The 57,671-nt window shown below is 69.6% G+C and carries 45 protein-coding genes (1 of these 45 running past the window's edge); 19 read left to right on the forward strand and 26 right to left on the reverse strand.

The features are described 5' to 3' along the window. Positions 1-480: 480 nt before the first annotated feature. The 7 genes from ACIHAO_RS09155 to ACIHAO_RS09185 all read right to left on the reverse strand — a co-directional run bounded on the left by ACIHAO_RS09155 (position 481) and on the right by ACIHAO_RS09185 (position 8,920). A complete protein-coding gene (locus ACIHAO_RS09155) occupies positions 481-1,467 on the reverse strand; it encodes a YihY/virulence factor BrkB family protein (RefSeq protein ID WP_396556084.1) in 987 nt (328 codons plus the stop codon). 58 nt (positions 1,468-1,525) lie between these two features. Next, positions 1,526-1,738, reverse strand: a complete 213-nt coding sequence (locus ACIHAO_RS09160; RefSeq protein WP_396556086.1) for a ferrous iron transport protein A — start codon at positions 1,736-1,738, stop codon at positions 1,526-1,528. Then, positions 1,735-1,974 (reverse strand): glutaredoxin family protein, encoded by a 240-nt coding sequence (locus tag ACIHAO_RS09165; protein ID WP_396556088.1) that lies wholly within the window; start codon positions 1,972-1,974, stop codon positions 1,735-1,737. The genes ACIHAO_RS09160 and ACIHAO_RS09165 overlap by 4 nt, the downstream gene beginning before the upstream one ends. A gap of 3 nt (positions 1,975-1,977) precedes the next feature. Continuing rightward, positions 1,978-4,866: a helix-turn-helix transcriptional regulator gene (locus ACIHAO_RS09170; protein ID WP_396556090.1), complete on the reverse strand. Its 2,889-nt coding sequence runs from the start codon at positions 4,864-4,866 to the stop codon at positions 1,978-1,980. 95 nt (positions 4,867-4,961) lie between these two features. Beyond that, positions 4,962-5,156 (reverse strand): hypothetical protein, encoded by a 195-nt coding sequence (locus ACIHAO_RS09175; protein WP_125801601.1) that lies wholly within the window; start codon positions 5,154-5,156, stop codon positions 4,962-4,964. Between the two features lie 13 nt (positions 5,157-5,169). Further along, positions 5,170-8,043, reverse strand: a complete 2,874-nt coding sequence (locus ACIHAO_RS09180) for a type 2 lanthipeptide synthetase LanM family protein (protein ID WP_396556092.1) — start codon at positions 8,041-8,043, stop codon at positions 5,170-5,172. A gap of 274 nt (positions 8,044-8,317) precedes the next feature. After that, positions 8,318-8,920 carry a hypothetical protein gene (locus tag ACIHAO_RS09185; RefSeq protein WP_396556094.1) on the reverse strand — a complete coding sequence of 201 codons (603 nt, stop codon included), beginning with the start codon at positions 8,918-8,920 and terminating at the stop codon, positions 8,318-8,320. 170 nt (positions 8,921-9,090) lie between these two features. Between ACIHAO_RS09185 and ACIHAO_RS09190 the strand changes: the two genes are divergently transcribed. Continuing rightward, positions 9,091-9,435, forward strand: coding sequence for a WGxxGxxG family protein (locus tag ACIHAO_RS09190; protein ID WP_396556096.1), 345 nt, complete (start codon positions 9,091-9,093; stop codon positions 9,433-9,435). A 142-nt stretch (positions 9,436-9,577) separates the two neighbouring features. Here ACIHAO_RS09190 and ACIHAO_RS09195 read toward each other — a convergent pair whose 3' ends face one another. Continuing rightward, on the reverse strand, positions 9,578-10,303 hold the full coding sequence (locus ACIHAO_RS09195) for an SDR family NAD(P)-dependent oxidoreductase (RefSeq protein WP_396556098.1): 726 nt from the start codon (positions 10,301-10,303) through the stop codon (positions 9,578-9,580). A gap of 93 nt (positions 10,304-10,396) precedes the next feature. Here ACIHAO_RS09195 and ACIHAO_RS09200 point away from each other — a divergent pair, with 93 nt between their 5' ends. Beyond that, entirely contained in the window at positions 10,397-10,960 is a 564-nt protein-coding gene (locus tag ACIHAO_RS09200; RefSeq protein ID WP_396556100.1) for a MarR family winged helix-turn-helix transcriptional regulator, read from the forward strand. On the opposite strand, the gene ACIHAO_RS09205 is transcribed toward ACIHAO_RS09200, so the two are convergent. The 3 genes from ACIHAO_RS09205 to ACIHAO_RS09215 form a co-directional block, all read right to left on the reverse strand. Beyond that, a complete protein-coding gene (locus tag ACIHAO_RS09205) occupies positions 10,948-11,787 on the reverse strand; it encodes a hypothetical protein (RefSeq protein ID WP_396556102.1) in 840 nt (279 codons plus the stop codon). The genes ACIHAO_RS09200 and ACIHAO_RS09205 overlap by 13 nt on opposite strands. A 169-nt stretch (positions 11,788-11,956) precedes the next feature. After that, positions 11,957-13,126, reverse strand: a complete 1,170-nt coding sequence (locus ACIHAO_RS09210) for an MFS transporter (RefSeq protein ID WP_396556104.1) — start codon at positions 13,124-13,126, stop codon at positions 11,957-11,959. Then, positions 13,123-14,196, reverse strand: a complete 1,074-nt coding sequence (locus ACIHAO_RS09215) for an alkene reductase (protein WP_396556106.1) — start codon at positions 14,194-14,196, stop codon at positions 13,123-13,125. Before ACIHAO_RS09215 ends, ACIHAO_RS09210 begins: the two co-directional genes overlap by 4 nt. Before the next feature lie 103 nt (positions 14,197-14,299). On the opposite strand from ACIHAO_RS09215, the gene ACIHAO_RS09220 reads away from it, so the two are divergent. Beyond that, positions 14,300-16,912: an ATP-binding protein gene (locus tag ACIHAO_RS09220; RefSeq protein WP_396556108.1), complete on the forward strand. Its 2,613-nt coding sequence runs from the start codon at positions 14,300-14,302 to the stop codon at positions 16,910-16,912. Between the two features lie 27 nt (positions 16,913-16,939). Here the strand turns inward: ACIHAO_RS09220 and ACIHAO_RS09225 are convergent, their stop codons facing one another. Next, the gene (locus ACIHAO_RS09225; RefSeq protein ID WP_396556110.1) at positions 16,940-20,122 is read right to left on the reverse strand and encodes a BTAD domain-containing putative transcriptional regulator; all 3,183 of its coding nucleotides are present in this window, start codon (positions 20,120-20,122) and stop codon (positions 16,940-16,942) included. Between the two features lie 71 nt (positions 20,123-20,193). Between ACIHAO_RS09225 and ACIHAO_RS09230 the strand changes: the two genes are divergently transcribed. From ACIHAO_RS09230 to ACIHAO_RS09250, 5 genes are all read left to right on the forward strand, one after another. Continuing rightward, positions 20,194-21,696 carry an MFS transporter gene (locus ACIHAO_RS09230; RefSeq protein WP_396556112.1) on the forward strand — a complete coding sequence of 501 codons (1,503 nt, stop codon included), beginning with the start codon at positions 20,194-20,196 and terminating at the stop codon, positions 21,694-21,696. 89 nt (positions 21,697-21,785) lie between these two features. Beyond that, a complete protein-coding gene (locus tag ACIHAO_RS09235) occupies positions 21,786-23,108 on the forward strand; it encodes a M20/M25/M40 family metallo-hydrolase (protein WP_396556114.1) in 1,323 nt (440 codons plus the stop codon). Further along, on the forward strand, positions 23,108-23,995 hold the full coding sequence (locus ACIHAO_RS09240) for an alpha/beta fold hydrolase (protein WP_396556116.1): 888 nt from the start codon (positions 23,108-23,110) through the stop codon (positions 23,993-23,995). Before ACIHAO_RS09235 ends, ACIHAO_RS09240 begins: the two co-directional genes overlap by 1 nt. 40 nt (positions 23,996-24,035) lie before the next feature. Next, a complete protein-coding gene (locus tag ACIHAO_RS09245; RefSeq protein WP_396556118.1) occupies positions 24,036-24,632 on the forward strand; it encodes a winged helix-turn-helix domain-containing protein in 597 nt (198 codons plus the stop codon). Next, on the forward strand, positions 24,633-25,376 hold the full coding sequence (locus tag ACIHAO_RS09250) for an SRPBCC domain-containing protein (protein ID WP_396556120.1): 744 nt from the start codon (positions 24,633-24,635) through the stop codon (positions 25,374-25,376). On the opposite strand, the gene ACIHAO_RS09255 is transcribed toward ACIHAO_RS09250, so the two are convergent. From ACIHAO_RS09255 to ACIHAO_RS09265, 3 genes are all read right to left on the reverse strand, one after another. Continuing rightward, complete coding sequence (locus ACIHAO_RS09255) at positions 25,369-25,590, reverse strand: DUF5703 family protein (RefSeq protein WP_016334446.1); 222 nt, start codon at positions 25,588-25,590, stop codon at positions 25,369-25,371. The two genes, ACIHAO_RS09250 and ACIHAO_RS09255, sit on opposite strands and share 8 nt — an antisense overlap. After that, entirely contained in the window at positions 25,587-26,600 is a 1,014-nt protein-coding gene (locus ACIHAO_RS09260) for a YncE family protein (protein ID WP_396556122.1), read from the reverse strand. The genes ACIHAO_RS09255 and ACIHAO_RS09260 overlap by 4 nt, the downstream gene beginning before the upstream one ends. Positions 26,601-26,713: 113 nt before the next feature. Continuing rightward, the gene (locus ACIHAO_RS09265) at positions 26,714-27,679 is read right to left on the reverse strand and encodes an aldo/keto reductase (RefSeq protein WP_396556124.1); all 966 of its coding nucleotides are present in this window, start codon (positions 27,677-27,679) and stop codon (positions 26,714-26,716) included. Between the two features lie 136 nt (positions 27,680-27,815). Here ACIHAO_RS09265 and ACIHAO_RS09270 point away from each other — a divergent pair, with 136 nt between their 5' ends. The 4 genes from ACIHAO_RS09270 to ACIHAO_RS09285 all read left to right on the forward strand — a co-directional run bounded on the left by ACIHAO_RS09270 (position 27,816) and on the right by ACIHAO_RS09285 (position 32,764). Next, positions 27,816-28,862 (forward strand): LLM class F420-dependent oxidoreductase, encoded by a 1,047-nt coding sequence (locus ACIHAO_RS09270; protein ID WP_396556126.1) that lies wholly within the window; start codon positions 27,816-27,818, stop codon positions 28,860-28,862. Continuing rightward, positions 28,862-29,701, forward strand: coding sequence for an undecaprenyl-diphosphate phosphatase (locus ACIHAO_RS09275; protein ID WP_396556128.1), 840 nt, complete (start codon positions 28,862-28,864; stop codon positions 29,699-29,701). The genes ACIHAO_RS09270 and ACIHAO_RS09275 overlap by 1 nt, the downstream gene beginning before the upstream one ends. A gap of 207 nt (positions 29,702-29,908) precedes the next feature. Beyond that, positions 29,909-30,619, forward strand: a complete 711-nt coding sequence (locus tag ACIHAO_RS09280) for a histidine phosphatase family protein (protein WP_396556130.1) — start codon at positions 29,909-29,911, stop codon at positions 30,617-30,619. A gap of 102 nt (positions 30,620-30,721) precedes the next feature. Next, on the forward strand, positions 30,722-32,764 hold the full coding sequence (locus tag ACIHAO_RS09285; RefSeq protein ID WP_396556132.1) for a M3 family metallopeptidase: 2,043 nt from the start codon (positions 30,722-30,724) through the stop codon (positions 32,762-32,764). Between the two features lie 55 nt (positions 32,765-32,819). Here ACIHAO_RS09285 and ACIHAO_RS09290 read toward each other — a convergent pair whose 3' ends face one another. Beyond that, complete coding sequence (locus ACIHAO_RS09290; protein ID WP_396556134.1) at positions 32,820-33,983, reverse strand: aminotransferase class V-fold PLP-dependent enzyme; 1,164 nt, start codon at positions 33,981-33,983, stop codon at positions 32,820-32,822. 58 nt (positions 33,984-34,041) lie between these two features. Between ACIHAO_RS09290 and ACIHAO_RS09295 the strand changes: the two genes are divergently transcribed. Beyond that, entirely contained in the window at positions 34,042-35,424 is a 1,383-nt protein-coding gene (locus ACIHAO_RS09295) for a PLP-dependent aminotransferase family protein (RefSeq protein WP_396556135.1), read from the forward strand. Positions 35,425-35,442: 18 nt separating this feature from the next. Here ACIHAO_RS09295 and ACIHAO_RS09300 read toward each other — a convergent pair whose 3' ends face one another. Continuing rightward, complete coding sequence (locus tag ACIHAO_RS09300; protein ID WP_396556137.1) at positions 35,443-36,072, reverse strand: hypothetical protein; 630 nt, start codon at positions 36,070-36,072, stop codon at positions 35,443-35,445. 70 nt (positions 36,073-36,142) lie between these two features. Next, entirely contained in the window at positions 36,143-37,942 is a 1,800-nt protein-coding gene (locus ACIHAO_RS09305) for a right-handed parallel beta-helix repeat-containing protein (RefSeq protein ID WP_396556139.1), read from the reverse strand. Between the two features lie 88 nt (positions 37,943-38,030). Between ACIHAO_RS09305 and ACIHAO_RS09310 the strand changes: the two genes are divergently transcribed. Both ACIHAO_RS09310 and ACIHAO_RS09315 read left to right on the forward strand, forming a co-directional pair. Beyond that, positions 38,031-38,900, forward strand: a complete 870-nt coding sequence (locus ACIHAO_RS09310; protein ID WP_396556141.1) for a TetR/AcrR family transcriptional regulator — start codon at positions 38,031-38,033, stop codon at positions 38,898-38,900. A 114-nt stretch (positions 38,901-39,014) separates the two neighbouring features. After that, positions 39,015-40,148 (forward strand): SWIM zinc finger family protein, encoded by a 1,134-nt coding sequence (locus ACIHAO_RS09315; RefSeq protein ID WP_396556143.1) that lies wholly within the window; start codon positions 39,015-39,017, stop codon positions 40,146-40,148. Here ACIHAO_RS09315 and ACIHAO_RS09320 read toward each other — a convergent pair. Then, on the reverse strand, positions 40,131-42,578 hold the full coding sequence (locus tag ACIHAO_RS09320) for a DUF6493 family protein (RefSeq protein ID WP_396556145.1): 2,448 nt from the start codon (positions 42,576-42,578) through the stop codon (positions 40,131-40,133). The two genes, ACIHAO_RS09315 and ACIHAO_RS09320, sit on opposite strands and share 18 nt — an antisense overlap. Positions 42,579-42,716: 138 nt before the next feature. Next, the gene (locus ACIHAO_RS09325; RefSeq protein WP_396556147.1) at positions 42,717-43,574 is read right to left on the reverse strand and encodes an NAD(P)-dependent oxidoreductase; all 858 of its coding nucleotides are present in this window, start codon (positions 43,572-43,574) and stop codon (positions 42,717-42,719) included. 52 nt (positions 43,575-43,626) lie between these two features. Between ACIHAO_RS09325 and ACIHAO_RS09330 the strand changes: the two genes are divergently transcribed. After that, positions 43,627-44,010: a MerR family transcriptional regulator gene (locus tag ACIHAO_RS09330; RefSeq protein ID WP_396556149.1), complete on the forward strand. Its 384-nt coding sequence runs from the start codon at positions 43,627-43,629 to the stop codon at positions 44,008-44,010. Between the two features lie 12 nt (positions 44,011-44,022). Here ACIHAO_RS09330 and ACIHAO_RS09335 read toward each other — a convergent pair whose 3' ends face one another. Further along, positions 44,023-45,012: a malate dehydrogenase gene (locus ACIHAO_RS09335; protein ID WP_396556151.1), complete on the reverse strand. Its 990-nt coding sequence runs from the start codon at positions 45,010-45,012 to the stop codon at positions 44,023-44,025. A gap of 437 nt (positions 45,013-45,449) precedes the next feature. Here ACIHAO_RS09335 and ACIHAO_RS09340 point away from each other — a divergent pair, with 437 nt between their 5' ends. After that, complete coding sequence (locus tag ACIHAO_RS09340; protein ID WP_396556153.1) at positions 45,450-46,091, forward strand: DUF4360 domain-containing protein; 642 nt, start codon at positions 45,450-45,452, stop codon at positions 46,089-46,091. Between the two features lie 276 nt (positions 46,092-46,367). Beyond that, a complete protein-coding gene (locus ACIHAO_RS09345; RefSeq protein WP_396556155.1) occupies positions 46,368-47,012 on the forward strand; it encodes a DUF4360 domain-containing protein in 645 nt (214 codons plus the stop codon). A gap of 301 nt (positions 47,013-47,313) precedes the next feature. Here the strand turns inward: ACIHAO_RS09345 and ACIHAO_RS09350 are convergent, their stop codons facing one another. The 4 genes from ACIHAO_RS09350 to ACIHAO_RS09365 are packed head-to-tail and all read right to left on the reverse strand — an operon-like array spanning position 47,314 to position 54,196. Next, positions 47,314-49,386: an FUSC family protein gene (locus ACIHAO_RS09350; protein ID WP_396556157.1), complete on the reverse strand. Its 2,073-nt coding sequence runs from the start codon at positions 49,384-49,386 to the stop codon at positions 47,314-47,316. Beyond that, a complete protein-coding gene (locus ACIHAO_RS09355) occupies positions 49,383-52,454 on the reverse strand; it encodes a GH92 family glycosyl hydrolase (protein ID WP_396556159.1) in 3,072 nt (1,023 codons plus the stop codon). The genes ACIHAO_RS09350 and ACIHAO_RS09355 overlap by 4 nt, the downstream gene beginning before the upstream one ends. A gap of 55 nt (positions 52,455-52,509) precedes the next feature. Further along, complete coding sequence (locus ACIHAO_RS09360) at positions 52,510-53,268, reverse strand: SDR family oxidoreductase (protein ID WP_396556161.1); 759 nt, start codon at positions 53,266-53,268, stop codon at positions 52,510-52,512. Between the two features lie 31 nt (positions 53,269-53,299). Next, entirely contained in the window at positions 53,300-54,196 is an 897-nt protein-coding gene (locus ACIHAO_RS09365) for an RNA polymerase sigma-70 factor (RefSeq protein WP_396556163.1), read from the reverse strand. Between the two features lie 264 nt (positions 54,197-54,460). On the opposite strand from ACIHAO_RS09365, the gene ACIHAO_RS09370 reads away from it, so the two are divergent. Continuing rightward, complete coding sequence (locus ACIHAO_RS09370; protein WP_396556165.1) at positions 54,461-57,151, forward strand: M36 family metallopeptidase; 2,691 nt, start codon at positions 54,461-54,463, stop codon at positions 57,149-57,151. Between the two features lie 395 nt (positions 57,152-57,546). Here ACIHAO_RS09370 and ACIHAO_RS09375 read toward each other — a convergent pair whose 3' ends face one another. Further along, positions 57,547-57,671, reverse strand: partial view of a serine hydrolase domain-containing protein gene (locus ACIHAO_RS09375; RefSeq protein WP_396556167.1) — the 3' end only. 985 nt of this gene lie beyond the right edge of the window; only the last 125 of its 1,110 coding nucleotides appear in the window; the start codon falls outside the window, past its right edge; the stop codon is at positions 57,547-57,549.

Below are 57,671 nucleotides of genomic sequence, written 5' to 3' on the forward strand. Positions count from 1 at the left end.
CGTCACGCGTCCGGGGGGGGGGGGGGGGGGGGGGGGGGGGGTGGGGGGGGGTGCGGTGTGGGGTCCTTTGGGCCTTTGCACCCACCAACCCCCCCCCCCCACGACATGAGAGTTCGACGCCTGGCCGTCGGGAGCATTGAAAGAGCCGCCTGCTCATCCTCGCGTCTCGTGAGTGGCGATTCGGGTCAGAGCGAACCGTGTTTAGGTACCTACGGCGGACAGCGGGTCGGATCGCAGGTCCGTGAAGGGGCTCGGCCAGGGCCGAGGCTTCGGGCGGGCGGCAACGCCGCCGTGGGCTCGAGCACTGGAGCGATAGCGCGTGAAGACCCCCTTCCCTCGGCTCAGCCGAGGAAACTCGACCTTCACACCTTCCCGAGTACATGAAGGACCCCTTCCTTGAGCCTAGGTACAGGAAGGGGTCCTTCATGTACCTCAAACCCACCGCGCCACGTTCGCCCAACCCCGCGATATGTGCGGGAGTCAGTCGCTGGTCTTCGTCTCGGCTTCGGCGACTGCGGCCGCTTCGTCGTCGTCCATCGCCTCGGTGTCGCGCGGCGGGAGGAACGGCTCGTCGTCGGCGGGGCGTCCGGAGGCGCGCTCCTTGCCACGGGTGAGTTCCGCGTCCAGTTCGGCGCCGAGGAGGACGGCGATGTTCGAGATCCACAGCCAGATCAGGAACACGATGACCCCGGCGAGCGAACCGTAGACCTTGTTGTACGAACCGAAATTGCTCACGTAGAAGGCGAAACCCGCGGTGGCGGCGGCCCAGAGCAGCACGGCCACGAGCCCGCCGGGCGTGAGCCAACGGAACTTCGGTTGCCGCACGTTGGGGCTCACCCAGTAGAGCAGCGCGAACGCCAGCCCCGCCAGCAGCGCGATCACCGGCCATTTCGCGATGTCCCAGACGAGGACACCTGTCGAACCGAGGCCGATCAGGTCACCGAGGTAGCGCGCGACCCCACCGGTCGCCACCACGCCGGCGGCGCACAAGGCGAGGACGATCAGCACGGCGACGGTGAGCCCGACGCGCAACGGCACGGTCTTCCAGATCGGGCGGCCTTCGGGCATCGAGTAGATGACGTTGGACGCACGCATGAACGCGCCGATGTAGCCGGACGCCGACCACAACGCGCCCACGAAGCCGATGATCGCCGCCGGTCCGGCCAGTCCGCCGGATTTTGACAGCTCCTCGATCGCGCCGACCAGGATGTCCCGGCCCTGGCCGGGTGCGATCCGGCCGACGTTGTCGATCAGGGTCTGGGTCGCGGACGGCCCGAGGAGGCCGAGGATCGCGGTCAGGACCAGCAACCCGGGGAAGAGCGAGAGGACGCCGTAGTAGGTGAGGGCGGCCGCCCAGTCCAGCATGTTGTCGTGGTTGAACTGGGCGAACGTCCGTTTGAGCACCGCGAACCACGATCGGCGGGACAACTCCGTGGGACCGTCCGGGCTTTCCGTTGTGGCAGCCAAGGGAACCTCCTGAAGGGGATTCCCTCGCTTACCCGGGAGCGCCGGGGCGAAACAGCGGTCAGGCCGGGCGAGGACGCGGCTGTGGTGGCGGCGGGACGGTCTTCGCGAGGACGATGTCCGCCAGCCGGATCGTCACGAGCCCGCGTTTGGTCTCCACCGCGCATTCCACGTCGTCACGGGAGCGCAGGTAGCCCAGGGCGTCGGTGAACCCGCCTTCGATCCGGTATCGCACGACGACCCTCGTGCCGACCGGGACGTCCGGGAGGGTCACCGGTCCAGGTGCGCGGTGAGCTCGTCGTCGCTCGGCTCGACCAGGTGGGTGCCGTCCGGCCAGACGATGGTGGGGATCCGGCGCTCACCGTTCTGCAGCGCCCGCACGGTCTCCTCGGCGACAGTGTCCGCTTCGACGTCGATGTAGTCGTACTCGACGCCCTTCGCGTCCAGCAGGGCACGGCTGCGTTTGACGTCGGGGCACCAGCCGGCGCCGTACACGGTGAGGTCGCTCATGGATCACAGCATGCCAGGTCGCGGTCCGGTGGCGTGTTCGGCGAGGGCCGAACGGTCGGCGAGCCCGGTCTTGGCGAGCAGGCTCGCGACGTGTTTCTCGACCGTGCGGGGCGAGATGTGCAGCCGGGCGCCGATGTCCTTGTTGCCCATCCGCTCGGCGAGCAGCACCAGCACTTCGTATTCGCGCACGGTGACGCCGGACGCGCGCAGCTCACCGGGGACCCGGTCGACACCGGACCGGCGCTGCCGCACGGGTGCGCCGAGTTTGCGGAGCAGGCTCCGGCAAGCGGCCGCGACCGCCTGGATGTCCCTGCCGTGGAAGTACTCCTCGGCCTCGTTGAGCCAGGCCGCCGGATCTCCCCAGCCGTCGGCGGCGGCCGGTTCGGCGATCAGCCGGAGCCCGAGGTGCCGGGCGAGGGGATAGGGCGCCGACGTCTCGAGTGCGGAGGCCACCGACCGCTCGGCTTCCACCGTGTCACCGTGCCTGCCGTGCTCGACGGCGTGCGCGAATTCGACGAACTGCCGGTTCCATCGCATCCCGCTCACGGCGGAGCCCGCTTCCGGGCAGGGAGCGCCGCCGAGGGTGTCGACGAGCGTCCGGAGCCCGTGCTGTCCGGCGAGGTGGAACCGGCTCGGCCGCCGGTCCTCCAGCTCGATGACCTGGTCGAGTTCGCGGCGCGCCCGCTCGAAGTCCTCCTCGAGCAGTGAACAGAAGACGCGTGCCAGCCCGATGCTCAGCACCATCTCCTGCGCGTTCTCACCGCCGTTTTGCCGGAAGTCGTCGAGTGCCCGCTCCATCGCCGGGCGGTCGGCGCGGTGCCCGGCCGACATCGCCCTGGTCATATGCGCGTACTGCAGCAACGCGGTCAACCGGAGCCTGCCGAGCACGGCGAGGTTCTCTTCCAGCAGCGCGTGCGCGGTGTCGAACTCGCAGCGCAGGATCGCGTGCATGGTGCGCACGGAATCGACCGCGCAGTGCAGCGTGATCGACCCGGTCCGCTGGGCGTCCGCACGGGCGAGCAGCAGGGTCTGCTCGTCACCGTTCATCAGCACACGATGGCCGCCGAGCCGGACCAGTGCCTGGGTGCGGAGGTGGTGCAGGTGGTTGTCCTCGGCGGTTCTCCGCGCGAGCTGCATGTACTGCTCGGATTCGGTGAGATCCCGCGACAGCGCGAGCATGCCGAGCACCTGCAGTGCCTGGCAGACGACGAACGGCTGCTCGGTCTCCTCGGCCACCTTCCACGCCTGACGCGCGAGCCGTTCCGCCGTGCCGGTCCGGCCGGGGACGTCCAGCCAGAGGTTCGCTTCGACGGCGTCGAGCGCGGCCTGCTGAGCGGGCGAGATCGCCGAACCGAGCGGAGCTCGGGCGCGTTCGATCTGGCCGAGGCATTCGTCGTGCCGTCCGGCGATGTAGGCGGCCCAGGCGAGCTGGGTGTGCAGTTTGGCGGCCCGTTCGAGCGTGCCGATCTCGCCGAAGCCCGCCGACAGCTCGACGGCGCGGTCGAATTGGCCGGTCTGCCCGAGCGCGTACAGCAGGGTCTCCAGCACCTCGGCCCGATCACCCGCGTCGGCTCCGGCCAGGAGGTCGACGGCTTTGGTGAGCATCGTGACCGCGGAATCCGCGGCGCCGGCGTCGAGGGCGCGGCGACCGGTCTGCGCGAACAGATGGCCCGCGGCCCGTTCGTCCATCGCGGTCAGCCGGAGCGACGCGACGAGCGCGCACAGATCGCCCGGCAGACCCGGGTACAGCTTCTCGACGGCGTCGGCGGCTTGACGGGCGAGTGCCGCCTTGCGGGCCGGCGACTGGCGTGCCAGCAGCGCTTCCGCGGTCAGCGGATGACGGAAGGCGTACCAGCCCGGCGTCGTCTCGTCGGTGGTCACCAGGTTCGCCGAGACCGCGGCGCTCAGGTGGTTGTGCAGGGTCCGGTCGTTCGTGCCGATCACCGTCTGCACCACCGTCAGCGGGAAGCGGCGGCCGATGATCGCGGCGACCGACAGCAGTTCGCCCGCCTGCTCGCCGAGTTGCTCCATCCGGACGCCGATACTGGTGACCAGGGCGGCGGGTACGCGGGCGCGGAGTTCGCCGATGACCCGCCAGCCGTCCCGGCCCTCGACCAGCAGACCCTCGTTCACCATGCCGTGGAGCAGTTCCTCGACGATGAACGGCAGGCCGGCGCTGTTGCGCCACAACAGTTCCGCCGCGGGCGACGGCAGCTTCCCCGGCTCGGTCTCCAGGCAGGCCGCCGCGAGTGCGCGGGTGTCGGCGAGACCGAGCCTGCCGAGTTCGACGACGGCGCAGCTCATCCGCTGGGCACCGGAGGTCGCGAGGCGGAGGGCGTCGGAGGGCTCGTTGCGGAGCGTGCCGACGAACAGGGTCTGCGCCGCGGGCAGGTTGTCGACGAGGTATTCGAGGATGAACAGCGTTTCGGCGTCGGCGTCCTGGAGGTCGTCGAGGACCAGGAGCGCGCCGCGGTCACGGCTGGTGACCGCCAGCAGCCGGAACACCGCTTCGGCGAGCACCAGCAGGGAGCCCGATTCGCGCGGCCGGTCGCCTTGGCCCCAGTCGGGAATGAGCTGGGCGAGCACCGGGACGAACGGGTCGAGCTCGGCCACCTCCGGCGGTCCGCCGCCGCGGAAATGCGACAACAGCGCCTGGGTCAGCGGCCGGAACGGGACGAGCGGACCGATCGAACCGGCCCTGCCCTGCAGAACCGGGATGTCTGCGGCGACCGCTCGTGACGCGGCTTCGGTGGCGAGGCGGGACTTGCCGATGCCGCCTTCGCCGACGAGGAAGATCGCGCCGCCGCGGCCCGCGATGGCGCGATCGAGAGCTTCGGAAAGCTCGGTCAGTTCGGCGTCGCGGCCGATCACCCGCGACGAACGGATCCCCACCATCGCGACTATAGCGAGCGGATTCCGCGGTCATGGGGAAAAGCGATCACGAAGGCGGGCGGCGCGAGCCCGCCTTCGTGAGCTTTTGACGGATCTCAGATCCAGCCGCCGGTGAAGACGCTGACGACGGACGGCGAACCGGGGTCCGTGGAAAGGGTGGCGAGCGGGTTGGCGCTCAGCCGCGGTTTGCTGCCCGCCAGCGCGTGGTTGCGCGAGCCGACCTCGAGGGCGCGCGGCAGGTTCACGGCGCCGAGGGCGTCTTCGGTGGCGGGCAGATCTCTTTCGTACATTCGGTTCTTCTCCTCATACTCGGTTTACCGGCGGAACAACGGTGGCCGCGGGATGCGGCCGGTCGGGGCGGAGCAGGAGCGCGGACGGGACCCGGTCGCCGAATCCCAGCCGCAGCAGGCCGTAGCCGATCCCCGCCAGGCCGCTCAGCAGTCCTGGCGCGGGGACCGCGCCGGGAGTCCCGCAGCGGGTACCGCGCTGATCGATGGCGGCGAGCAGATGACCGGTCCGGCGGCGCACCGCGGCGGCGGCGCCAGTGTGCCCGTTCTCCGCCAGCACGCACAACACGTCCAGCACTCCGGACTCGCCGTGGCAGAGGCTGAGATCCTTCAGCGGTGCCCCGTCGGCCAGCCGTTTGATCGTCCGGTCCAGGTCACGGGCGTATCCGGGATCCGGCAGGTGCGCGGCCTGGCCGAGTGCCTCACCCGCGAGACCCGCGCACCAGCCGCCGGTGCTTTCCGCCCGATCGTCCGCCTTTCCGGGTGGTTCTTCGCCGGAACGGTCGTGTGCCCGGAGGACCCAGTCGATCCCGGCCGCGCCGCGGGCGAAACCCGTCTCATGTGGACGTTCGCGCTCGAGCAGCTGTCCGGTGTAGCGGTCCGCCCGCTTCAGCGCCGCCTCCAGTCCTGTTTGGACATACACCGAGCGCATCGACGCGACCCCGCCCGCCAGGCCCGTCGTGAATCCGGACGGCGTTTCGGGGGTGGCCTCGGGCATCAGGTCGACGGCCCGCTCGATGAGGTCGCCCGCGGGAAGGCCGACCAGGGTGCTGAGCCGCGCGATCGTGTACGCGACACCGCCGAGCCCGAGAAGCCCGCCGCAGCCGGCGGTGGCGGCCAGTCCGGGATCGGCGCGAAGCGTGGCGAAGAGACCAGGGAGCGGGCTGATCGCATACGCGGCCAGATCGCGGTAGCGCGCGATCCCGGTCAGCTCGGCGAGCTGGGCGAGGAACAACGCGACACCGCAATAGCCTTCGCCGAGTCCCGCCCCCATCGGCAGCACGGTCCAATAGCGGTCGTCGACGAGTTCGATGCCGAGCCAGTTCGAGCGGTGCTCGTCGGAGAAGGCGTTGGCGACGATGTGGTCGGCGATCCCGCACGCGGTGAGCAGCAGGCGTTCCGGGTCGGGCGCCTGGTTCGGCACCGCCGTTTCCGCGGTCTCGCCGCCGCCGTGGTAGTCGCCGGTCGCCGTGCTGATCGCGAGGGTGGCCGAGATCAGCCATTCCTGGTCGCGCTGGTCGAGCGGGTCCATGTCGGCGACCTTGGCCAGCACGGTGTCCAGCGACGCCCGGTCGACCACGCCGTCGACGCTGTCACCGCGAGAATCCAGCAATGACGTCGAGCCGGGGTTCGAGGTGAACATCGGCACGTCGCCCGCCCACAGGTCGGCCCGCTCGTGGGGGACGAGCCGGAGCAGTTTCTCCTCGTCCGCCGAGTCCTCTTCGAGCAGGTCGAACGCGTGGTCGCGGTCGGCGGCGTCACGCAGGAGGTCGGGGTGGGTGGTCTCGTCGAGCAGGCGGAAGTAGAAGTTCGTCGGCCGGATGAGCACCCGGATGGGATCCCCGGCGCAGCGCCGGAGAAGTTCGGCGAGTTCGTCCCGTCCGGTGGAGATCGCGTCGTAGCCGAGCCGGAACCCGGCCAGCAGTGCCGCGCTGTGCTCGGCGGGGGAGACGTCACGGCCGTCGAGCCGCGGGAGGTTGTTCCCGCCCGCGAGTTCGCCGGGGACCCGGATCAGCCGCATGTGGTCGGTGCCCGGATCGGCCCAATCGATCCGGTCGGTCGGCAGCTTGCCGCCGCGGCCAGCCAGGCCGGAGATGTCGACGGCGCCGTGCTCGCCCGCGAAGAGCTGGGGGAGCAGCAGTGTGCGCTGGACCGACCGCGCCAGCATCGCCGCGGCGGGATCACTCTCCGGCGGATCGGGTGGCGACGGCTGGAACAGCGTCTCGATGTCGATCAGCACCGGTTGGTCGCCGCAGGCGATGATGTTCTCGTAGTGGACGTCGGTGGCGTCGAGTGCGTGCAGGAGCGCCAGGAGGATGCCCTGACGGCGGTAGAACCGGTCGACGTCGGCGATGTCGGCACACGGCCGATGCTCGACGAACCGGAGCCAGCCGTACCCGTCACGCTGGAGCGCGTCGGCGGTCCGCAGGTGGAGGCCGGGCACTCGCTTGTTGACCTGTTCGACGACGTCGGTGAACCGTTCGTGCAGGATCAGCGGCCGGGGTTTGTAGATCACCTTGGCGCCGCTGGAGAAGCGGAGCAGTTTGACCGAACGCCCGCGTGCGTGCGAGTCCCCGATCCCGCCCGCGACCTCGATGAGCGTGCCGAGTTCGCCGTCCACGACCGAACAGGGCAACACGGCGGCATCGGCCGAGAAGCGGGCCAGTGTTTCGGCGTGGGCTTCGGCGGCGTGGAGGCAGGCTTGGGTGAGGAGCCGGGCCAGTACCGGGTATTCGCTGAACAGCCGGACGAGGCCGGCCGGGGTGGACTGCCGGCGCACGAAGTCCGAGAAGCGTTCTTCGGGTGTCTCGCCCTGAAGGATCCCGGCCTTGCGGGCGCGGTGGAGTTCCAGCACGAGCGTGCGGACCGAGAGCTTGAGCAGATGCTGGTCGAGTTGGGCCGCGAAACCCCGGCGGAGTGCTTCGACGTCGGCGTCCGCGAGATCGTCCGGGACCGCTTCACGAGTGGCGGCGTCGACGAACGACCTGAAGACCCCGGCGAACGCGGCACGCCAGTCACCGGCTGGGGGACGCTCCGGCAGAAGCGCGGTGACGGCGTGTTCGGCGAAGTCCGCCCATGCGGGCTTGGTCGTCGCTGCGCGTTCGCGCGGGGTCTGGCCGTGCACCCACCACTTCAGCGGCAGGGACGTCGCCGGGAGCTGGGGCGTCACGGCAGTGATGCTTTCAGTTCGGCGCGGACCGCACATGGGGGCGACGTACCCACATTCAGCGCACGCACGAAGATGCCCGGAGAGTGACGGTCGGCTCTCCCGCGATCCGCCACCCGTCGCGCCGGAATATGGGGGCCCTGCACCCATGCGCGGGCCCGGTCCCGGCCGCACGATGGTCGGGTGGAACGGGTCTCGCGGTGGCCGAGGGTGTGCCGTGAGTGTCGGGCGCGGGCCGGTTGCTGGGGGTCCGGCCCCCGCCACCCCGAACCCGCACTCAGTTGCGGCGGAGGATCTTCTTGGCTTCCTTGGCCCTGCGGATGACCGAGTCGAGCACACGGCGCGGCCGGAACCGGTTCGTGGTTTCCTCGGATTTCGCCGCTTTCGGTTCCGGTACCTCGACTTCCACCTTCTCCGAAGGGTTCTCGGGAGCGGACGGATCCGAGGTGAGCTTCCCGGTGATCGTGCCTTCCTCCGTCGGTCGCGGCTCCGGCACCGCCGCGACCGGCTCGGTCTCCGGCTCCGGCGGGCTCGCCTGGGCCGGAACGGTGCCGGCATCGGTGAGCGGCTCCGCGACGGCCTGCGTTCCGGTGAGCCCCTGTCGGGATATCGGGGGCCGGGGCCGAGCGCGAACCCCGCTCGGCCGGGAAGCGCGCCAACGGCGCGGGCCGCGGATCATCTCCGGGGTGACCGCCGGGATCATGAGCGGAGTGTGGGCGGTGTCGGCGTTCGGCACCGCCGGTCCCTGGGCGGCGGGATACCGGGCGAAGACGTCCGCGGCCGGAGCCTCGGCCTCGGCGCCGGCTCGGTGCCGGATCCGGACGAGTCCGTAAACCCCCAGCAGGCCGAGTAGGCCGGTCAAACCCCACCACGCCGTCATCGCCGTCCTCGCTTCCCTGGTCGCCGGTGACCGATGGATGACCGGTGGCCGGTCGTCTAATCCGGAAGACAACCGTGTGGGTGACATTCGAGGACACCCGAGTGTGGACGCCCTCGGTGCGGGTACGCAGACGCCGACGATCGTTTGCCACCGAAGGGAAGGATGATCAAATGCGGCACAGGGGAGCGAAAGTCGTCTCCGCGTTCGTGGCCTCCGGCGCCATCGCCCTGGCCGGAGCGGTTCCGGCGTCCGCGATGCCCGAGCCTGCCATCGCGACACAGGCAGGGCAGCAGGCGGACAACGACCCGAACGACGGGAATGACAGGAACGACTCCGACGGGAACAACGGCCTGTGGGGCCTTCTGGGCCTGGTCGGACTTTTGGGCTTGGCGGGCCTGGCCCGTCGTGGGCCGAAGCCGGGCGCGATGAACGGCTACCCGGCCGCGGGTTCCGGCGCGCCGCCGGCGAACACCTATCTGCCCGCCGAACCGCGACGGAACCCGCCGGGCGCCTGAGCGCCATCGGAGATCCGCTCCTCGGTCCCCTCAGGTTTCCGGCGGCTTTCCGAGCAGCCGAGACCACGACCGCCCTGCGGCTCGCCCATTTTCGTTTCGGTGTGTCCGTAGCGGGATGGCGGCCTTCTGCTCCTCTCAACCTTTACCGGGTCGGGTGGGCGCCGCCGTTGACCCCGAAGGTCTGCCCGGTGATGTGCCGGGCGCCGGCGGAAGCAAGGAAGTGCACCGTCTCGGCGATGTCGCCGGGAGTACCGGCACGTCCGGTACTGGTCGCCTCGATCAACTGCTCGGCCCGCTCGGCGGGGAGCTTGTCCCGGAAGAACTCGGTCTCGCGGATGTAGCCGGGCGCGACCACGTTCGCGGTGATCCCGCGGGCGCCGAGCCGCCGCGCCAGGTCGACGTTCCACGACGCCAGCCCGGCCTTGGCCGCGCCGTACGATCCGGCGCCCTGGTCGGCGGCGATGGACCCGATGTGGACCACCGATCCGCCTTCGGCCAGCCTGCTCTCGACCGCGGTGGTGGTCAGCACCGCGCTGATCAGGTTGGCGTCCAGGTTCGCCCGCCAGCGCGCGAGGACCCCGGCGAGCCCGTCCTGGTCGGGGAGATCGAAGTCGGTGTTGCCGCCGGCGTTGTTGACCAGCACGTCGATCGGCCCGCCCAGTTCGGCCAGCGCTGAGGTCACCTGGTCTGGATCAGTGTTGTCGCAGACGAGTGGCCGGACCGACGCGCCCAGTTCGGCCGCGGCCGAAACGAGCACGTCCTTGCGCCGTCCGGTGATGTGCACGACGGCGTCCGACGCCGCGAACCTCGCCGCCACCGCCCTGCCGATGCCGGTACCCCCACCTGTGACCAGGATCGTCCGAGCCATTCAGCCTCCTTCGAGTTCGCCGTTCCCACTCACGTTTAGGTCTAAATGATAAGCTGTGATTCGTGCGGCCGACAACCGCGATGGAGGTCTGGGATGAGTGCAGCGTCCGAAAACGTCCCCACCCCGGACGCCGCGGACGAGATCGAGGCGGCATGGCGGCGCGAGCGGCCCGGTACGTCGACCGAGTCCATCGGCATCGTGACCCGGGTGTGGCAGCTGGCCAAGTTGTTCGGTGAGGACCGCCGCCGCGTCCTTTCCGACTCCGACGTCGATCCGGCCACCTTGGACCTGCTCAGCGTGCTCCGGCGCAGTTCCTCGCCGTACTCGCTGACGACCAGGGAACTGGCGAGGTCGACCCTGGTCACGGCGGGCGCGATCTCCCAGCGGGTGGCCCGCGCGGAACGGGAGGGGCTGGTCGAGCGGCACACCGAACCGCCAAGTCGCAGCGTGTACGTGACGCTGACCCCGGCCGGACACGCACTGGTGGAGCAGACCGTCGATCGGGTACTGGAGCGGGAACTCGAACTGGTTTCCGGACTGAACGACGAGCAGCGGGCCCAGCTCGCCTCACTGCTGCGGGTGCTCCTCGGCGAGGTCCAGAGCCGTTGCGGCGATCACGGCGTCTCCCACGTGGGCGATCTCGGTCAGGCGCGCTGAACGGGCTCCTTGGCCTGAGAAGCGTAGTGGGCGGTGACGATCGCGCCCGACATGGCCAGGATCAGGCCCGCGACCGTGAACGTGGCGAAGCCGTCGCGGACGCGGTCGTCGAGGAAGACCAGGCCGATGATCGAGGACAACGCCGTATTCGTGGTGAACATGATCGCGTTGACCGCCGTCGCCCCGCCCTTCTGCAGGGCGAGGGCGAACGCGACCGCCGCGGCCAGGCCGTTGAGGATCATCGCCCACACGGCCGGTTCCACCAGGATCGCCCAGCCGGACGACGGTAGGTCCAGGGTGCGTGCGGAGACACCGACCACGCTGAACCCGACCCCCGTCGCGAAGCCGAGCACCTGCGCGGCCCAGGGGCGATCGAAGCGCCGGAAGTACCAGGCGATCGACCCCACGACCAGCGCCATCGCGGGCAGAACCCAGCGCCACGCCGCCGGAAGCACCTTGGCCGGACCCGGCTGCGCCGACAAACCCAGCAAGATCAGCCCGACCGCTCCGACACCCAGCGCGGCCCACCCCGCCGCGGCGAGGCGGGTGCCCATGAACGCGGAAATCGCGGCCGTCACGCCGACGCTGAACGCCAGCACCGACTGGACCAGGAACAACGGCAGCCGTTGCAACGCGGCCGCCGCGCAGGCGAAGCCGACCAGGTCGACGCCGATGCCGGCGAAGTAAATCCATTGGCGCCGCAAGTGCACCAGGTCCAGTGCGCTGCCGCCGTACGCGCCCGCGCGGCGGACCCCGACCGACTCCAGCACCGAACCGCTACCCGAGGCCACCGCCGCCAGCAGCGCGAGGACGTATCCGATGATCACCCCCGCAGTCTGTCAGCCACGTCCTGGGACCCTTACCGGTCACCCGCCGTTCACCCCGCGGTGGCATCCGTATCGACACGACCAATACGGGTGATCCCGGAGCCGGTGCGGCCAGAAGCGTGCCGACAGCCGACGCCGCACCAGCGAGAACCTCGGCCCTCATCATTTCTCACAGGAGCGCGGCGATGGCGGGTCCGAAGGCCGCCCCCAGCAGATAGGTGAGGTTGAACAGGCCCATCCCCGCCGTGCGATGAGAACCGGCGGCGTCTCCGGCGCGCACCGCGTAGACACCCTGTCCCGAAGCCGCCGCGAGTGATGCCAATGCTTGCGCGATCAGCAGCGCGGCCGGGGAAACCCCCACTCCCGCAAGTGTCAGCCCGAGAGCGGCGAGTACCGGGAACAGCACTGTCACCGCCCGGAACGGGGTCTTCGCCGTCACCGCGATGACCACATAGGACACCAGCCCGCCGAACAGCAGCGGCCACAGGATGGCGAATCCGACCTCTCCGCTGGTCCAGCCGGATTCTCCGGTCAGCCGCGGCGGCAGCGCGTACATCAACCCGAAGTTGACCACCGCCAGCACGAACGCGAGCCCGGCCGCGATCAGGAAGACCGGCGTTCGCAGGAGCTCGGCGGGCACGAACCCGGCCGGTCGCGATCGCAGGTGCAGGGCGAGCAGAGCCGCGATGACGATGACGGTGATACCCGCGGGCAGCGGGTGATGCGGCACGAACACCAAGGCGGTGACCAACGTTGTCAGGAGCAGCGCGCCGACCGCGTCGAACCGGGACGGCACGACAGGCGTCCCGGGGGCCGACCGCAGTGTCGCGGGCACGGCGAGCAGGCTGAGCGCGGGCAGGGCCAGCGCGAGCCGCCAGCCGAGCGCGTCGCCGACGAGGTCACCGATCAACGGCGACGCCGAGCCGACCACCGCCAGCGACGAGGTGACCAGGCCCATCGCCCGTGCCGACCCGGCGAGGGTCATGGCCATCGTGGTGAAACCGGCGGTGCCGAGCCCCTGCAGGGCACTGCCGGCGATCAGTACCGGCAGCCACGGAACGGTCGTCACCGCGACGGCGCCTGCCAGTACCAGTGCGGCGCAGGCGAGCACCGCGGTCCGGACGCCGCGGTGGCTCTGCAGGCCGGCGAGCAGCGGGGTGCCGACGGCGATACCCCAGCCGAAGGCCGTCACGATCCACGTCACCGCGCCGATTCCGGTGCCGAGCGCCGCGGCCGCGTCCGGCAGGATCAGTGACGGCCCGGCGATGCCGAACGACAGCGGTCCGGCCAGCAAAGCCAGCCACGGCCCCGAAATCCGGGCGCGCACCGGCGCGCTCATGCCTCGGCCGAGGTGGGATAGTCGGTGTAGCCGCGGTGGTCGCCGCCGTAGAAGCTCGCGGGATCGGCGGCGGTGAACGGGCCGCCGGCGGCGATCCGTTCGGGCAGGTCCGGGTTGGCCAGCCACAGCTGACCGAGGCTGATCGCGTCGGCGACGTCGTCCCGCAGGGCCTCCACGCCGTCGGCCGCGGTCGCCGGGTCCTCGCCCGTCGGATGCGGGTTCAGGATGAGGGTGCCCGGCCACTCCGCGCGGATGACCTTGGTGATGTCCCGCGTGCCGAATTCCGAGATGTGCACGTAAGCCAGCCTCGCCGGGACGAGGGCGCGGATCAGCTCGGGATACAGCAGTTCGGTGTCGCTCTCTCGGATGCCGTTGAGGGTCGAGCCGGGTGACAGCCGGATGCCGACGCGCTCCGGGCCGATCGCGTCGCCGACCGCCCGTGCCACCTCCACCGCGAAGCGGAGACGGTTCGCGATCGGGCCGCCGTAGGCGTCGGTGCGCCGGTTCGTGTTGCCGGCGAGGAACTGGTGGATCAAGTAGCCGCTGGCGCCGTGCAGTTCGACACCGTCGAATCCGGCCTCCATCGCCAGCCGCGCGGAGGCGACGAAATCGTCGATGGCGCGCGCGATGTCCGCCAGCGTCATCTCCCGCGGTTCCGGATGGTCGAGCAGACCGTCCGGGGTGTACAGCTTCTCGCCGGACGCGATCGCCGACGGCGCGAGCGGCCGGCTGCCGTCCGGGTAGAGGGACGGGTGCCCGATCCGGCCGGAGTGCATCAACTGGACGAAGATCCGGCCGCCGCGCGAGTGCACGGCGTCGGTGACCGCTCGCCACGCGGCGGCCTGCTCCGGTGTATGCAGGCCCGGGGTGTCGATGTAGCCCTGGCCGATGACGCAGGGTTGCGTGCCTTCGGTGATGATCAGCCCGGCTCCGGCGCGCTGCGCGTAGTACTCGGCGGTCAGTCCGGTGACCAGGCCGCCACTCGCGCGGCTGCGCGTCATCGGCGCCATGACCAGGCGGTTCGGCAGGGGCAGGGTGCCCGCGGTGAGCGGGGTCAGCAACACGTTCATGTCCTGAAGCTTGGTCCGGGGGAGCGTCCGCCGAATCGGTAAGGTTTCGGTATCGGGTACTGGGATTCGCCTACGTACCTCACTCGCGGTTACGGAGGCCGGTGTGCTGTACGGCAGGGCCGGCGAGCAGGCGGCGATCGAAGAGCTGCTCGCGGCGGCTCGCGACGGCCGCAGCGGCTCGCTGGTGGTGCGTGGCGAGGCGGGTATCGGGAAATCCGCGCTACTGGGCTGGGCGGCCGAGGCCGCCGCCGGACTGCGGGTGCTGTCGGTGACCGGGATCGAGGCCGAAGCCGATCTGGCGTTCGGTGGGCTGGTCCAGTTGCTGTGGCCACTCCAGGACCGGCTTGCCACGCTGCCCGGTCCGCAGGCGGAGGCGTTGCGCGCGGTCTTGGATTCAGGCCGCACCAGCGGGCAGGACCGGTTCGTGACCGGGCTCGCGGTGCTCACCCTGCTCGCCGACGTCGCCGACGACGGCCCGGTGCTGTGCCTGATCGACGACGCGCAGTGGCTGGATCGCGCGACCGCCGAGGCGTTGCTGTTCGCCGCCCGGCGGCTGGCCGCGGACCGGGTCGCGATGCTGTTCGGTGCGAGGGACACCGGTTTCGCCACCCCGGATCTGCCAGAACTGCGCCCGGCGAGGCTCGACGCCGCGGACGCGGGGCGGTTGCTCGCCGAACGCGGGCTGGCACCACCGTCGCCGTCACAGATTTTCGCGGAATCGGCGGGTAATCCGCTGGCGCTGCTCGAATTCGCCGCCGCGCAACGGGAACACCACGTCGCCGCCGGGCCGCTGCCGGTGGGCGAGCGGGTGCTGGCGGGCTTCCGTGCGCAGATCAGCGCGCTGCCTTCGCGGACCCGGCTGATGATGCTCCTCGCGGCGGCCGAGGGACGCGGGCATCTTCCGACGCTGCTCGGTGCCGCCGAGGCACTGGGCGTCGGGCTCGCCGATCTGGAACACGCCGAGACCGCGCGACTCCTGGATGTCACCGGGACGACGATCGCCTTCCGGCATCCGCTGATCGGCACGGCGGCCTACCAGGGTGCCGCGCTCGCGCGCCGGGTCGCGGTCCATCAGGCGCTCGCCGAGTCCACTTCGGACGCCGACTGCCGGGTCCGGCATCTCGCCGCCGCCGCCACCGCTCCCGATGAGCGGGTCGCCGCCGAGATCGCCGGCTCCGCCGAACGAGCGCGGGCACGGACGGCGTTCTCCGCGGCCGCCGGGCTGTACCGGCAAGCCGCGCGACTCACCGTCGAAACCGGTGTACGAGCGGCGCGATTGAGCAAGGCGGCGTCACTGTCGCTCGCCGCCGGGCACGGGGAGCAGGCCGCCGAACTCGTCCGGCAGGCCGAGCCGCTGACCGAGGACACCAAGGCGGCCGCGGCCATGGCGCAGGTGCGTGCGGCCGTGGAATTCGAACGGGGAGACGGGCGTGCGGCCGCGCGTCTGCTCGTCGAGCACGCCCGGTCGGCCGAACCCGCCGACGCGGTGGCGATGGTGCGCACCGGTGCGCGGTACGCCTGGTTCTCCGGCGACCGGGAAACCGTGCATTCCGCGAACGCCGCGCTGAACGAGACCGATCCGCTGGTACGAGGTATGGCCTTCCTGGTGGACGACGACTTCACCGCCGGACTACCTCTATTGGCCGAGTTCGTCGCGCGGGCTCCGAGTTCCGATCCCGCCCGGACCTACAGCGCCATGATCCTCGGTGACGACGCCACGGCCAGGGAACTCGCGTCCGCCGAGGTGGCTCGCTGCCGTCGAGACGGGCTGATCGGCCTGCTTCCCCAGGTATTGCACGACCTCGCCGGCGCGCAGGTTTCGGCGGGACTGCACCAGGACGCCGCCGCGTCGGTGGCCGAAGCCGTACGGATTTCCCGCGACACCGGATCGCACCGCCGGCTACCGCAGCTGAACGCCGTGGTGGCGCGGATGGCGGCGATCGAGGGTGACGAACGGCGCTGCCAGGAGCTGGCGGAGACGACATCGGACGCCGGCGGGGCGGCGAGCGCAGCCGCACTCGCACTGCTCGATCTCGGCTTCGGCCGTTATGAGTCCACTTTGGACCGAGTGGAGATCGTGCAGCACGGACCACTCGCGTACACCACGGTGGTGATCGCGGCGGCCGCCGACCAGCTGGAAGCAGCGGTACGCCTGGGAGATCCGGGCAGAGCCGAACCAGCGTTCCGCCGATTCGAAGCGTGGGCGACGGCGGGCGGACAGCCATGGGCCCAGGCCGTGGCGGCGCGTTGCCACGCCATTCTGGGCGACGACGAAGCGCATTACCGGCGCGCAGTGGAACTGCATGCACTGGGGGAGCGGCCTTTCGAACGAGCACGCACGGAATTGCTCTACGGCGAATGGCTGCGCCGAGCCAGACGCCGCAGCGACGCCCGCGTCCCACTGCGCTCGGCGCTGAAGATCTTCTCGCGGCTGCACGCGAAACCATGGGCCGACCGCGCGTCGATCGAGCTGGAGGCGACGGGCGACTCCGGCCCGGCCGCCGAACCCACCGCCGAGAATCCGTTGGACCGTCTCACCCCACAAGAACTCCAGGTCGTCCGGCTGGCCGCGGAGGGCGGTACGAGCCGCGAGATCGCCGCACAGTTGTTCCTCAGTCCGCGTACCGTCGAGCACCATCTGTACCGGGCTTTCCCGAAACTCGGTGTGCGGACGCGACGGGAGCTGGCCCGATTGGACCTCGGCCAGGCGTACTGAGCCGCCGGCCGTCCGCGCCTGCAGCCGTCAGGAATGACCGTCGGCGCCCCGGGCGAATTCGGCGGCGTACGCGGCTTCGCCCAGGGCGTCGCGCGCCCGCGCCGCGATGCGGTCGACGTCGTCCCGTTCACCGGCGGGCAGGGGCATCCCGACCGAACGCCGGGCCGCCTCGGCCTGGCCGAGCAGCCTCGCCGCCTGCCCGGCGTGGCCTGCCAGTGCCTGTGCACCGGCCAGGCCCTCCAGTGCCAGCGCGATCGTGCGGGGATCCCCGGTTCCGCGGGCGACGGACAGGCCTTCCTGCTGGAGCTTCAGCGCGGAAACCGCCTCGCCCCTCAGCTCGGCGACGAAGCCCAGTTCGGCGAGGATCAACGCGGGCAGACCGGTTTCGTGCGCCATCTTCCGGTGCAGGTCGAGCACGTTCCGCAGGTGTGTCTCCGCGGCGTCGAGGTCACCTTCCCGGCGCGCCCCCATCCCGAGCCCGATCTCGGCGAACAACTCGCCGACCACGTTCGACAGCTCGACGGCGAGCCGCCTCCCGCGCTCGTGGAACTCCCGGGCTCGCGGAAAATCCTTGGAGAGCAAGGCGATCCGTCCCAGACCCGACAGCCGGAAGGACACCTCCGTCCACAGCCCGAGTTCCTCGGCCATGCGCAGCCCTTCACGGCACAGCCGTCCGGCGCGCTCGTAGTCGCCGGTCGACTCGGCCAGCGTCTGGAGCGGCTCCATGGCCTTCACCTGCCCCCACTGGTCGCCCAGCTCACGAAAGAGCTCCAGGCTCTGCTCACCGTGGCGCCGCAATGCGTCGAAGTCCCCCAAAAGCATGGCGTAGAACGCCAGGCTGCTCAGCGCGGCGGCGGTGCCCCACCGGTCGTCGAGCGACCGGAAAGTCGCCAGCGCCGATTCGGCCAGCTTCCGGCTCGGCGACACATCGCTGATGGCGAACAGGTTCAACCCCAGGAACCACTCGGCGTGGGCCTTGCCGAGCGGATCGTCGATCTTCTCGTACGGCCGCAGCGCTTCGCGGCATTTCGCGACCGGGTCGGCGCTTCCGCCGAGCAGCAGCCGGACGCCGCCCAGCCGGCCCGTGGCGCCGGCCACCAGTGCGGGCGGCGCGTCGGCACCGGCCGCCAGCGCCAGCGACAGCGACCGCTCGGCCTCGCCGTTCCGCCCGCGCAGATACCAGTACCAGGCCATCGCGTTGACCAGGCGCAGGGCGTGTCCGGCGTCGTCGGCCCGTACGGCGCCCTCCAGCGCGGTCCGCAGATTCGCGGCCTCGGCGTCCAGCAGGCGAAGCCACCGGCGCTGCCCGTGCCCCCGCAGCCGCGGCTCGGCTTGCTCGGCCAGCTCCGTGTAGTACGCGCGATGCCTGAGCTGGAGCGCGTCGAGCTCACCGGCTTCGGTCAGCCGTTCGAGGCAGTAGGCGGTGACCGACTCCAGCATCCGGTACCGGGCGCCGTCGTGGGTGTCGATCAGGACGACCAGCGAGCAGTCCACCAGCCGGGCGAGGACGTCGAGAACCTCCGCCCGGTCCACGCCGTCCCCCGCACAGACCTTCTCGGCCGCGGCGAGCGTGCAGCCGTCGGCGTGCACGGCCAAGCGCCGCAGCACCAGCCGCTCCGGTTCGCCCAGCAGCTCCCAGGTCCAGTCGATGACCGCCCGCAGCGTCCGCTGGCGTGCCGGGGCGCCCCGCGTGCTCACCAGGAGGCGGAAACGGTCGTCCAGCCGGGCGGCCAGCTCATGCACGCCCATCGTCCGGACCCGGGTCGCGGCCATCTCCAACGCCAGGGGAAGCCCGTCGAGGCGGCGGCAAACGGAGACGACGGCGTCAACGGTGGTTTCGTCGAGGACGAACCGTGGCGCGGCCGCCGACGCCCGCGCCACGAACAGCTCCACGGCGCTGAACCCGCGTACTTCCTCAAGGCTCAGGTCAGTCTCGGCCGCCGGTCGTACCAGCGGAGGGACTTCACTGAGCCGTTCACCGGCGACGCTGAGTGGAAGCTGGCTGGTGGCCAGGAAACGCAGGGCGGGCGCCATCTTCAGCAACTGCTCGGCGAGTTCCGCGACGGGAGCGGCGACGTGCTCGCAGTTGTCCAAGATCAGCAGGGTTGGCCGGTCACCCACGGCGTGTGCGACGCGCTCGGCCCACGGCGACGACTTCCCGGCATCGTCGCGGACCCCGAGTGCCGCGTCGACCACCGCGTTCACCTCGGTCCGCTCCGTCGACGGAGCGAGCGCGGAGAACTCCGCCAGATGGACGCCGCCGGGAAACGCCGTGCCGAGCCGCGCGCCGACCGCCAGCGCCAGCCGCGTCTTCCCGACGCCGCCGGGTCCGGTCAGCGTCACCAGCCGATGCGCGCCCAGCAGCGGCACCAGTTCCCCGATCGCCTCGTCACGGCCGACGAGTCCGGTCAGCGGGGTGGGCAGGGCGGACGGCGGACGGGCCACGGTGGTCGCGGGGACGGGCGGGGCGGCCAGCGCCGGATCCTGGGTGAGGATCGCCCGGTACAGCGCGGTGAGTTCGACGCCGGGGTCCACCCCCAGCTCCTCGACCAGCCGGGTGCGCAGATCGGTGTAGCTGCCGAGCGCAGCACTCTGTCGTCCGGCCAGGTACAGCGCCCGGACGTGGACCGCGCGCAGCCGCTCCCGCAGCGGATGCAGGGCGACGAGGTCTCCCAGCTCGTCGGCCACCAGCGCGTGTTCGCCCAGCTCGACACGAGTCTCGGCGGCTTCCTCGATCGCGGTGAGGCGCTGCTCCTCCCACCGGGCGGCCACGGCACGCGCGAACTCCTCGTCGGCGAAGCCGGCGAACGCGGGCCCGCGCCAGACGGCCAGCGCGTCCGCGAGCAGGACGGCCCGTGCGCGTGGTTCGGGGGCTTTGCGGGCCCGGGTCAGCAGCTCCTGGAAGTGGTCCGCGTCCGTGCCGGCCCGCAGTTCGTAGCCGAGCGGGCCCGACACCACCAGGGAGCGCGCGCCCGGCTCGGCGCTCTCCAGCGCTCGCCGCAGCTGCCACACCTTGGTCTGCAGCACGGCGGGCGGATCACCCGGCCGCTTGGCGCCCCACAGGAACTCGACGAGCCGGTCGGCGGAGACCGGGCGTCCGGTGTGCGCCAGAAGACAGGCCAGCAGCGCACGGACCTTCCGCCCGGGGACCGCCACCGTCGCCCCGTCGGCCGCCCACACCACGAGTGGTCCGAGCACTCCGAAACGCATACGGCCAGGTTATCCCCGGACCGAGAGCGAACCGAGAGCGGCTCGGGAGCGGCCCGGTGCACCGTTCGGGCATGTCATCGAACACCGCGGAAACCGGCATCCGGAAAGCCGGGACCCGGGAATGGCTGGGGCTCGCCGCGCTGGCCCTGCCCACCCTGCTGATCGCCCTCGACCAGAGCGTCCTGTACCTGGCGCTGCCGCATCTCGCCGAGGGATTGCGTCCCACCGGCACCCAGACGCTGTGGATCATGGACATCTACGGCTTCATGATCGCCGGCTTCCTCATCACCATGGGCAGGCTCGGGGATCGGGTCGGCCGCCGCAAGCTGCTGATGATCGGTGCCGCGGCCGTCGGCGTCACCTCGGTGCTGGCCGCCTTCTCCGGCAGCGCCGAGCAGCTCATCGCCACCCGCGCGCTGCTCGGCATCGCCGCCGCGACGCTGATGCCGTCCACCCTCGCGCTGATCGGCACGCTGTTCCACGACCCGGCCCAGCGCGGCCGCGCCATCGCGGTCTGGGCCGGCTGCTTCATGGGAGGCACCGCGCTCGGACCGGTGATCGGTGGCGCGCTGCTGGAGTTCTTCTGGTGGGGCTCGGTGTTCCTGATCGGCGTGCCGGTCATGGTGATCCTGCTGATCGTCGCCCCGCTCGTGCTGCCGGAGTACAAGGATCCCCACGCCGAACGGCTCGATCCGGTCAGCGTCGTGTTGTCGCTGGCGTCGATCCTGCTGACCATCTACGGGTTGAAGGAACTGGCACGCCACGGTTGGGCGGCCACACCGGTCGCCGCGCTCGTCGCGGGCATCGTCATCGGCGCCGTCTTCGTGTGGCGGCAACGCGAATTGGCGGATCCGCTGCTGGACCTGAGCCTGTTCAAGATCCCCGCCTTCGCCGCGGCGCTGGTGATCCTCGTCGTCACGATGATCGGCACCGGCGGGGCGTACCTCTTCGTCACCGGGTTCCTCCAGATGGTCGAAGGGCTCTCGCCGCTGGACGCGGGTCTGTGGCTGGTGCCCGCGGCGCTCGCGTCGATCCTCGCCGCGCAACTGGCTCCGATCGTCGCGAAGCGGTATCGGCTCGGGACCGTCCTCGGGGTGGGACTGCTCGTCGGCGTGCTCGGCTACCTGATGCTCGCCTTCGTCGAACCGGGCGGGATGCCGCTGCTGGTCGCCGGTTTCGTGATCGTCTTCGTCGGCGTCGGCACCCTCGGCGCGCTCGGCACCGACCTGGTCGTCGGGTCCGCCCCACCGGAACGGGGCGGCTCCGCCGCGGCCCTCTCCTCCATCGGCGGTGACCTGGGCACCGCGCTCGGCATCGCCCTGTTCGGCAGCCTCGGTACCGCCGTCTACCGCGTGGTCGTCGAGGTACCCGGTGGCGGGCCCGCCACGGAAAGCATGGAGAACGCCGTCACGACCGCCCAGTCCCTGCCCGGCGACGCCGCCGCCGGGTTGCTGTCCGCCGCCGGAGAGGCGTACACCAGCGGACTGAACGCGATCGGCGTCGCCTGCGCCGTCGTCTCCGCGATCAGCGCGGCCATCGCGTTGACCGTGCTACGCAAGAAGGCCTCATCATGAGGAGGGCCTGCGCCTGAGTGGGTCTTCACACGCCGTCCACCCCGCGGTGGCATCCGGTCGGCGGGCTCCGCCAATGGTAGGAATGCCTGGTGACCGAACCGAATTTGATCGAAGCAGCCGCCGAAGAGGCAGTCACCCTCACCAGTGAACTGATCCGCATCGACACGACCAACACGGGTGACCCCGACACGCTGGTCGGTGAACGCGCCGCGGCTGAGTACGTCGCCGAGAAGCTCACCGACGCGGGCTACGAGATCACCTATGTCGAGTCCGGCGGCAAGGACCGCCACAACGTGATCGTCCGGCTGGCGGGCGCCGACCCGTCGCGCGGCGCGCTCCTGATCCACGGTCATCTCGACGCCGTCCCGGCCGACGCCTCCGAGTGGTCGGTCCACCCGTTCTCGGGCGCGATCCAGGACGACTACGTCTGGGGCCGCGGCGCCGTCGACATGAAGGACATGTGCGCGATGGCGCTCGCGCTGGCCCGTCACTACAAGCTCAACGGCATCGTCCCGCCGCGCGACCTCGTTTTCGCGTTCCTCGCCGACGAAGAAGCGGGCGGCAAGTACGGCGCGCAGTGGCTGGTCGAGAACCGGCCCGAGCTGTTCGAGGGCGTCACCGAGGCGATCAGCGAGGTCGGCGGCTTCTCGATCACGCTGAAGGACAACGTCCGCGCGTATCTCATCGAGACGGCCGAAAAGGGCATTCGCTGGATGAAGCTGCGGGTGCGCGGCACCGCCGGCCACGGTTCGATGATCCACCGCGACAACGCCGTCACCAAACTGTCCGAAGCCGTCGCCAGGCTCGGCAACCACCGCTTCCCGCTGGTGATGACCGACTCCGTGCGCGAGTTCCTGGACGGCGTCACCGAGATCACCGGCTGGGACTTCCCCGAGGACGACATCGAGGGTTCCGTCGCGAAACTCGGCAACATCTCCCGGATGATCGGCGCGACCCTGCGCGACACGGCGAATCCGACGATGCTCACCGCCGGGTACAAGTCGAACGTCATCCCCTCGGTCGCGGAGGCCTCGGTCGACTGCCGGATCCTTCCCGGCCGTCTCGAGGCGTTCAACGCCGAGCTGGAGGAGATCCTCGGCCCGGACATCGAGAAGGAGTGGATGGAGCTGCCGCCGGTCGAGACGACCTTCGACGGCGCTCTCGTCGACGCGATGACCAACGCGGTCCTCGCCGAGGACCCGGGTGCCCGCACGCTCCCGTACATGCTCTCCGGTGGCACGGACGCGAAGTCGTTCCAGTCTCTCGGGATCCGGAACTTCGGGTTCGCGCCGCTGCAGCTGCCTGCGGACCTCGATTTCTCCGCGCTGTTCCACGGGGTCGACGAACGTGTCCCGGTCGAAGCGCTGAAGTTCGGCGTGCGCGTGCTCGACCGCTTCCTCCGCTCGGCCTGATGCCCGGTCTGCTGGCCGCCGACGGCACACCCCTGCACTTCGAGCGCTGGGGTGATCCGTCGGCGCCGGTGACCGTGGTGCTCCTCCACGGGTACGCCCTCGACAGGCGGAGCTGGCGCGGCATCGCGCCGGTGCTGGCCGAGGCGTCCGAATCCGCGGAGGAACCTGTCGCCGTGGTGGCCTACGACCAGCGCGGGCACGGCGAATCCGGTGAAGTCCGGGCCGCGTCGGCCACCATGGGGCAGCTCGCCGACGATCTGGCCGAGGTGCTGGAGAAGGTGATCCCCGACGGCCGGATCGTCCTGGTCGGCCATGACATGGGCGGCCTCGCGATCCTGTCGCTCGCCCAGCGGCACCCGGATGTCTTCGCCGCGCGGGTGGCGGGAATCGGGCTGCTGGCCATGTCCGCGGGCGGAGTCACCCCGGACGCGATCTGGCCGAACGCGCTCGGGAAACTCGGCAGGGACCTGGAGATGGTGTTCGGGTCGAAGCTGATCGGCCTGGTGCGGGAGCATACGAGCAAGGCCGTGACCGCCGGGCTGCGATGGTGGCTCTTCGGGGACGACCCGGTGCCCGCCGACGTCGAACTGACCGTGCGGATGATCCGCGGCAACTGGCCGCAGACGGTGTCCGCGTTCCGGCCCGCCTTGGACGCCTACACGCGGGAATCGGCGTTGTCACAGGTCGGCGCGGTGCCGGTGACCGCGATCGTGGGGGAGCGCGACAGGCTCGTGCCCACGGCGGACGTCGAGGAACTGGCGGGCGCCGTGGCGAACGGGACGTCCGTGGTGCTGCCCGGAGTCGGGCACGTGGTGCCGCTCGAGGCGGCTCCGCAGGTGGTGCCACGCCTGCTCGCCCTGGTGACCGCGGCACGCCGACAAGCTTGACGTTCTTGACAAATTCTCTTTTCGGTGAGACCTTCTTGCCATGTTCTCCGTTGCGGTGATCGAGGACGCGGAAGCGGCCGAAGTGTCGCTGGATCCGGTCCGGGCCCGGCTGCTCGCCGAACTCGCCGAACCGGCGTCGGCCACGATGCTGGCCGCGCGGATCGACCTGCCGAGACAGAAGGTGAACTACCACCTTCGCGCGCTGGAGAAGCACGGGCTGGTCGAGCTCGTCGAGGAACGGCGCAAGGGCAACGTCAATGAGCGCATGATGCGCGCGACGGCGTCTTCTTACGTCATTTCACCGACGGCGCTTTCGGCCGTGCAGCCCGATCCGGCCCAGTCGCCGGACCGGCTGTCCGCGCGCTGGCTGCTCGCCGTGGCAGGCAGGCTGGTACGCGACGTCGGCCTGCTGATCACCGGTTCGACCAAGGCGCGCAAACGGGTCGCGACCTTCGCGATCGACGGCGAGGTGCGGTTCTCGTCGGCCGCGGACAGGGCCGCGTTCGCCGAAGAGCTCACCGTCGCGATCACGAACCTGGTGAGCAAATACCACGACGAAGGCGCCGAACAGGGCCGCGACCACCGGATCGTCGTCGCCGTCCACCCGAGCGTCAAAACCGAGCCCGAGGAGCGCTGAATGGGCCACGAATTCGAGCTCACCGACCGCCTCGAGGTCGACGCGACACCGGAACAGGTCTGGGACGCCATCGCCACCGGGCCCGGGATCACGTCGTGGTTCATGGGCCGCAACGAGGTCGACGGCGGCGTCGGCGGCACCGTGAAGACCGCTTTCGGCGGCTACGAACCCACGTCGGCGATCACGACCTGGGACCCGCTGGAACGGCTCGTCTACGGCACGGAACCCGCGCCGGACGGGCGGTTCGTCGCCTACGAATTCCTCATCGAGGGCCGTTCCGGCGGCAGTACCGTGCTGCGGACCGTGACGAGCGGTTTCCTGCCGGGCGACGACTGGGAAGACGAGTTCGAGGCGATGACCGCCGGCGGCGAGCTGTTCTTCCGCACCCTGGTCGAGTACCTCAACGGCTTCGCGGGCAGGCGGGCGGTGCCGGTCACGGTGTTCGGTCCGATGATCGGGGACTGGGACAGCGCGTGGCTGAAGCTGGGCCGGGAACTGGGCCTTGCCGGGCGGCCGGAAACGGGGGACAAGGTCCGCCTGTCCACCGGTGCGGTGTCCACTGTGGACGGCGAGGTCTATTGCACGAACGGCCAGACGGTCGGGATCCGGACCGGGGACGCGCTGCTGAGGTTCGTCCGCGGCTTCGCCGGTCCGATGGTCGCGATGCATCACCTGTTCGGCGACGTCGATCCCGCGGAACAGGACGCGCTTTGGGCGGGCTGGCTCGGCCGGGTGTTCAGGTGATGAGGCCGGGCAGCGGTGTGGCGGTGCGCTTGCGGCGCAACCACACCCTCCTGGTCCCATCGGAGTAGAGCCGGACGGTCGAGAGTTCCCATCCGGCGAACTCGGCGTGGATCGACAGCTGCGTCGCCGCCGCCCGCCGGGAAACACCGGGAGGCAGTTGCAGCCGCCGGTACTCCCAATCCCCTTCGACCACCGCCTCGTCCACAACTGTCATGGCGTGATCACCTGGATCCCTTCTCCGATGGCCGAGCCGACGACCACGCGGCCGCTCTGCTCGTCGACGGTGACCGAATCTGGCTGCCGCACGGTGGGGAACCGGTGTTTCTCGATCGGCTCCCCGCCGCGGACGTCGAAGCCGACGACCTCGTTGCGTCCCGTGAGCGTGACCCACACGAGGCCACGCGGGCGGTCGTAGGCGAGGCCGTACGCCCCGCCGGGAACGGGATAGCGCTGGCGCAGCAGCAACGGCGTCGTGGAGAACGCCAGCAGCGCGCCCGCGCGCGCGTCGGTGACGAAAACGCGTCCGAGATCGTCGGTGACGGCGTTGGCCGCGCCGTCGCCGGCCCGAAGACCCTCGCCGATCTTGCCTTCGGTGAGGTCGACGGCGAACAAGGCGGTGCGCAGTTTGTCGAGCACGACCACGCCGTCACCGGTGTTCAGCACGTCGTCGGCGCTGTAGATCTGGCCCGTGATGGTCTTCGGGCCCGCGTTCTTCGTCAGCACCTCGACGACCTTGCGGTCGCGGACGGAGACCAGCGTCGCGTCGCCGTCGGCGAGACCGGCCGACGGCTGCCCCGCGACCGGGACCGTCTCCAGCGCGCCACCGGGCAGGGAGACCTTCGCCAGCAGGCTCTTGCCGGGAACGCTGGCGAGCACCTGGGAACCCGACACCGTGAGCCGCTCCGCCGGACCGGGCAAGGCCACGGTCGTCTTCGGGGCGTCCAGCGCGGCGAGATCGTAGATACGCAGGGAGGGCGGCTCCGAGACGGCGACGACCAGCGTCTTGCTCGCCTCGTCGGTCGCCAGCGCCTTCACACCCGGCCCGGCGAACACCGAACCGGCGGGTTCGGTCGTCACCGCGGGGGAGACCGCCGCGGTGGCCGCGACGGGGTTCTGCACGATCTGCAAGGTGTCGTTCGGTGTGTCGTCCGTACTACAGGACGAGAGCACCAGGGCACCGGCGAGCGGGATCGCGATCCGGGAAACGGCGGACAGCCGACCCACCTTGGTGCCTCCACCTGCTACTCGTCGGACGGACCTGTCCAGCATCCTCCAGGAACTCCACCACGTCACGTCTGCGTCACCCAACAGTCACCTAATCCAGTATTCGAGACGGCTCACAGGCCGCGTTCCGGGTACCCGACCTCGATCGCGCTGACGTCGTCGAGCGCCGAGCGGATGGCGGGCGGGAGCATGATGTCCTCGGCCGTGAGCGAGCCGGTCAGCTGACCGGTGTCACGGGCCCCGACCACGGGCGCGACCACTCCGGGCCGGTCTCGGACCCAGGCCAGCGCGACGGCCAGCGGCGAGGTCCCAAGGCCGTCGGCGGCCGTCGCGACCGCCTGCACGATCCGGGCCGCGCGTTCGGTCCGGTGATGTTCGACATAGCCCGCGAAAACACTCGAAGCGCCGCGTGAGTCGGCGGGGGTCCCGCTGCGGTACTTGCCGGTGAGCACGCCCCGGCCGAGCGGTGCCCACGGCAGGAGCCCGATGCCGTGGTGTTCCGCGGCCGGGACGACCTCGCGATCGACGCCGCGCTCCAGCAGCGAGTACTCGACCTGCGTCGAGACCAGCGGGGCGGTGGCGGAACTGCGGGCCGCGGCGGTCGCCAGCTGCCAGCCGGAGTAGTTGGAGACGCCGACGTAGCGGGCCTTGCCGGTGGTCACGGCGTACTCGAGGGCGCCGAGGGTCTCGTCGACCGGCACGGTGGTGTCCCAGGCGTGCAGCTGCCACAGGTCGATGTGGTCGGTGCCGAGCCGTCGCAGCGAACCTTCGAGCGCGCTCAGCAGGGCCCCGCGTGAGGCTCCGCCGCCGAACGGGCCATCGGTGCGGCGGGCGACGGCCTTGGTGGCGAGCACGATGTCGTCACGCGGGACGAGGTCGCCGAGCAGGGCGCCGAGGACGCGTTCGCTCTCGCCCTCGCCGTAGATGTCGGCGGTGTCGACCAGGGTGCCCCCGGCGTCGACGAACGCGACCAGCTGGCTGGCCGCCTCCTCCGAGTCGGTGTCGCCACCCCACGTCATGGTCCCGAGGGCCATCCGCGAGACCCGAAGTCCCGACCGGCCGAGCTGTCGCTTTTCCACGACGGGCGAGCCTAGCCGGAAGGCAAGTGGGTGACGCGGAGCAGGTGAGCGTGTCGTGATCGAGTACCACCGTGCGGGTCATCGGCTGTCAACACCCTGAACGGAGGAGGGACACTCCGATGGATACATTCACGCCGTGCGACTCGGACTGAACTTGGGCTATTGGGGCGCGGGAAACGACGCGGCCAACCTGGCATTGGCGAAGAAAGCGGACGAACTCGGCTACGCGGTCGTCTGGGCCGCGGAGGCGTACGGTTCGGACGCGCCGACGGTGCTGGCGTGGGTGGCGGCGCAGACCTCACGGATCGACGTGGGCAGCGCGGTGCTCCAGATCCCCGCGCGGACACCGGCGATGACCGCGATGACCGCGGCGACCCTGGACACGCTTTCGGGTGGCCGGTTCCGCCTCGGCCTCGGTGTTTCCGGCCCGCAGGTGTCCGAAGGCTGGCACGGGGTGAAGTTCGCGTCACCGCTCGGCCGCACCCGCGAATACGTCGAGATCGTCCGCAAGGCGCTGAGCCGCGACCGGGTCCGCTACGACGGCGACCACTTCCAGCTGCCCCTGCCCGACGGGCCCGGCAAGGCCCTGACCCTGACCGTGCACCCCGTGCGCGAAGAGATCCCCGTGTACCTGGCCGCCATCGGCCCGAAGAACCTCGAACTGACCGGCGAGATCGCGAACGGCTGGCTGCCGGTGTTCTATTCGCCCGAGCACGCCGGTGAGCAGCTGAAGCTGATCCAGGCGGGGGCCGACAAGGCCGGGCGCTCGCTCGACGGCTTCGACGTCGTCCCCACCGTCCCGCTCGTGGTCGGGGACGACTGGGAGGCCTGCGCCGACGCTGTCCGCGGGTACGCGGCGCTGTACATCGGCGGGATGGGCAGCCGGGAGAAGAACTTCTACAACCAGCTCGCCTGCCGGATGGGCTTCGAACGCGAAGCTGCCGACGTCCAGCAGAAGTACCTGGGCAAGGACTACGCGGGCGCCATGGCGGCCGTCCCGCTCGAGTTCATCGACGCGACGTCGCTGCTGGGCCCCAAGGAGCGGATCGCCGACCGGATGCGAGCCTTCGCCGAGTCAGGTGTCACCACGCTGACCGTCGCGCCGTCCATGCCGGATCCGGAGGGCTCCGCACGCGCCCTCGAGCTCGCGGCCGAAGCGATCGAACTGGCCGGTGTCGCCTGATGAGCTGGTTCGAAGCACTGGTCCTCGGTCTCGTCCAGGGCCTCACGGAATTCCTGCCGATCTCCTCCAGCGCGCACCTGCGGATCACCGCGGCGCTCGCCGGCTGGGACGACCCTGGCGCCGCGTTCACCGCGGTGACCCAGATCGGCACCGAACTCGCGGTCATCCTGTACTTCTCGACCAAAATCGGGAAAATCCTCCGCGCCTGGTTCTTCTCGATCTACAAGAAGGACTGGCGCCGCGACCCCGACGCCCGGCTGGGCTGGCTGATCATCGTCGGCTCGATGCCGATCATCGTACTGGGCCTGCTCCTGCAGGACGCCATCGACGAAACCTTCCGTGACCTGCGGATCACCGCGACCACGCTGATCGTGTTCGGGCTCATCCTGCTGGTGGCCGACCGCATCGGGAAGCAGCAGCGCACGCTCGACCACCTGACCGTGCCGCACGGCCTCGGCTTCGGGTTCGCGCAGGCGCTGGCGCTGATCCCGGGCGTCTCCCGCTCCGGCGGCACCACCAGCGCCGGGCTGCTGCTCGGCTACACGCGCGCGGAGGCGGCGGAGTACTCCTTCCTGCTGGCGCTGCCGGCGGTGTTCGGCTCGGGCCTGTACAAGCTGACCGACATCGGCAAGGACGGCGCCCCGGCTCAGTGGGGCCCGACGATCCTGGCGACGCTGGTCGCGTTCGGCGTCGGCTACGCGGTCATCGCCTGGCTGATGTCGTACATCAAGACCAAGAGCTTCGTGCCGTTCGTGATCTACCGGCTCGTGCTCGGTGCCCTGCTGTTCGTGCTGATCTTCACCGGCGTCCTCGATCCCGCCGCCGGCCCGCACCTGTAACCCGCCCCCACGCAATTCGTCACCTGCTTGCGGTAGTTGCCCGGGCCAAGTCCGTGAAGGCCTCCTTGAGGGACTCTGGGTCCCTCAAGGAGGCCTTCACGGACTCGATGATCGCCACGTTCGCCCCACAGGCACCAGCAGTGGCGGGCAAGGACACTGGTGCCGAGCCGGTCAAGCGGGCAAAGCACGGCACGTAGGGTGGGCCACGTGAGTACTGTGATCCTTCTGCGCCACGGCAAGTCCACGGCGAACGGTTCGGGTGTCCTTGCCGGGCGCACGCCCAAGGTCGGCCTGGACGACACCGGCCGGGCGCAGGCGGCCGCGCTCGTCGACCGGCTGGCGCCGGTTCCGCTCGCGGAGCTGGTGGTCTCGCCGATGCTCCGCTGCCGTCAGACGGTCGCGAAGCTGGCCGAGGCGCGCGGGATGGACAAGGTCAAAGAGCCCGGCTTGTCCGAAGTGGACTACGGCGAATGGACCGGTCGCGCGCTCACGGATCTGTTCAAGGAGCCGCTGTGGCGGGTCGTGCAGGCGCATCCGTCGGCCGCGGTCTTTCCCGGCGGCGAAGGGCTCGCCGAGATGCAGGCCCGGGCGGTCGCGGCCGTCCGCGCGCACGACGCCAGGATCACCGCGAAACACGGGGAAGACGTGGTGTGGCTCTTATGCAGTCATGGCGATGTGATCAAGGCGATCCTCGCCGACGCGCTCGGCCAGCATCTCGATTCGTTCCAGCGGATCGTGGTCGATCCGGCGTCGGTTTCGGTCGTCCGGTACACCGAGACTCGTCCGTTCGTGTTGCGCGTCAACGACAACGGCGGTGACCTGGCCGGTATCGCACCACCGGAACCGAAGACCAAAGGCAAGCGGGGCAAGGGAAAGCGGAGCTCCGACGCGGTGGTGGGCGGTACCACCGGAGCGTGACCACCGCCGTCGGTGGCGTCACGCCACGGATGGCATCCACCGGCCCCTCGCTGCCCGTAAGGTGGCCAGACCAGCAGATTCGACGACCCGGGAGCAACACCGATGATTTCGCAGGACAACCCGTTCGCCGCGCCGAGTGAGCTGCCCTACGCCCTTCCTCCGTTCGACCGGATCGCCGACGAGCACTTCCTTCCCGCCTTCGAAGCGGGCCTGGCAGAGCACGCCGCCGAAATCGACGAGATCGCGAACTCGGCCGAGCCGCCGACCTTCGAGAACACCATCGTCGCGCTCGAGAAGTCCGGCAGGCTGTTGTCCCGCGTGTCCAGCGTCTTCTTCAACCTCGCCGGATCGAACGCGAACGACGAGATCCAGCGTGTGCAGGCCGAGATGGCGCCGCGGCTGGCCGCGCACGCCGACGCCATCAACCTGAACCCGGCGCTGTTCGCCCGGATCAACACCCTGTTCGAGCGCAGGCAGGAACTCGGTCTCGACCCCGAGTCGCTTCGCTTGCTGGAGCGTCACCACACCGACGTGCGCCGCGCCGGCGCCGGGCTTCCCGAAGCCGAGCAGAAGCGCTTGCGTGAGCTGAACGAGCAGCTTTCGACCTTGTCGACCAAGTTCCAGCAGAACCTGCTCAAGGACACCAACGAACTCGCCGTGGTCGTCGACGACGTCGCGGAACTCGCGGGACTGGGCGAGGCCGAGATCGCCACGGCCGCCGAGACCGCCGGCGAGGAGGGCAAGTACGTCCTCAAGCTGACCCTGCCGACGGCGCAGGCGGCGTTGGCCTCGCTGGAGGACCGCGCCTTGCGCGAGCGGATCTTCACCGCGTCGGTGTCCCGCGGCAACCGGGGCAACGAGTCGGACAACAACGAAATCGTGGCTCAGCTGGTCCGGTTGCGCGCGGAGCGGGCCGCGGTGCTGGGCTTCCCCGACCATGCTTCGTACGTCATCGAAGACGAGACCGCGAAGACCGCCGAGGCCGCGGTGGGCCTGCTCGAACGCCTCGCCCCGGTCGCGGTCGCCAACGCCAAGGCCGAAGCCGAAGAACTGCAGCGCTACCTCGAAGCCGACATCCCCGGCGCGGTCCTGCGGCCGTGGGACTGGGCGTTCTACGCCGAACGCGTCCGCAAGGACCGGTTCGACGTCGACACCGCCGCGCTGCGCCCGTACTTCGAACTGAACCGGGTGCTGACCGACGGGGTCTTCTTCGCCGCGTCCAAGCTGTACGGCCTGAGCTTCACCGAGCGGGAGGACCTGCCGAAGTACCACCCAGAGGTCCGGATCTTCGAGGTCTTCGACGCGGACGGCACGGAACTCGGCCTGTTCCTGCTCGACTACTACGCCCGCGACTCGAAGCGCGGTGGCGCCTGGATGAACAACTTCGTCGACCAGACGAAACTCCTGGGCACCAAGACGGTCGTGGTGAACGTGCTCAACGTCGCCAAGCCGCCGTCCGGCGAGCCGACCCTGCTGACCTTCGACGAGGTCGACACCGCGTTCCACGAGTTCGGGCACGCACTGCACTCGCTGCTTTCCGGCGTCGAGTACCCGACGTTCTCCGGCACCAACGTGCCGCGTGACTTCGTCGAGTACCCCTCGCAGGTCAACGAGATGTGGATGCTGTGGCCCGAGGTGCTGGCCAACTACGCCAAGCACCACGTGACCGGTGAGCCGCTTCCGCAGGAGCAGATCGACAAGCTCCTGGCGTCGCAGCAGTACGGTGAAGGCTTTTCGACCACCGAGTACCTCGCGGCGGCCCTGCTCGACCAGGCGTGGCACGTGCTCGGCACCGAGGACCACGTCGAGGACGTCCAGCGGTTCGAATCCGAGGCGCTGACGAAGGCGGGTGTCGCGCTGGAGGCGGTGCCGCCGCGCTACCGCACCACCTACTTCGCGCACATCTTCAGCGGCGGCTACAGCGCCGGGTACTACTCCTACATCTGGAGTGAGGTCCTCGACGCCGACACCGTCCAGTGGTTCCGCGAGAACGGCGGGCTCACCAGGGAAAACGGTGACCACTTCCGCCGTGAACTGCTCGGGCGGGGCGGCAGCGTCGACCCGATGGCCGCCTTCCGCGCGTTCCGCGGCCGCGACCCGGAGATCGAGCCGCTGCTGAAGCGCCGCGGCCTCGCCGGGGCCTGATCCCTGACGGTTTCCCTGCCCGGACACCCCCAGTGTCCAGGCAGGGAAACCGCGTTCAGGCGGCGAGTTCGGCGACGGCCGCGGCCACGTCGTCCACCTCTCGTTCCGTGTTGTAGTAGTGCGGGCTCAGCCGCAGGCACCAGTCGACGTCCTTGTCGCCGAAGTCGAACTGCGCGAACTCGCGATAGCTGAGTGCCGAGTTGATCCGCCGGGCGTCCATCGCCGCCTTGAATGGCACGGCTTCCCAGCCCTTGATCGAGAACGTCACCAGTGCGCCCAGTCGCGGGCCGCGGTCGAGCACCTCGACGCCCGCGATGGCGCCGAGTCCGTCCCGCAGCCTCGCCGCGAGCGCGGGGGTGCGCCGTGAGATCGCCTCCAGGCCGACCGCGCGGGCGTACCTCGCGGCCGCGGCGCAGCCGAGCACCGTGGCGTACGGGAACTCCCATTCCTCGAACCGGGAGGCCGAAGCCGCGGGTTCGTAGTCGCCGGGCGCGCTCCAGCGGGCGCCGTGCATGTCGATGAACAGCGGCTCGTGTCCTGCTTCGAGGAACCTGTCGGAGACGAACAAGAACCCCGAACCACGAGGACCGCGCAGGAACTTGCGGCACGTCGAGGTGAGCAGGTCGGCGCCGATCTCCGCCACGTCGACGGGGTACTGACCGACCGACTGACAGGCGTCGACGAGATACAGCAGCCCGAGTTCCCGGCAGTGCCGCCCGATCTCGGCGACCGGCTGGACCAGCCCCGAATTGGTCGGAATGTGCGTGGCGGCGACCAGTTTCGGCTTCTTCGCGCGCATCAGGGCCGCCATGGCCTCGACGTCGACACCGCCTTCCGGCGTGTCCGGCGCGTGCACGACCTCGACGCCGAACCGCTTCCGCAGGGACAGGAACGCGATCTGGTTGGAGATGAAGTCGTTGCGGGTGGTGAGCACGACGTCGCCGGGTTCGAACCGGATCGAGGACAGCGCCGTGGAATAGGCGTGGGTGGCGCTCGCCGCGAAGGCGATGTTGCGCGGTCGCGCGTTGATGAGTGCGGCGATTTCGCGGTAGAAGCCGTCGACTTCGGCCGCACGGGCGGCCGCGGCCTCGTAACCGCCGATCTCCGCTTCGAGATTCAGGTGATCGAGCATCGCCGCGAGCACCGGCTTGGCCAGCAGTCCGCAGCCCGCGTTGTTGAAATGGACGACCTTGTCGCTGCCTGGTGTGTCGGCGCGCAATGCCGGAATGTCCAGTAGTGATTCCGTGCGACGTTCAGTAGCACTATCATGTTGCTTCATGTCGGATAGTAGCACTTCTGCGCTCGTCCTCCAGCTGCGTTCGCTGATCCGCGCGGCGGCAGCGGGGGACCGGTTGCCCAGTAGCCGCGAGCTCATCGAGCGCTACCGGGTCGGCCCGGTGACCGTCTCGCGCGCGATCGCCTTGCTCGCCGCCGAGGGCGCTGTCGTGACGCGTCCCGGGAGCGGAACGTACGTGGCGACGAAGCCTTCGACGGCGGTCGAACCGCTCGATACGGCGTGGCAGACCGTCGCGCTGACCGATCGCAGTGTCGACACCAGATCCCTCACCGGCACCCTCGGCCCGCCGCCGGACGGCGCGATCCTCCTCGACGGCGGTTATCCGCACCGGTCGCTGCAGGCGACCCGGTTCCTGAGTGCGGCACTCGCCAGGGCGGGCCGCCGTCCGGACGCCTGGGATCGCGCACCCGCCGCCGGCCTGACCGCGCTGAGATCGGTGTTCGCGGGACCGGCCGGCGCGTCCCCTGACGACGTCCTGATCACCGCCGGCGGGCAGAGCGGGCTCTCCATGGCGTTCCGGGCGATCGCGGCGCCGGGAAGCCCGATACTCGTCGAATCACCGACGTACCCAGGAGCGCTTGCCGCCGCGCGGGCGGCGGGACTCCGTCCGGTGCCGGTGCCGATCGACGACGACGGGGTCCGCCCGGATCTGCTGGCCGAGGCCTTCGCGATGACCGGAGCCCGGCTTTTCTACTGTCAGCCCACCTTTCACAACCCGACCGGTACCGTGCTCGCCCCCGAACGCCGGACCCCGGTGCTGGAGGTGGCGCGTGCGGCGGGCGCGTTCGTACTGGAGGACGACTTCGCCCGGCATCTCTCGCACGGGACCACGGCGCCGCGTCCGCTGATCACCGACGATCGCCACGGCACGGTCGTCCACCTGACGTCGGTGACGAAAGCCGCCGCGCCGAGCCTCCGGATCGGCGCGCTGATCGCGCGGGGGCCGGTGCTCGACCGGATGAAGGCGATCCGGCGGGTCGACGACTTCTTCGTCTCCCGCCCGCTGCAGGAGGCGGCCCTCGAACTGCTCAGCGCGCCTTCCTGGGAACGTCACGTGCGGAAACTGGGTGCGGAATTGCGGGAGCGATGCGGAAAAGCCGCCGCGGCGCTGGCAGGGGAGTGTCCTGAGTGGACTGTCACGCGGCTTCCCGAGGGAGGGCTGCACCTGTGGGTGCGGCTACCGGCGGGGAGCGACGCGAACGCGCTCGCCCGCACCGCGAGGGAGCGAGGAGTCGTGGTCGGGGCAGGGGAGCGGTTCTTCGCGACCGAGCCGTCCGGACCGTTCCTCCGGCTGGGCTTCGCCGCCGCTGCCGACATCGCCGAACTCGCCGAAGGCATCCGGCGGCTCAACCAAAGTGTATAACGACCTATACGGCACGGCTCAAGCCAAAACTGCTTCCAACAACAGGAAAACACCACCGCCGAGGACGACACCGGCGACCATGCCGACCGTGACCTCGGCTTTGGTGTGATCGCCGAGTTCGACGCGGGACCAGCAGACCCAGCCGACACCGAGGAAGACGAGTGCGAGCCAGGGACCGTAGACGCGGATCAGCATCACGGCCGCGCCGGCCGCCACCATCGCGTGCATCGAGATCTTGAACTTCCAGCCGAAGGTTATCGCGAGCGCGGCGACCAGGCAGACGAGTTCGGCGGCCGCGAGCGCGATCATCTCGTGCGGGGCGCCGCCCGCGATCAGGACGACGAATCCGGCGGCCAGTGAGCCGATGCAGACCGCGAACGGGACGAGCCGTCCGGCCCGATCGGTGACATGGTGGCTGTCCCACTTGCCCTTCCTGGCGCCGCGCACGATCACGGCCATCGGGATCAGCGAGCCGGTGACACCGACGATCAGGCCCCACAGCACCGTCTCGCCGAGGTGCTGACCGGTGACCTTCCAGGCGACGATCAGCGGGAGACCGAGCACCCAGACCCAGGGGGCGAGCACCTCGGTCGCGACCCGCGCGAGGTGACGGCGGGTCCCTGGCGCTTCCGTGGACTGGGACGACATGGCGCGTGGTCTCCTCGGGGATCGTGGCCGGAGCGGCTCCTGCCGGACTCGCGTCCGGCAGGAGCGACGATCATCGTCGCAGACCCCGGCGGCCCGCCCGCGCGAGGATGTCCGCGCCCGCCGGGACGGCCTGAACCGCCTCGTCGAAACTCTCCTTGGGCAGCAACGTGTTCCCGGCCACGGTCACCGTCTCGGGCGGGGTGTCGTAGCCGTCGGGCAGGACGTCCCAGAAGTTGCCGACGAAGGCGACGTTCTCCATCGGCGGACCCACCTGGAGGACGATCGGGGTGTCGGCTCGGTGGACGATGTTGCCGAGGACGGTGATCCACGCGGCGCCGTAATCGGCGTAGAGGCCGAAGTTGTACGAGGTGAGGACGTCGCGGATCACGTTGCCGCGGACCATCGCCCCACCGGCGAACGACGAGCCCTGCGGTGCCGAGAGGTAGATGCCGCCGCCGTCCATCAGCTTTCCCATGCTGCGTTCGACGAGGTTCGAGATCACCTGGGTGCCGCTTGCCCGCTCGCCGCCGGTGATCACGATGCCGTTGTGCGGGACGTCGTGGATCTCGTTGTGGGCCACGGTGGTTTCTTCGGACTCGACGACGAGGACGGCGGGGGAGCCGCGATACTCGGTGGCGATGTGGTGGACGAGGTTGTCCTCGACGGAGACCCGGGTGCTCGTGTGGACGGCGATCCCGCTCCCCGAGATCTCGTCGAAGACGTTCGCCCGGATCTCGACGTCGGTGCCGTCCTCGATCAGGACCGCCCCCGCGCCGAGCCGGGTGAAGTGATTGCCCTCCAGTGTGACCCGGCGGGCCGAGGTGAGGCTGACGTTGGCGGGCAGCTGCACCGGCTCCGCGGGCACGTGGACGTAGCCCACGTCCGCGCCGAGGTCGATCTTCTGGAATTCGCCTCGCTCGTAGCGGGCGTTGCCGTGATAGTGCAGGTAGCCGCCGGTTTCGGTGGGGCCGGACCAGGCCGCGTCGGTGAAGGTGAAGCCGCGCAGCACGAGGTCGTGCACGCCCTGTCCGCTGACGAGCGTCTCCAGCGCCGGGGCGACGACTCGGGTCTTGCCGATCTCCTCGCCGGGACGCGGACGGTAATGGAGGACGTGGCCAGCCGGGTCGGTGCCGCTGACGGCGAAGGTTCCCGGCTCGGTCAGGAAGGCCACGTTGTTCTCGAGTACGGAAGGCGCGGCGAGGCCGTCCCAGGTGCCGTCTCCGCCGGCGCCGTACCACTTGGAGTCGTAGAGGGACTTGGCGTTGTCGAAGGCGGGTTGGGCCATGGTGATCGTGGAGGAGGAGGCGTCTCCGGAGACCGACGCGACCGCGAGCCTGGCCTCGGACCACGGGTAGACGCCGGGGTACACGAACTCCAGTCCGGACGGGTCCGGCCACGACTGTGGCTCCACGCTGTCCGTGACGTAACCGGTCGCTGTTTTCGTCACGCTTCCCGGAAGACCGTCCTTGCGGGCCGCTCGTGCGGCAGGGCGGCCGTCGACGGTGAGACGTCGCGGTGCCAGGTCGTCGATCGGTGCTGTCCAGACGCCGTCGTCGCCTGCCGTCCAGCCGGTGATCACGCGGCCACCGCTCACTTCGACCTCGTCCTGATCAGCGGTTCCGTAGCCATGGGCCTGGTAGATCACGCGGAACCCGTTCATGCCGGAATCACCGAGTGTGTCGTCGAAGGCAAGGGGTTCTTCGAGGTGATGGACGCCTGCCGCGAAGGTGACGATGACGTCGCCGGTCATCTCGGCGGTGACGGCACGGACTGCCTCTTGTGCTGCTTTCGGAGTGGCGAAAGGCTGATCGGCGGTGCCGGACCAGTCGTCTCTGCCGTCGGGGGACACGAAGAACCTGATTTCAGGCATGCTGAAGCGCTCCTGCGAGAGGTTTATGGGATATACTGAGGTTTATCAGCTAAACACGTTCGAGTGATGAGAGTCAAGGAGTGGCCCGGTGGCGGAAGACGACACGCAGCCGGATCCAGAGCGCGCGATCGAGCTGCTCTGGGGCGCCGCCGAGCCGGAGCGGCCCGGTTTGAGTCTCGGCCGGATCGTCGCCGCGGCCGTCGAAGTCGCGGACGCCGAGGGGCTCGCCGCACTGTCGATGCGCAAGGTCGCGGAACGGTTCGGCACCACCACCATGTCGCTCTACCGGTACGTACCCGGCAAGGCGGAACTGGTGGAACTCATGCGTGACGCGGTGTACGGCGAGTTCCCTTTGGAGCCCTCGGACGGGCTCGGCTGGCGTGCGGGCCTGGAACGCTGGGCGCGGCGGGCATGGGAGACGCATCGGCGGCACCCATGGCTGGTCCACAGCGCCGGAACCCGCCGCCTGCCAGGGCCGAACATCATGGCCGGATACGACCACGCGCTGGATGTGGCGTCTCGGAGCGGTCTGGCGCCGGCGCAGGTGATCGCGGTGGTGAACCTGGTGGGCGGATTCGTCGAGTCCGTCGCGCGTCAGGCGGGGGAGACCGCCGAACTCCAGCGGCGCACCGGTGTGTCCCATGAGCGTTGGTGGAGCGAACGCGAGTCCCTCTTCGAGCGCCTGGACGGCTACCCGGCCCTGGAGAGGCTGTGGAAGGCCGGGGGAATGGACGTGCCGCTCGACCCCTTCGACTTCGGATTGCAGCGCACGCTCGACGGCGTCCAGGCGCTCGTCGACAGCCAGGGGAGTGAGGTAATGCGTGACGAAAACGGAGGAGGGGAGTGTGTCATCTGCGGTAAACCGCTGGATGGGGGAGCCCGGGGCAGGCCCCGGGACTACTGCTCGCGAGCCTGTCAGCAGCGCGCCTACCGCAGGCGGCAGGCTCAGCAGGACTGACCTGGTCGTTGTGAAGTGTATAACGACCTATTCGGCACGGCGATGAGCAAGATCAACTTCAAACATGGAACAGAAACCTCAAAGACTGTCGGAGGTCCTGGTTAGGGTTTCCAGATGAGCACCGAGGTCTTGCTGGAGCAGGTCGAGGAGAACGTCCGGACGCCGGTCCTCTTCAAGGGGTTTCTGGAACCCGGAGCGCAGGCGGCTCAGGCGCTGCTCGTCCTGGGAAAGGTCGCTCGCACCCGGTTCTGGATGCCGCCGTCGATGGTGAACCGGCTCATCGCCGAGTCCGATCCGGTGTTCACCGCGGACGGGACGACACTGCGCGCGGAAGCCTTTTCGCCTTGCTGTGGGGTGTACGCCCGGCTTGATCTGCTCGATGTGGGCACCTTCGGCGAAGGCTGCACGAACGTCGATCTGTCCGACGCGACGCGAACCGTTCTGGCCGGTGTCGTCGCCCAGGATCCGTTGCATCTGACCGTTCGCGGCGACGGAATCCGCCTTCGCACCCTCGACGGGCACAACGACGAGTCCTTGGTGCCGCTGCCGGATCGCTGGGTCGCGGGTTTCGCCGAGGTCGCCGCTGTCACCACGGGCGCGGTGAAGAAGGCGGAGCTGGACAAGACCGCGACGCGGAACTTCCTCCGACAGCTCCCGGCCACCGTCGGCCGGTCGTGGGCGGTGCCGTCCGGCCGTGTGCTCCGGTTGACGTCACGGTCAGGGCAAGACTCGATCCCGGCGACTGGGCTGCATCGGCTTCGGGTGATAGAGCCGCTGATCCGGTTCGCCCAGGGGCTGACCGTCTACACGCGAGCGGGCAGTGAGGTCGCGACCTGGGTGGTCCGGCTGGAGCGAGCGCGGCTCGTCGTCACGTTGTCCCCCGAGCCGTCCCGTGGCTTTTCGGGTGAGGGCGGCTGGCTGAACTCGCTGGCAGCAGGCCTCGAAGCGCCGGAGCCCGTCACGGGCCGCGCCGGTCACGACGTCGTCGACGGCACCTGGTTCGCGCGTGCGCTCCCGAGCGGGGGTGCTCCGGCGAACGGCAGGCTGGCGAAGGCCCGCGAGCTCGTCGCCGCCGGAGCGGTGCGGTCGCTGTCCGATGGCGGCTACGAGATCACGCGCGTCGGCTCGGTGCAGCGCGTCCGGCTTTCGCCTGCCGGGTGCACGTGTGCGTGGTGGGCCAAGCATCAGGAGACCCGGGGGCCGTGCTCGCATGTACTGGCCGCACGGATGTCAGCGGTTGAGTCGTGACGCGGCTTTCGCTGCTTTCGAACTGCCTTTGAAGCCCGTCAGCCATTCCTTCGTTTCGGCGCTGATGGTGCCCGCACCACGTTCCACGAGGTCGGCAGCGAGTTCCAGCAATGCGAAGATGCCGCGGTGGGAGGGCGTCAGCTTCGGCAGCAAGGTGTCCAGTGTGGACAGAACGGCGATGGGGTGTTCGTTCGCGATGATCGCGAGCCGGGGAGCCAGCCGGGTCGTGATGATGTTCGCGCCGAGCACTCCCAGGGCCGCGCCGAGTGCGCGGGGGCCGAGCAACCTCCGGTCCAGAAGAGTCAAGGCGGCGTCCGTGCCCCACTGGAGGGCGGCGGGGCGTTTCAGCGTGAGGCTGGTGGCGATGAGCACCGTGCCGGGGACGCCCGGGATCGCAGGGCTGTCCAGGAACGGGGGTAGTGCGGCCTTCTCCACGGGATAGCCGAATTCGGTGTCGTTGGAGAACAGGGCTTCGGCGACGGCGGCTTCCAGGTGATCCCGGTCGTAGGGAGAGGAGACCGCTTCGTGGCATTCCGTGAAGCCGAGCCACTCTGGGTCCGGACCGTCGAAGAGCACGCCGAGCCAGGGAGCTTTCGGGAAGACTGGTTCGGGGGTTCGTTCGAGCGTCAAGGAGCTCAGGCCGTAGCCGTCGGGGCCGGTCCTCGCCGTCCAGGCGAGCGGCGGTCCGGGTTCGCCGCGTAGCGCGGAGGCGGGATCGGCGGATTCGGGATGGCGGGCACGGGCGGCGGCGAGCGCGACCCAGCCCGTGTCTTCGATGGCCGGGCCGCCGAGGGCGTAGCGGATGGCGTCGGCGTGCGGTCCGATGAGCGCGGAGGCGAGCGTGAGGGCTTCGGGACGGGTGTCCGGGGCGAGCCTGAGCAGCGCGTCGGCGACGTCGTCTTCGGCCGCGTCGGGGTGTTCGAGCATGCGGGAGACGAAGACGACGGGGTCGAGCCAGCCGCCTCGGTGGGTGGCGGCGGAGACGGGGACGGCGGTGCCTGCGAGGAGGGCGGTGATCCGGTGGTGGAGCGGACGTCGCCAGCCGTCGACCGGTGGCAGGTGGGGCACGTCGCGGCCGGTGAGGCCGAGGACGAGGGTGGCGATCATCTTCGGTACGGCGGCGCTGTACTTCTGGTCGGCGATCCTGGCGGCGCGTTTCACCAGTGGTTCGAGGGCGTCCTGGAGTTCGGCCGCGACACGGTGTGCGCCGTCGAGGGCGGCCAGGAGGAGATCTGCCTGATCGGGATAGGCGAGGAGGGAGGAAAGGGCTTCCGCGACCGCGGCCGGGGTGCCGGGGATGTCGAGCGGGAGGGTGAGCGTTTTGCGCTGGTCCCACGGTGGTCGCGTGGGTTCCGGGTATTCGGCGCTTTCGATGGCCGGTGTCTCGTCCGGGGTGGCGCCGAGCCGGGCGGTGACGAGGGTACGGACGTCGGAGGCTTCGTGGGTGAGTGCCGCTTCGAAGACGTCGTCGGCGAGGTCGGTGAGGTCGGGGCGCCGGTCGGCGATGCGGCCGGCGAGTTTGAGGGCGAGTTTGGCGGTGGCGGCGCCGCGTCCCGCCGCGGCGGCGGGGAGGTGCTGGAGAGCGACTTCGTCGTCGAGTGTGCCTTGTTTGTCCACAAGGGAGAGTGCTTTGACGGCGAAGGAGACCGTGCGCGGGAGGCCGCTTCCGCACAGCCGGGCGTAGTGGTTCTGAGCGGCTGTGCGCTCTTGCGGGGTGGGGGCGAGTGCCTCGTGAAGTGCCGCGTACCACTGGGCGCGAAAGGCGGCGAAGTCGCGGGCGAGGATGTCGAGGGTGAGGTCGAGGAGTCTGGTGCGGTCGACGTCGCCGGTGGCGGTCAGTTCGAGCAGCGCGGTGGACCACTTGTCCTCGTCGCGGACGTACTTGTCGAAGCCCGCGAAGCTGGTGTCGCCGCTGCCTTCGATCGTGAGCAGTTCCCAGAGTTCGGTGAGTGCCTCGGGTTCGGTGCGGAGCCGTTCGGCCAGGGGTTTCCCGCGGAAGCGTCCGGCCCAGCGGAACCAGCCCCCGTAATATTCCGGTGTCCGGATGGGTTCGAGGTCGCCGTCGAGGACCATGCGGCGGATGGCTTCCCAGGCGGTCTGGTGGCCGATCATGCGGAGAGCGATCGTTTTGCGTTCGGCGAGTGGCCGGTCCTGCAGGACGCGTTCGAGGATCGTGGGTGAGGCGATCCAGAGCTTGCGGAGCAGGGGGTCGCCGGCGGGGAGGGCGGCCCAAAGAGCTGTCGCGGCTTGCTGGCCCCTGAGCGGGTTCCGGGCGCCGTAGGTGTTGGGCCGGATCTCGGTGAATTCGCTGCTGTCCTTGAACGTGGCCAGAAGTTCGGGGATGAGGGCTTTCCGCTCGGCCCCGGGGAGTTCGAGGGTCCGGGTGAGGACTTCGGAGGGTTGGCCGGTCAGGAGCGCGTCCAGGTGCACTGGGTCAACCTAGCGGGTCGTTCGCAACAGGGGCTCGTGAGTGGTAGGGACGTTCTTGAGGGGTGGGTCAAAGGTGGTGCGTCGCGAAAACTCACGTGAGCGTCGGCGGTGGGGCACCGGTCGGTTGCCGGTACGGCATCACGGCGCGGCAGGTCGGTCTTGGAGTGCGGCGAGCCTGGCGAACCCGTCGGAGCCGTGTCCGGTGTCGATCGCTTGTTGTACCTGGGCTCGGGCCGCGGTGAGGACGCCGTTGTCGAGGTCTTGCGCGCGGATCGCGTCGAGGATGTGGTCCATGGTCGCCGCGGTGGCTTCGAGGGTGCCCGCGTCGCCGGCGTAGTTTTCGGCGGCGACCTGGTCGGCGAGCAGGTCGATCATGTCGGGGAAGAAGCCGAGCAGGGCTTTCGCGTGTGCGGCGATGTCGGTGGCGCCGATGTCCTCGGCTTTGGCGAGCGCGAACATGTGGATCACGCCGCTCATGGAGGTCCAGAGCATGTCCTGCAGGGCCGCGTCGAACGCGGCGGCGCGGCCGGGGGAGTCGCCGGCGTACTGGGCGTTCTCGCCGAGTGCGGAGAGGGTGGCGCGGTGTGTTTCGTAGACGTCGGCGGGTCCGCTGAAGAAGAGGGCGGCGTCCGGGCCGCCGATCGCGTCGGTGGTGGCCATGATGACGCCGTCGAGGTAGCCGACGCCGTGTTCGGTGGCCCAGGTCGCCATCGCGCGGGCTTGCCGTGGTGATCCGCCGCTGACGTTCACGAGCGTGCGGCCTTTGAGTGCGTCGGCGTCGAGGATCGACTGCGCCACGGCGTAGTCGCGCACGCAGACGATCACGAGCGGGCTTGCCTCGATCGCCTCCGCCGCGGTCGTGGCGACGGTGGCGTCGAGGCCGTTTTCCTTGCCAGGGGTGCGATTCCAGACGGTGGTGGGGTGGCCGGCGGCGGTGAACGCGGTGGCGAGGGCGTGTCCCATGGGGCCGAGTCCGAGGACGGTCACGGTGGTCATGGCGGCTAAGGTAAACCTTGACATTGACGTGAGAGTCAAGTCTGGAGTGCGGATGCGGATCGGGGAACTCGCGCGGCGGACCGGCGTCAGCGAGCGCGCGCTGCGGTACTACGAGGAGCAGGGTCTGCTCACCCCGGAGCGGCGGCCGAGCGGTTATCGCGTGTACGGGGACGCCGACGTGGCGGCGGTGCGGCGGATCAGGATCCTGCTCGGGGCCGGGCTGAACACCGCGCAGATCCTGGAGATCCTGCCCTGCATCGTCGACGAGGACGGCTGGCTCACCCCGGACTGCCCCGAGCTGGTCGACGCCTTGCGCCAGCAGCGTGACCGGATCGACGCGGCGATCGGCGAGCTGGAGACCACCCGTACGAACCTCGACACGATCATCGGCAGCGAAAAGGCGGCCGCGTCCCGGGGGACACGGCCGCCTTCGTGAAGCGGATCAGGCTCAGATGAGGCCGAGCTTCTTCACCGCGTCGCGCTCTTCGGCCAGCTCGTTGACCGAAGCGTCGATGCGGGCGCGCGAGAAGTCGTCGATCTCCAGGCCCTGGACGATCTTGTACTCGCCGTTCGCGGCGGTGACCGGGAACGAGGAGATCAGGCCCTCCGGGACGCCGTAGGAGCCGTCGGACACGACCGCCGCGGAGGTCCAGTCACCCTCGGGGGTGCCGTTGACCCAGGTGTGGACGTGGTCGATCGCGGCGGAGGCGGCCGAGGCCGCGGAGGACAGGCCGCGGGCTTCGATGATCGCCGCGCCGCGCTTGGCGACGGTCGGGATGAAGTCGTCGGCCAGCCACTGCTGGTCGGTGATGACCTCGGTCGCGGGCTTGCCGGACACCTCGGCGTGCGCGATCGACGGGTACTGGGTCGCGGAGTGGTTGCCCCAGATCGCGACCTTCTTCAGCTCGGTCACCGGCACGCCCAGCTTCTTCGACAGCTGCGCGAGGGCGCGGTTGTGGTCGAGGCGGGTCATCGCGGTGAAGCGGTCGGCCGGGACGTCGGGCGCGTGCGCCTGGGCGATGAGGGCGTTGGTGTTGGCCGGGTTGCCGACCACGAGGACCTTGATGTCGCTCGCCGCGCCGGCGTTGATGGCCTCACCCTGCGGCTTGAAGATGCCACCGTTGGCCTCGAGCAGGTCGCCGCGCTCCATGCCCTTGGCGCGGGGACGGGCGCCGACCAGCAGGGCGACGTTCGCGCCCTCGAAGGCCTGCTTCGGGTCGTCGAAGATGTCGATGCCCGACAGCAGCGGGAACGCGCCGTCTTCGAGTTCCATCGCGGTGCCCTCAGCCGCCTTGACCGCCTGCGGGATCTCCAGGAGCCGCAGCTTCACCGGGGTGTCCGGGCCGAGCAGCTGACCGGACGCGATGCGGAAGAGCAGCGCGTAGCCGATCTGGCCGGCCGCACCGGTGACGGTGACGTTGACAGGGGCTTGGGTCATTGCGGTTCTCCAGCTTGAGGCGACATCGACTTGTACCGCGATGCTAGTCCTGTCCCGAGTCGCCGTTCGGGTGCGTCCAGTCACTGTTTTCTTGATCGATGCCGCCGCCGGGTGATCGGGCCCACGCTCTCCGGGGCGTCGAGGTGGCGGGCGGGCGGCCGCGAGCTCCCGCCCGCCCGCCTGCGCTGTCTCAGCGGAATCGTCAACGCCGAACCCGCGAATGCCTTTTTCATATCGTGCGAATCGAATGGTGTTTTCCGGGCCTGTTGGCGTTCTCATGCGGTTCGGAAAACGGTTACAGACCATAATGTCATTTCATGAACCGACTGCCGTGTCGAATTGCGTCCGATCGGCGGGCGGCATCGTGAAGATCGTTTCGCTAACATGAGTCCGCCCAGTTCCCCGCCCCCCGTGCGGAAGTTTTCGGGAAGGACCCCATGCTCAATGCAGTGGTTGCCGCCGTATCGCTTTTCTCGTCGATAATAACGCCGAACAGCATGTCACCGCCGCCGGTTCCCCCGCCCGACCGGGTCGTCATCGACGTGGTCACCGTCAATGGTTCGGGCTGCCCGCCGGGTTCGTCGGCGGTCGCCGTCGCCAGGGACAACAGTTCCTTCACGGTCACCTACAGCGAATACACCGCCCAGGTCGGTGTCGGCGCGAAGCCGACCGACTTCCGGAAGAACTGCCAGCTGAACCTCAACATCCACATTCCGCAGGGCTTCACCTACGGTATCGCCAGCGCCGATTATCGCGGTTTCGCTTCGCTCGAATCCGGCGCCAAAGGGCTCCAGCGGGCGAATTACTACTTCCAGGGAAATTCGCCGACCGCACAGGTGAGCCACCCCGTCAACGGGCCGCTGTCGGACAACTGGCAATTCCGTGACGAGGCCGAAGGCGGCGTCATCATCTACAAGCCGTGCGGTGAGGACCGGAATCTCAACGTGAACACGGAACTGAGGGTCGGCGCGGGTTCGTCGGATCCGAAGAAGACCACCAGTTTCATCACGATGGATTCGACCGACGGCGCGTTCAAGACCACCTACCACTTCTCCTGGAAGACCTGCCCGGCTTCCTGACCGCTCCACCAGGGTGACGGCCTGCTTCCCGACCCGGAAGAAGGCCGTCCACCCCTGCCCGTTCAGGATCTTGGCCACTCTGAACGAGACTTCGCAGCTCGTCGCCGCCCTGCCCGGCGGCGGCGAGTCTTCTCGACGACCCCATTTTCTGCGGTCACCCTCGTGTCCGGTGACCGAATCCGTTTTCGCCCCGATCGGCGGGCGGGCCGGGAAAGAACGTCTCGCTGACCTCGAATCCGCCCAGTTCCGCCGTGTGGAAGCTTTGGGAAGGATCCCATGCTCAACGTGCTGGTCGCTGCCGTGACCCTGTTGTCCTCGGTCGTCACGCCGAACGCCTGGGTGCCGCCTCCGTTGCCGTCCGACAAGATCATCATCGACGTCGTGACGGTCAACGGAACCGGCTGCAGACCGGGTACCGCGGCTGTTTCCGTGTCCCCGGACAACACCGCGTTCACGGTCACCTACAGCGAGTACACCGCCCAGGTCGGAGTCGGTGCGAAGCCGACCGATCTGCGCAAGAACTGCCAGCTCAACCTCTATGTCCACGTGCCACAGGGCTTCACCTACGGCATCGCGGGCACCGACTACCGCGGTTTCGCCTCCTTGGCCGCGGGAGCGACCGGGCTGGAGCGAGCCAACTACTACTTCCAGGGCAATTCCCCGACGTCCTTCGTGAACCACAGCCTGAAGGGCCCGTTCGAGGACAACTGGCAGTTCACCGACGAGATCGAAGTCGGCGCCATCGTCTACAAACCCTGTGGTGAGGACCGGAACTTCAACATCAACACGGAACTGCGGGCCGCGGTCGGCACTTCCGATCCGAAGAAGACCACCAGCTTCGTCACCATGGACTCGACCGACGGCGCCATCAAGACCACCTACCACTTCTCCTGGAAGTCCTGTCCCAAACCGAAGAACTGATCCCTGACGGCGCGTGTGTGGTGAGGACGGCCCCAACCGCCCTCACCACACACGAGGTCCAGTACCGGCGATGTCACGTGACTGACCGGACGACACACGTGATCCAGCGGACGACACACGTGACTGGACGGACGCCACGACCACGGCCCGGGTTCCGCCACGAGCCGTCCGCCCCATCACGCGTGTCGTCCCTCCAAGCACGTGTGTCGTCCATCCAGTCACGCGAAACCGCCACCCGCGCACCGGCAGCACGTACCTAAGACGCCCTTGGCCCTGACCGTCCTCACCACTCACGAGACACCTACGCCGGATCCGTGGCCTCGACCCCGAACACGCGGCCCAGCGCGATCACCGTCTCGTCGAGATGCCCGAGACTGTTGAGTACCGAACGCGCCTGCGGATCGTCGATCCGGTCCGCCACCGGCGTGCCGTCGTCGCGGATCAGCGTGCCGCGGGCGAGTCCACCCGGATCACCCATGGCCTTCCTCAGCACCGAGGTGTTCTCCCGGATCCGCCCGGTGTACAACAGCAGCCGATCCGCCTCGTTGAGCAGCAGCCCCGGCTGTGAGCGCGCCGCGACGTGGCGGGCGCGGAAGGCGATGGTCTCCACCGTCGTGAGCACATGCCAGCCGTAGTCGCGGCGGCTGCTGAGATTCACCGGATGAGTGAGCGGCTCGATCGTCGTGCGGACCTTGTCCACCGCGCGGTCCAGGTCGCGTGACTTCTCGATGATGCTCACGTTCTCGGCACCGGAGAGCAGGCCGGCGGCTTTCTCGACGAACTCGTCCAGCTCTTCCAGCAGCGCCGAGACGTCGTCCAGCATCACCGCCCGCGTGCGCACCGGCACGATCACCACCGCCGCCAGTACGCCGGCCGCCGCGCCCACGGCGGTCTCCGCGACCCGGATCCACAGCACCTCGATGCTGAACGTGCCCAGCAGGCTGTACAGCAACCCGAGCATGCTGGTGATGAAGAACGCCATGATCACCTGCGACACGCGCGCCATGTAGACCATGCCGAACACGCACACCAGGATCAGCGCCAGCGTCGCCGGCACACTGCCCGACACGAGCAGCGTCAGCACCAGCCCACCGACGATCCCGATCAGGGTGCCGCCGAGCCGCCGGACGCCCTTGACGAACGTCGCCCCCGCCGTCGACGAGCCGATGAACACCACGAACACCGTCAACACCGCCCAGTACCACCGCTGGCTCGACACCAGCTCACCGCCGAGCACGGCGAGCCCGCCGCCCACCACGGCCTGGATGGCGCTGCGCGTCTGGTTGTCGTAGGCGAACGCCGACGACTTCTCCTCGTCGGGATCTTCGGGGTCGTCGGCGGCATCGGAGACGTCGTGCTCGGCGACCCGCTGTGCCCGCACATCGGCCAGCGCGAGTTCGGCGAGCGCGCGGCGGACGCCGTCACCGGGTGCGGCGTGTTCGTCGATCCGGCTGCCTTCCACCAGCATCTTGCTGAACTCTTCGGTCTCGCTGATCAGCGGCAGCTCACGGGGATCACGTTCGATCAGCGACCGGAAGCGCCGCATCCGCGCGATCAGATCGTCCCGGACGTCATCGTCGAGATCTTCGGCACAGGTGCGTTGCACCGTGATCGTCAGCCACTGCACCGCCAGTTCGACCTCGATCGCCCGGCGGCGGAGCCGGTTCGCCGATTCCGCGCCGGTCACCTCCGGCGCGGTGTCCTCGATGAGCAGCACGGACTCGTGCATCCGGGCGTTCGTCCTGCGGAGCCGCTTGCGGGTGCGTTCGCTCCCGCCCACCGCGAGGTGGTCCTCGGCCGCCCTCACCACCGCGGCGAGCCTGGCCCGGAACGCCCGCCGGATCCGGAGGAACTCCGCGTCGGTGTCCCTGCGCACCAGGACGAACCGGACCACCGCGTTCGCCGCGATCCCGATGGTCAGCGCCAGCAGCAGCACCGGGACCTGCTTCAAATGCGTCTGCAGGAACATCGCGAAGAAGAACAGGAAGAACGACAGCGAGCCCAGCGCGATCCCGCGTGAACCGAACCGCTGGGCGTAGACCGCGACGAAGATCAGCAGTACGAACACGACGCTGTCCAGCGGCGGCACCGCCGATCCCACGCTGGCCGCGGTGAGGGACGCCGCACCGAGCAGCAGCCCCAGTACCAGCGTCACCGCCTGCTTCCCGGGGGTCTCGTCGTTGACGGTGAAGGCGGAGGTCATCGCGGCGATGGCGGCGACGAGGGTGACCGTGAGCGGCTGGTGGAACGGCAGGATCGCCAGCACCGCGACGACGATGCTGAGGACGGCCGAGAAGCCGAGCCGGAGCCGGACCAGGCCGGGATCGGAGGCGACCAGACGGTCGGTCGTGGCCTGGGTGATGCGGGTGATCATCGGGCGAGCAGCTCTCCTTGGGCGAGGGTGACCCGCCGGGCGGTGGACGAGGTGACGCGAAGACGGTATCGGGCGTGCCGCGCCGGCTCGGCGAGGGCGAACGGCCGCGTCTGGCGGCGCCATCGGAACGTCTCGCCCTCACGCTGGTCCAGCAGCGTCCAGCGCTCGCCGTCGTCGGATCCCTCCAGCACCCACGAACGCGGGTCACCCCGGCGGCTTCCCGAGGTCAGCGTGTACATGACGACGTCGCGAGAAGCGTCCTCGACGGGGAACTCGATGACCGGTTCGCGCCCGGGGAAGGTGATCTCGGTCTTGGTGGTGTCGTCGAACAGCGGTCCGTCGCCCGCCGTGATGTCCGTGAGCGGTCGCGGATCGGCGGGCTCGACGGGGGAGCGGCCCCAGTCCGACGGCCGCTCGCCCATCGTGAACTCCAGTTTCGCGCCCTCGGCCAGCGCGGAATGCGGGAGCGTGGTGCTCTCGTGCGGCCGTCCGTCGATCGTCAGCCCTTGGACGTACACGGTGTCGTCGGTGTTGCCGGGCGCCTCGACGACCAGGTCCTTCCCGTTCTCGAGGTGGACGGTCGCCTTCGTGAACAGCGGCGCGCCGATCGCGTACTCGGGGCTGCCCATCGCCAGCGGGTAGAACCCGAGTGCGGCGAAGACGTACCAAGCGGACATCTCGCCGTTGTCCTCGTCGCCGGGGTAGCCCTGGCCGAGGTCGCTCCCGACGTAGAGTCGCCGCAGGACCTCCCGCACGGTCCGCTGCGTCTTCGAGGGCGCGCCCGCGTGGTTGTAGATCCAGGGAATGTGGTGTGACGGCTGGTTGGAATGCCCGTACTGTCCCATCCGGACGTCGCGCGCCTCGGTCATCTCGTGGATCAGCCCACCGTAGGAACCCGGTTTGCGGCCGGTCTCCGGTGTCGCGAAGAACGTGTCCAGTTTGGACTCCAGTGCTTCCGTCCCGCCGTGCAGCGCCGCGAGGCCGGCGCCGTCGTGGGGCACGGAGAAGGCGGTGTTCCAGGAGTTCGTCTCGGTGAAGTCGCCGCCCCACGCTTCGGGGTCGTAGCCTTCGGCGGCGAAGTGGCGGCTGCCGTCCCGGTTGCGGCCCTGGAAGAACCCGATCAGGTGGTCGAAGTGGTTCGCGTACTGCTGCGAGCGCTGCCGGAAGTACGCGGCGTCGTCGTCATGTCCGAGTGCCTCGGCGAAATTGGCCAGGCCGAAGTCGTTGACGCAGCCCTCCAGCGCCCACGACAGTCCCTCGTGGACCGACGTCGGCGTGAACCCGAGGAAGATCGACTCGTGCAGGCCCTTCCGGCCGACGCTCTGCCCGCGCGGCGTCACGGTCGCGTTCTTCAGCGCCGCTTCGTAGGCGGCCTCGACGTCGAATCCTCGCACCCCCTTGAGGTACGCGTCGGCGAACGCCACGTCGGAACTGGTGCCGGTCATGAGATTGGCGTAGCCGGGGGAGGACCAGCGCGAGATCCAGCCGCCTTCGCGGTACTGCTGGACGAATCCGTCGATCATCCGCCCGCACCGGCCGGGGGTGAGCAGCGCGTACGCGGGCCAGGTGGTGCGGTAGGTGTCCCAGAAGCCGTTGTTGACGTACATCTCGCCGTCCACGACCTTCGCGCCGGTCCGGGTGCGCGTGCTGGGCCAGAGGCGGCGGACGACCGGGCTCGCGTGGAGGACGCCCTTCGGGGTGTCCTCGTGCGCGGAGTTCGGATACAGGAACAGGCGGTGGAGATTGGAGTAGAAAGTCGTCCGCTGGTCCTCGGTCGCACCTTCGATCTCGACCCGGCCCAGCACCTCGGCCCACTGCGCGCGGGCCTGATCGCGGACCTGTTCGAAGGTCGTGCCGGCGGGGATCTCCTGGTCGAGGTTCCGCTTGGCCTGCGCGAGGCTGATCAGCGACGTCGCGATCCGCATGGTCACCTCGCCGGCCGCGAACTCCAGGAACCCGGTCACCGTGCGCCACATCGGGCGCCGGATCCTCCCGCCGTTTTCGGCGTGGACGTCGAACTCGGCGTGGACGAACATCCGCCGCGCCCCGGCCGACAACCTGCTGCGCACCCAGGTGTGGCCGGTGAGGACACCGTTCGCCGGGTCGAGCCGCAGCCCTCCCCGGTTGCGGGCGTTGTCGAACAGCAGCCAGCCGCGGTCACCCGGGAAGGTGAACCGGAACAGCGCCGCGTGATCCGCCGGGGCGATGTCGGTGGTGACGCCGTTGGCGAACCGGACACCGTAGTGATGCGGCCGGTCGATCTCGTCGTCGTGGGAGAACGCGAGCGCGCGGCGCGCCCGGTCGGATTCGACCGGACCGATCCCCGGCATCACCTGGAAGGTGTGCCGGTCGCCCATCCACGGACTCGGCTGATGCGACAGCGCGAACGCCTGCAACGCCGGACGGTTCGCGGCGTCGTTGTGCCGGTGGTAGCTGTAGACCCAGTTGGTGACGCCCGCGTCGGTGACCGGGGTCCAGAAGTTGAAGCCGTGCGGAACGGCGGTCGCGGGGAAGTTGTTGCCCCGCGAGAACTTGTCGCTGGAATGCGTGCCGCGGGTGGTGCGGACGTGGTCGACCGGCTCGCGGATCTCGATCGCGCGTTCGGTGATCCGGACGTCGTCCACCCAGCCCGAGCCCTCGCCGTCCGGTGGCTCGCTGATCAGGACGATCCGGGTGATCCGTCGTCCGGTGAACTCGCCCAGCCTGCGGCGCACGAGGTTCCACTGGTCCACGTACAACGTCTTGTCCAGGCCCTGCCCGGCGGCGCTGAACCCGGCGGACGTCCCGTCGGCGAACTCGACGTCGAGGGCCACGAAGGTACCGCGGTAGTCGGTCCCCGCTTCGGGGAAGACCACATAGGACAGTTCGGTGTCGCCGGTGACCTCGATGTCCACTTCGAACAAGGTGACGCGCAGCGTGTTCTCGTAGCGGAGGGCGTGCAAACCGGTGAACCCGGCGCCGGTCTTCGCGGTCGGTGACGACCGCGGCCCGGTGCCGACGCGCAAGACCGGATCCACCGGCTGCGGATCACCCGTTTCGAAGGAGGAGAAGAACCCGGTGATCGTCACCAGGCCACCGTAACTCGCACGCGTGAGCCCGGCTCGGTGTGCCGCGTCCGGAGGACTAAACGCGTGAGGAGAGGAACTCCTCGAAGGTGCCCGCACCGGTCGCGTTCTCCGGGGTCAGGTTGCCTCCCGCCCGGAACGCCCGAGCCGCCTTGCCCGGCAGCCACAGCGGCACGATCGGCTTCCGGCGCCCCACCGACCGCTGGTACGCCTCCGCCAGGTCGCGGGCGCTCCGCACCTCGGGACCACCCATATCCGGCACCCGCCCCGACGGCTCGCCGGACACCAGCTCGACCAGCCGGTCCGCGACATCGCCGGTGCTGACCGGCTGGAACCGGAACCCCGACGGCATGAACGTCACCGGCAGCCGCCGCTGCGCCGACGACGCCCGCGCGACGAGCTCGTGGAACTGCGTCGCGCGCAGCACCGTCCACGGCAGACCGGACTCCTCGATCACCTTCTCCGAGGCCAGCTTCTCGTCGTAGTAGAAGAACCGGATCACGTCGATGCCGACGATCGAGATGTACACCAGATGCGGGCCGCCCGCGCGCCGCGCCGCCTCGACGAGGTTCTGGGTCACCCGCTCGTCCCCGCGGCCCAGCGTCGACGCGCAATGGATGATCGCGGAGACACCGTCGACAGCCTCGGCGAGACCGTCACCGGTCTTCAGATCGCACCGCGCCCACTCGTTCGGTTCCGCCGCGGGGCGCGGCCGCCGGCTCATGATCCGGACCGGCCGGTCTCCGGCGAGCAGCCGCCGCACCACCTCACGGCCGAGGTCGCCGGTACCGCCGGTCACCAGAATCGGGTTTGCCACCTTGATCCTCCGTTCACGAGAGCTTCCACCCTCAAGAACCGACCGGCCACCCGGAACGTGACAGCTGCCGCGACAGGAACGTCAGTTTGCCCGGATTCCCGACCGCGCGGAGCTCCGAGATCCGGTCGTCCACGATCTCGAACCCGAGGACGCCGTACAGGACGTCACCGGCCGTCGCGACCACCGCCGGACCGCCGTTGACCTCGAGAATCTCGATCGACACCTGCCCGACGCCGGCGAACATCCCGGCGTACAGCCGTGCGACCTTGGCCGCGCCGTGCACCGGACGCCGGGCCGCGGTGACGTTGCCGCCACCGTCGGACCACGCCGTGACATCGGCGGTCAGCAAGCTCTCCAAAGCGGGCAGGTCGCCGTCCCGCGCCGCCGACAGGAAGCTCGCGACGAGCTTCTCGTGGTGTCGCGGGTTCGGCGCTCGCCGCTCGTCCGACCGGTTCAGGGCCCGTCGTGCGCGGCTGTGCAGCTGGCGTGAGTTCACCTCGGACACGTCGAGAATCCCGGCGATCTCACGATGGCTGTACGCGAAAGCCTCCTTCAACACGAACACCGCCCGCTCGACCGGGCTGAGCCGCTCCAGCAACACCAGCATCGCCAGCGACACCGAATCCCGCTGCTCCGCCGTCTCCAGCGGGCCGAGCACGTCATCCGAGGTCAGGACCGGTTCGGGCAGCCACGGCCCGACATACCGCTCCCGCTGCGCCCTGGCCGAGGTCAGCCGGTTCAAGCAGAGATTGGTGACCACTTTCGCCAGCCACGCCCGCGGCGACGCGATCGACCCGCGTTCGGCGCCCGCCCACTTCGGATAGGCGTCCTGAACGGCGTCTTCCGCCTCCGCCGCCGAACCGAGCAGGCGATAGGCGAGACCGAACATGGCAGGGCGCAGCCGCTCGAATTCCGTGGCGCTGTCCATCTTCCCCTACGAATCCCGCTCGATCCACTGTGGACACTCAAGCGCAAGGGGTCCCGCTCACCGGGAATTCCGTACCTGATCGGCGCTGACGTCCACTGTGACTGTATCGGTACGAAGAGAACGTCTGCGTCACCACCAAGAGAGGGGTCTGGAGTGACGTCACGTTCGTCGCGATCGCGTACCTCGTTGTGCGCCGCGACCGCCATCACAGTATTAGCGCTGGTCACAGCGCCCCAAGCCGGAGCGGCACCGGCACCGGGCGCCGTGCACACCACACCGGACAGATCCGGAAAGGACATCGATGTCCGCGACACGGCGAGAACCAGCCCGCGCGTCCTCGGCGCGCACGACCGGCTCTCGGCGTCACGGGCGAATTCCGTCGCGAAGGCACGCGCGGAACTGGGCAACCAGGCCGTGCTCGACTACGACGAGCTGACCGGCACACCCCGCGTCCTCGCCCGCACCGACGGGTTCCTCACCGGACCGAGCGGGAAATCACCCCGCGACATCGTGCTGAACTACCTGCGGGAGAAAGAAGGCCTCGTCGGTCTCAGCGCGGGAGACACCGCGAAGCTGAACCTGCGCAAGGACTACGTCGACGTCGAAGGCACCCACCACCTGTCCTTCACCCAGTCCGTCGGCGGGATTCCGGTGTTCGGCAACGGCTTGAAGGCACACGTGGCCAAGGACGGCAGACTGATCCAGCTGGACGGGGCGCCCGTGCGCGACCTGCCCGCGTCGCTGGGCGCGGCCACGCTGGCCGCCCCCGCCCCGGCCTCCGAAAAGGTCGCTTTCCTGACCGGTGACGGGCTCCGGCCCGCCTGGTACACGCTGGCCAAACCCGCCGTGGACAAGATGTTCCAGGAGGTGACCGACGCCGGTACCGGCAAGCTGCTCTACCGCAAGAACCTGGTGAACCACGCCAATGACGTTAACGACGCCAACGACGCTGCCGGCGCCAAAGGCCTCGCCTGGGAAGCCCAGCCCGGCCCGCAGAAGCAGGTCGACCTGACCCAGAAGGGCTGGCTGCCCGCCGACGCCAAGACACTGGACGGCAACGTCGCGCACGTCGCCGCCGACGTCAACGGCGACCTGAAGTTCCAGCCGCAGGAGGAGATCGGGCCGAACACCGACGGCACCTACCGCTACAGGTTCACCGACTTCACCGGCGTCGTCGGCCCGCCGTGCTCGACGGCGAGGCCCTGCTCCTGGGACCCGAAGACGCCGGGCTCGTGGGCGAAGAACCGCGAACAGAACGCCGTGCAGGCACTGGCCTACGTCGGGAGCTTCCACGACCACCTCGCCTCCTTCCCGATCGGCTTCACCCGCGAGGCGGGCAACTTCGAGAAGGTCGACGGCGACGCCGTCCAGGTCCACACTCTGCTCGGCGCGCAGGAACCGGGCTACTACGACAACGCGTTCATGGGCACCCCGCCGGACGGGCAGCCGCCGACGATGGGGATGTTCCTGTTCCACGATCCCAGGGACCCCACCGACCCGTTCCTCGCGGCGAACTCCGCCGACGACGCCACGATCATCCACCACGAGTACGGCCACGGCCTGTCCAACCGGCTCGTCGTCGACGCGCGGGGCAACTCCACGCTGAACTCCTTCCAGTCCGGGGCGATGGGTGAGGCTTGGAGCGACTGGTACGCCTTCGACTACCTCGTCGGACGCAACGCGATCAAGGACACCTCGGCGCCCGGTGAACTCCTCGGCGGCGACTACGTGAGCAACGGCGTCCCCCTCGCCCGCACCCAGCCGCTGGACTGCCCGGTCGGCGCCGGTGCGCCGCAGTGCCCCGGCACGCCGGGGGCGGGGCCCGGTGGTTACACCTACGGCGACCTCGGCCGGATCATCGGCTTCCCGGAGGTGCACGCCGACGGTGAGATCTGGGCGAGCGCGCTGTGGGACCTCCGCTCCGCGCTCGGTGTGCAGCTGACGCGGGCGCTGGTCACCCGCGCGATGGAGCTTTCGCCCGCGTCGCCGTCGTTCCTCGACATGCGGAACTCGATCCTGCAGGCCGACACGGTGATCAACGGCGGCCGCGCGCACGCCAAACTGTGGAAGACCTTCGCCGCACGCGGCATGGGCTACTTCGCCGCGTCGATCACCGGCGCCGACACCGCACCGGCCGAGGACTTCTCCACCCCGCCGCCCGCCGGTACCCCGACCGGGACCGTGACCGGCAAGGTCACCGAACGCGAAAGCGGTGCCCCGCTCGGGGGCGTCGCCGTGCGGTTCAGCGGGCACGACTCCGGCTTCGGCGGCTCGCTGTCCGCGGTCACCGACGCCGGCGGCGGCTACACCATCCCCGGCGTGCTTCCCGGTACCTATCCGAAGGTCTACGCCTCCGGAGGCGGCGCCGACAGCGAGACCCGCGCGGTCTCGGTGCGCTCGGGAACCACCAAGGTCGACTGGTCACTGCGGTTCAACTGGGCCTCCACCGACGCGGGCGCCGGTGTCACCGCGTTCAACGGCGAGGACTTCACGCCGTACGGCTGCGGTCCCGGTGACCTGGTGAAGTCGTCGGTGCTCGGCGGTGGCGGCTGGTCGACCGACAAGGTCGTCCGCGCCGACGGCACGGTCGAGACGCGGTTCGTCACGCTCAAACTCGGCAAACCGGTCAACGTCAGCGCCATCGAGATCGACCCGTCCAACGTCTGCGGCGACGACCCGCCCGCCGCGGCCAAGGACGTCACCGTCGAGACCTCGGTGGACGGCACGACGTGGGTGAAGGCGGGCACCGGCGACTTCAAACCCGCCGACCTGAACAAGCTCACCGCGCTCCAGCTCGCGCCGGGCAGTGCGACCGGGGTGCTGTTCGTGCGGCTGACCGTTTCGTCCAACCAGCTGTCGTTCTACCCGGACAGGGCCTGCTCGCCGCAGCCCACGACGGCTGGCTGCCTGTACATGGACGTGCAGAAACTGGCGGTGCGGGGCGCTCCTGCCTGACCGGTAGCCTCACCGGACTCTTGACTGTCCACAAGGGACACTTTGCGAGATAAGTGTGCCCGGTTTGGGTGACTTGCACGGTTTCGCGAGGGGGTCGTGAGTGATTTTTGTCGGCCTAACCCTCATTACCACTCACGACCCCTCGCGGAAACGTACGTAGCGGCATCAATCGGACACCCAATCGCCCGACAGCGTCCCTTGTGGACACTGAAGCCCCGCCAGCGCCCAGAATCAGGCCTGCCCACTCGGCTCGCCCTTGATCAAGGACACGCCCACGAGTGCCGAGTTCCTTACTCTCAGGATAGGGAAGGAGGCCCTCACGGCACTGAGCCGCCGGAGAGATGGCCTCCGCGTGTCGTCGGCGCGAAACCTGGCTCTGCCTTGACCGGAAGGCCTCAGCAGAAGACTTCGTTGAGCAGCTTGAGGAACGCCGGGCCGGGGTCGCCCCCGGTCGGCGCGCTCGTGGCCGAGAGCTCCAGCCGCTTCTTGGTGTCCGGAGTGGTCAGCAGCTGCGAGGAGT

Origin of the sequence: Amycolatopsis sp. NPDC052450, from assembly GCF_044547565.1 — a bacterium.
In the GTDB taxonomy this organism is placed as follows: Bacteria; Actinomycetota; Actinomycetes; order Mycobacteriales; family Pseudonocardiaceae; genus Amycolatopsis.

Excerpts from the sequence above, each read along its gene's own strand:
- ACIHAO_RS09325 (WP_396556147.1), bottom strand. The coding sequence starts at position 43,574 with ATGACCACCGTGACCGTCCTCGGACTCGGCCCCATGGGACACGCCCTC.
- ACIHAO_RS09210 (WP_396556104.1), bottom strand. The coding sequence starts at position 13,126 with ATGAGCGCGCCGGTGCGCGCCCGGATTTCGGGGCCGTGGCTGGCTTTG.
- ACIHAO_RS09350 (WP_396556157.1), bottom strand. The coding sequence starts at position 49,386 with ATGATCACCCGCATCACCCAGGCCACGACCGACCGTCTGGTCGCCTCC.
- ACIHAO_RS09275 (WP_396556128.1), top strand. The coding sequence starts at position 28,862 with ATGAGCTGGTTCGAAGCACTGGTCCTCGGTCTCGTCCAGGGCCTCACG.
- ACIHAO_RS09365 (WP_396556163.1), bottom strand. The coding sequence starts at position 54,196 with ATGGACAGCGCCACGGAATTCGAGCGGCTGCGCCCTGCCATGTTCGGT.
- ACIHAO_RS09240 (WP_396556116.1), top strand. The coding sequence starts at position 23,108 with ATGCCCGGTCTGCTGGCCGCCGACGGCACACCCCTGCACTTCGAGCGC.
- ACIHAO_RS09330 (WP_396556149.1), top strand. The coding sequence starts at position 43,627 with ATGCGGATCGGGGAACTCGCGCGGCGGACCGGCGTCAGCGAGCGCGCG.
- ACIHAO_RS09195 (WP_396556098.1), bottom strand. The coding sequence starts at position 10,303 with ATGGCTCGGACGATCCTGGTCACAGGTGGGGGTACCGGCATCGGCAGG.
- ACIHAO_RS09305 (WP_396556139.1), bottom strand. The coding sequence starts at position 37,942 with ATGCCTGAAATCAGGTTCTTCGTGTCCCCCGACGGCAGAGACGACTGG.
- ACIHAO_RS09345 (WP_396556155.1), top strand. The coding sequence starts at position 46,368 with ATGCTCAACGTGCTGGTCGCTGCCGTGACCCTGTTGTCCTCGGTCGTC.
- ACIHAO_RS09225 (WP_396556110.1), bottom strand. The coding sequence starts at position 20,122 with ATGCGTTTCGGAGTGCTCGGACCACTCGTGGTGTGGGCGGCCGACGGG.
- ACIHAO_RS09335 (WP_396556151.1), bottom strand. The coding sequence starts at position 45,012 with ATGACCCAAGCCCCTGTCAACGTCACCGTCACCGGTGCGGCCGGCCAG.
- ACIHAO_RS09245 (WP_396556118.1), top strand. The coding sequence starts at position 24,036 with ATGTTCTCCGTTGCGGTGATCGAGGACGCGGAAGCGGCCGAAGTGTCG.
- ACIHAO_RS09315 (WP_396556143.1), top strand. The coding sequence starts at position 39,015 with ATGAGCACCGAGGTCTTGCTGGAGCAGGTCGAGGAGAACGTCCGGACG.
- ACIHAO_RS09200 (WP_396556100.1), top strand. The coding sequence starts at position 10,397 with ATGAGTGCAGCGTCCGAAAACGTCCCCACCCCGGACGCCGCGGACGAG.
- ACIHAO_RS09300 (WP_396556137.1), bottom strand. The coding sequence starts at position 36,072 with ATGTCGTCCCAGTCCACGGAAGCGCCAGGGACCCGCCGTCACCTCGCG.
- ACIHAO_RS09340 (WP_396556153.1), top strand. The coding sequence starts at position 45,450 with ATGCTCAATGCAGTGGTTGCCGCCGTATCGCTTTTCTCGTCGATAATA.
- ACIHAO_RS09255 (WP_016334446.1), bottom strand. The coding sequence starts at position 25,590 with ATGACAGTTGTGGACGAGGCGGTGGTCGAAGGGGATTGGGAGTACCGG.
- ACIHAO_RS09250 (WP_396556120.1), top strand. The coding sequence starts at position 24,633 with ATGGGCCACGAATTCGAGCTCACCGACCGCCTCGAGGTCGACGCGACA.
- ACIHAO_RS09285 (WP_396556132.1), top strand. The coding sequence starts at position 30,722 with ATGATTTCGCAGGACAACCCGTTCGCCGCGCCGAGTGAGCTGCCCTAC.
- ACIHAO_RS09185 (WP_396556094.1), bottom strand. The coding sequence starts at position 8,920 with ATGACGGCGTGGTGGGGTTTGACCGGCCTACTCGGCCTGCTGGGGGTT.
- ACIHAO_RS09295 (WP_396556135.1), top strand. The coding sequence starts at position 34,042 with ATGTCGGATAGTAGCACTTCTGCGCTCGTCCTCCAGCTGCGTTCGCTG.
- ACIHAO_RS09190 (WP_396556096.1), top strand. The coding sequence starts at position 9,091 with ATGCGGCACAGGGGAGCGAAAGTCGTCTCCGCGTTCGTGGCCTCCGGC.
- ACIHAO_RS09165 (WP_396556088.1), bottom strand. The coding sequence starts at position 1,974 with ATGAGCGACCTCACCGTGTACGGCGCCGGCTGGTGCCCCGACGTCAAA.
- ACIHAO_RS09215 (WP_396556106.1), bottom strand. The coding sequence starts at position 14,196 with ATGAACGTGTTGCTGACCCCGCTCACCGCGGGCACCCTGCCCCTGCCG.
- ACIHAO_RS09175 (WP_125801601.1), bottom strand. The coding sequence starts at position 5,156 with ATGTACGAAAGAGATCTGCCCGCCACCGAAGACGCCCTCGGCGCCGTG.
- ACIHAO_RS09230 (WP_396556112.1), top strand. The coding sequence starts at position 20,194 with ATGTCATCGAACACCGCGGAAACCGGCATCCGGAAAGCCGGGACCCGG.